Source organism: Mesorhizobium robiniae, from assembly GCF_040545535.1.
In the GTDB taxonomy this organism is placed as follows: Bacteria; Pseudomonadota; Alphaproteobacteria; order Rhizobiales; family Rhizobiaceae; genus Mesorhizobium; species Mesorhizobium robiniae.
The window spans coordinates 673587-731257 of record NZ_JBEPMC010000003.1 but is presented as its reverse complement, the minus strand read 5'-3'; the positions used below and the strand labels follow the sequence as shown (position 1 = coordinate 731257).

Annotated in this window: 50 protein-coding genes and 1 pseudogene (2 of these 51 cut by a window edge); 23 read left to right on the top strand and 28 right to left on the bottom strand. The window is 63.7% G+C overall.

Features of this window, described 5'->3' with window-relative positions:
• The 5 genes from ABID19_RS11715 to ABID19_RS11695 form a co-directional block, all read right to left on the bottom strand.
• On the bottom strand, positions 1 to 508 hold the 5' end (the start) of the coding sequence (locus tag ABID19_RS11715) for an efflux transporter outer membrane subunit (protein ID WP_354490603.1). Its footprint begins 956 nt before the window's first position; the window shows 508 of its 1464 coding nt (coding positions 1–508); the start codon lies at positions 506 to 508; its stop codon lies off the left edge, out of view.
• Positions 509 to 641: 133 nt separating this feature from the next.
• Positions 642 to 3773, bottom strand: coding sequence for an efflux RND transporter permease subunit (locus tag ABID19_RS11710; protein ID WP_354490602.1), 3132 nt, complete (start codon positions 3771 to 3773; stop codon positions 642 to 644).
• Complete coding sequence (locus tag ABID19_RS11705; protein ID WP_354490601.1) at positions 3770 to 4942, bottom strand: efflux RND transporter periplasmic adaptor subunit; 1173 nt, start codon at positions 4940 to 4942, stop codon at positions 3770 to 3772. Before ABID19_RS11705 ends, ABID19_RS11710 begins: the two co-directional genes overlap by 4 nt.
• Positions 4932 to 5117, bottom strand: a complete 186-nt coding sequence (locus ABID19_RS11700; RefSeq protein ID WP_354490599.1) for a hypothetical protein — start codon at positions 5115 to 5117, stop codon at positions 4932 to 4934. Before ABID19_RS11700 ends, ABID19_RS11705 begins: the two co-directional genes overlap by 11 nt.
• Before the next feature lie 90 nt (positions 5118 to 5207).
• Positions 5208 to 5882: a hypothetical protein gene (locus tag ABID19_RS11695; RefSeq protein ID WP_354490597.1), complete on the bottom strand. Its 675-nt coding sequence runs from the start codon at positions 5880 to 5882 to the stop codon at positions 5208 to 5210.
• 219 nt (positions 5883 to 6101) lie between these two features.
• On the opposite strand from ABID19_RS11695, the gene ABID19_RS11690 reads away from it, so the two are divergent.
• Positions 6102 to 6827, top strand: a complete 726-nt coding sequence (locus ABID19_RS11690) for a response regulator (RefSeq protein ID WP_354490595.1) — start codon at positions 6102 to 6104, stop codon at positions 6825 to 6827.
• Positions 6824 to 8077: an ATP-binding protein gene (locus ABID19_RS11685; protein WP_354490594.1), complete on the top strand. Its 1254-nt coding sequence runs from the start codon at positions 6824 to 6826 to the stop codon at positions 8075 to 8077. The genes ABID19_RS11690 and ABID19_RS11685 overlap by 4 nt, the downstream gene beginning before the upstream one ends.
• Positions 8078 to 8122: 45 nt before the next feature.
• Here the strand turns inward: ABID19_RS11685 and ABID19_RS11680 are convergent, their stop codons facing one another.
• Genes ABID19_RS11680 through ABID19_RS11665 form a run of 4 tightly spaced genes read right to left on the bottom strand, consistent with a single transcriptional unit; the run spans position 8123 to position 11332 of the window.
• Entirely contained in the window at positions 8123 to 9079 is a 957-nt protein-coding gene (locus ABID19_RS11680; RefSeq protein ID WP_354490593.1) for an energy transducer TonB family protein, read from the bottom strand.
• Positions 9079 to 9537, bottom strand: coding sequence for a TonB system transport protein ExbD (exbD, locus tag ABID19_RS11675; protein WP_354490591.1), 459 nt, complete (start codon positions 9535 to 9537; stop codon positions 9079 to 9081). The genes ABID19_RS11680 and exbD overlap by 1 nt, the downstream gene beginning before the upstream one ends.
• A 15-nt stretch (positions 9538 to 9552) precedes the next feature.
• Positions 9553 to 10512, bottom strand: coding sequence for a tonB-system energizer ExbB (gene exbB / locus ABID19_RS11670; protein WP_354490589.1), 960 nt, complete (start codon positions 10510 to 10512; stop codon positions 9553 to 9555).
• Between the two features lie 28 nt (positions 10513 to 10540).
• Positions 10541 to 11332 carry an ATP-binding cassette domain-containing protein gene (locus ABID19_RS11665; RefSeq protein WP_354490587.1) on the bottom strand — a complete coding sequence of 264 codons (792 nt, stop codon included), beginning with the start codon at positions 11330 to 11332 and terminating at the stop codon, positions 10541 to 10543.
• Between the two features lie 231 nt (positions 11333 to 11563).
• On the opposite strand from ABID19_RS11665, the gene ABID19_RS11660 reads away from it, so the two are divergent.
• The 3 genes from ABID19_RS11660 to fhuB are packed head-to-tail and all read left to right on the top strand — an operon-like array spanning position 11564 to position 16618.
• Positions 11564 to 13720: a TonB-dependent siderophore receptor gene (locus ABID19_RS11660; RefSeq protein ID WP_354490585.1), complete on the top strand. Its 2157-nt coding sequence runs from the start codon at positions 11564 to 11566 to the stop codon at positions 13718 to 13720.
• 7 nt (positions 13721 to 13727) lie between these two features.
• On the top strand, positions 13728 to 14609 hold the full coding sequence (locus tag ABID19_RS11655; protein ID WP_354490583.1) for an ABC transporter substrate-binding protein: 882 nt from the start codon (positions 13728 to 13730) through the stop codon (positions 14607 to 14609).
• Between the two features lie 53 nt (positions 14610 to 14662).
• Positions 14663 to 16618 carry a Fe(3+)-hydroxamate ABC transporter permease FhuB gene (gene fhuB, locus ABID19_RS11650; protein ID WP_354490581.1) on the top strand — a complete coding sequence of 652 codons (1956 nt, stop codon included), beginning with the start codon at positions 14663 to 14665 and terminating at the stop codon, positions 16616 to 16618.
• 31 nt (positions 16619 to 16649) lie between these two features.
• On the opposite strand, the gene ABID19_RS11645 is transcribed toward fhuB, so the two are convergent.
• Both ABID19_RS11645 and ABID19_RS11640 read right to left on the bottom strand, forming a co-directional pair.
• Positions 16650 to 17600 (bottom strand): LLM class flavin-dependent oxidoreductase, encoded by a 951-nt coding sequence (locus ABID19_RS11645; RefSeq protein WP_354490580.1) that lies wholly within the window; start codon positions 17598 to 17600, stop codon positions 16650 to 16652.
• Positions 17601 to 17762: 162 nt separating this feature from the next.
• Complete coding sequence (locus ABID19_RS11640; protein ID WP_354490578.1) at positions 17763 to 17918, bottom strand: hypothetical protein; 156 nt, start codon at positions 17916 to 17918, stop codon at positions 17763 to 17765.
• A gap of 303 nt (positions 17919 to 18221) precedes the next feature.
• On the opposite strand from ABID19_RS11640, the gene ABID19_RS11635 reads away from it, so the two are divergent.
• A complete protein-coding gene (locus ABID19_RS11635) occupies positions 18222 to 20300 on the top strand; it encodes a 3-hydroxyacyl-CoA dehydrogenase NAD-binding domain-containing protein (RefSeq protein WP_354490576.1) in 2079 nt (692 codons plus the stop codon).
• Positions 20301 to 20326: 26 nt separating this feature from the next.
• On the opposite strand, the gene ABID19_RS11630 is transcribed toward ABID19_RS11635, so the two are convergent.
• Positions 20327 to 21139, bottom strand: a complete 813-nt coding sequence (locus ABID19_RS11630; RefSeq protein ID WP_352928563.1) for a response regulator transcription factor — start codon at positions 21137 to 21139, stop codon at positions 20327 to 20329.
• A gap of 112 nt (positions 21140 to 21251) precedes the next feature.
• Between ABID19_RS11630 and ABID19_RS11625 the strand changes: the two genes are divergently transcribed.
• The 5 genes and pseudogenes from ABID19_RS11625 to ABID19_RS11605 all read left to right on the top strand — a co-directional run bounded on the left by ABID19_RS11625 (position 21252) and on the right by ABID19_RS11605 (position 26046).
• A complete protein-coding gene (locus ABID19_RS11625; RefSeq protein ID WP_354490575.1) occupies positions 21252 to 22388 on the top strand; it encodes an ABC transporter ATP-binding protein in 1137 nt (378 codons plus the stop codon).
• The gene (locus tag ABID19_RS11620; protein WP_354490573.1) at positions 22369 to 23532 is read left to right on the top strand and encodes an ABC transporter substrate-binding protein; all 1164 of its coding nucleotides are present in this window, start codon (positions 22369 to 22371) and stop codon (positions 23530 to 23532) included. Before ABID19_RS11625 ends, ABID19_RS11620 begins: the two co-directional genes overlap by 20 nt.
• A gap of 70 nt (positions 23533 to 23602) precedes the next feature.
• Entirely contained in the window at positions 23603 to 24466 is an 864-nt protein-coding gene (locus ABID19_RS11615; RefSeq protein ID WP_354490571.1) for an ABC transporter permease, read from the top strand.
• Positions 24466 to 25278, top strand: a complete 813-nt coding sequence (locus tag ABID19_RS11610; protein ID WP_354490569.1) for an ABC transporter permease — start codon at positions 24466 to 24468, stop codon at positions 25276 to 25278. The genes ABID19_RS11615 and ABID19_RS11610 overlap by 1 nt, the downstream gene beginning before the upstream one ends.
• 10 nt (positions 25279 to 25288) lie before the next feature.
• Positions 25289 to 26046 (top strand): annotated as a pseudogene (locus ABID19_RS11605) (SDR family NAD(P)-dependent oxidoreductase).
• Positions 26047 to 26062: 16 nt separating this feature from the next.
• Here ABID19_RS11605 and ABID19_RS11600 read toward each other — a convergent pair.
• The 8 genes from ABID19_RS11600 to ABID19_RS11565 form a co-directional block, all read right to left on the bottom strand.
• Positions 26063 to 27571, bottom strand: a complete 1509-nt coding sequence (locus ABID19_RS11600) for an aldehyde dehydrogenase family protein (RefSeq protein ID WP_354490567.1) — start codon at positions 27569 to 27571, stop codon at positions 26063 to 26065.
• Between the two features lie 20 nt (positions 27572 to 27591).
• Positions 27592 to 27936 carry a cupin domain-containing protein gene (locus ABID19_RS11595; RefSeq protein WP_354490566.1) on the bottom strand — a complete coding sequence of 115 codons (345 nt, stop codon included), beginning with the start codon at positions 27934 to 27936 and terminating at the stop codon, positions 27592 to 27594.
• A 23-nt stretch (positions 27937 to 27959) separates the two neighbouring features.
• Entirely contained in the window at positions 27960 to 28310 is a 351-nt protein-coding gene (locus tag ABID19_RS11590; protein WP_354490564.1) for a cupin domain-containing protein, read from the bottom strand.
• A gap of 232 nt (positions 28311 to 28542) precedes the next feature.
• Positions 28543 to 29817, bottom strand: coding sequence for a glycosyltransferase (locus ABID19_RS11585; protein ID WP_354490562.1), 1275 nt, complete (start codon positions 29815 to 29817; stop codon positions 28543 to 28545).
• A 17-nt stretch (positions 29818 to 29834) separates the two neighbouring features.
• A complete protein-coding gene (locus ABID19_RS11580) occupies positions 29835 to 30908 on the bottom strand; it encodes an ABC transporter ATP-binding protein (RefSeq protein ID WP_354490560.1) in 1074 nt (357 codons plus the stop codon).
• Positions 30905 to 31696: an ABC transporter permease gene (locus ABID19_RS11575; RefSeq protein WP_435528711.1), complete on the bottom strand. Its 792-nt coding sequence runs from the start codon at positions 31694 to 31696 to the stop codon at positions 30905 to 30907. The genes ABID19_RS11580 and ABID19_RS11575 overlap by 4 nt, the downstream gene beginning before the upstream one ends.
• Before the next feature lie 183 nt (positions 31697 to 31879).
• Positions 31880 to 32722, bottom strand: coding sequence for an ABC transporter permease (locus ABID19_RS11570; protein WP_354490676.1), 843 nt, complete (start codon positions 32720 to 32722; stop codon positions 31880 to 31882).
• A 335-nt stretch (positions 32723 to 33057) separates the two neighbouring features.
• Complete coding sequence (locus ABID19_RS11565) at positions 33058 to 34122, bottom strand: polyamine ABC transporter substrate-binding protein (RefSeq protein WP_354490557.1); 1065 nt, start codon at positions 34120 to 34122, stop codon at positions 33058 to 33060.
• 236 nt (positions 34123 to 34358) lie between these two features.
• Here ABID19_RS11565 and ABID19_RS11560 point away from each other — a divergent pair, with 236 nt between their 5' ends.
• From ABID19_RS11560 to ABID19_RS11520, 9 genes are all read left to right on the top strand, one after another.
• Positions 34359 to 35297 carry a GntR family transcriptional regulator gene (locus ABID19_RS11560; protein ID WP_292648132.1) on the top strand — a complete coding sequence of 313 codons (939 nt, stop codon included), beginning with the start codon at positions 34359 to 34361 and terminating at the stop codon, positions 35295 to 35297.
• Between the two features lie 11 nt (positions 35298 to 35308).
• On the top strand, positions 35309 to 36592 hold the full coding sequence (locus ABID19_RS11555) for a glycosyltransferase (protein ID WP_354490555.1): 1284 nt from the start codon (positions 35309 to 35311) through the stop codon (positions 36590 to 36592).
• A gap of 4 nt (positions 36593 to 36596) precedes the next feature.
• Positions 36597 to 37982 (top strand): glutamine synthetase family protein, encoded by a 1386-nt coding sequence (locus ABID19_RS11550; RefSeq protein WP_354490553.1) that lies wholly within the window; start codon positions 36597 to 36599, stop codon positions 37980 to 37982.
• Positions 37982 to 39301 (top strand): NAD(P)/FAD-dependent oxidoreductase, encoded by a 1320-nt coding sequence (locus ABID19_RS11545; protein WP_354490552.1) that lies wholly within the window; start codon positions 37982 to 37984, stop codon positions 39299 to 39301. Before ABID19_RS11550 ends, ABID19_RS11545 begins: the two co-directional genes overlap by 1 nt.
• 52 nt (positions 39302 to 39353) lie before the next feature.
• On the top strand, positions 39354 to 40559 hold the full coding sequence (pcaF, locus tag ABID19_RS11540) for a 3-oxoadipyl-CoA thiolase (protein WP_354490550.1): 1206 nt from the start codon (positions 39354 to 39356) through the stop codon (positions 40557 to 40559).
• Between the two features lie 162 nt (positions 40560 to 40721).
• Positions 40722 to 41753, top strand: a complete 1032-nt coding sequence (locus ABID19_RS11535) for a BMP family protein (protein ID WP_354490549.1) — start codon at positions 40722 to 40724, stop codon at positions 41751 to 41753.
• 188 nt (positions 41754 to 41941) lie between these two features.
• The gene (locus ABID19_RS11530; protein ID WP_354490547.1) at positions 41942 to 43453 is read left to right on the top strand and encodes an ABC transporter ATP-binding protein; all 1512 of its coding nucleotides are present in this window, start codon (positions 41942 to 41944) and stop codon (positions 43451 to 43453) included.
• Positions 43453 to 44508, top strand: coding sequence for an ABC transporter permease (locus tag ABID19_RS11525; protein ID WP_354490545.1), 1056 nt, complete (start codon positions 43453 to 43455; stop codon positions 44506 to 44508). Before ABID19_RS11530 ends, ABID19_RS11525 begins: the two co-directional genes overlap by 1 nt.
• Positions 44505 to 45449: an ABC transporter permease gene (locus tag ABID19_RS11520; RefSeq protein ID WP_354490543.1), complete on the top strand. Its 945-nt coding sequence runs from the start codon at positions 44505 to 44507 to the stop codon at positions 45447 to 45449. The genes ABID19_RS11525 and ABID19_RS11520 overlap by 4 nt, the downstream gene beginning before the upstream one ends.
• A gap of 23 nt (positions 45450 to 45472) precedes the next feature.
• Here ABID19_RS11520 and ABID19_RS11515 read toward each other — a convergent pair whose 3' ends face one another.
• From ABID19_RS11515 to ABID19_RS11505, 3 genes are all read right to left on the bottom strand, one after another.
• Positions 45473 to 46357, bottom strand: coding sequence for an NmrA family NAD(P)-binding protein (locus ABID19_RS11515; protein WP_354490542.1), 885 nt, complete (start codon positions 46355 to 46357; stop codon positions 45473 to 45475).
• A gap of 142 nt (positions 46358 to 46499) precedes the next feature.
• Entirely contained in the window at positions 46500 to 48719 is a 2220-nt protein-coding gene (locus ABID19_RS11510) for a xanthine dehydrogenase family protein molybdopterin-binding subunit (protein ID WP_354490540.1), read from the bottom strand.
• A 3-nt stretch (positions 48720 to 48722) separates the two neighbouring features.
• A complete protein-coding gene (locus tag ABID19_RS11505) occupies positions 48723 to 49175 on the bottom strand; it encodes a (2Fe-2S)-binding protein (protein WP_354490538.1) in 453 nt (150 codons plus the stop codon).
• Positions 49176 to 49415: 240 nt separating this feature from the next.
• On the opposite strand from ABID19_RS11505, the gene ABID19_RS11500 reads away from it, so the two are divergent.
• A complete protein-coding gene (locus tag ABID19_RS11500) occupies positions 49416 to 50393 on the top strand; it encodes an AraC family transcriptional regulator (RefSeq protein WP_354490536.1) in 978 nt (325 codons plus the stop codon).
• 24 nt (positions 50394 to 50417) lie between these two features.
• Here the strand turns inward: ABID19_RS11500 and ABID19_RS11495 are convergent, their stop codons facing one another.
• From ABID19_RS11495 to ABID19_RS11480, 4 genes are all read right to left on the bottom strand, one after another.
• The gene (locus ABID19_RS11495; RefSeq protein ID WP_354490534.1) at positions 50418 to 50738 is read right to left on the bottom strand and encodes a hypothetical protein; all 321 of its coding nucleotides are present in this window, start codon (positions 50736 to 50738) and stop codon (positions 50418 to 50420) included.
• 4 nt (positions 50739 to 50742) lie between these two features.
• Complete coding sequence (locus ABID19_RS11490; protein ID WP_354490533.1) at positions 50743 to 51051, bottom strand: YggT family protein; 309 nt, start codon at positions 51049 to 51051, stop codon at positions 50743 to 50745.
• 109 nt (positions 51052 to 51160) lie between these two features.
• On the bottom strand, positions 51161 to 53026 hold the full coding sequence (locus ABID19_RS11485; RefSeq protein ID WP_354490532.1) for a sodium:solute symporter family protein: 1866 nt from the start codon (positions 53024 to 53026) through the stop codon (positions 51161 to 51163).
• A gap of 14 nt (positions 53027 to 53040) precedes the next feature.
• Complete coding sequence (locus ABID19_RS11480; RefSeq protein WP_095484984.1) at positions 53041 to 53295, bottom strand: DUF4212 domain-containing protein; 255 nt, start codon at positions 53293 to 53295, stop codon at positions 53041 to 53043.
• Positions 53296 to 53577: 282 nt separating this feature from the next.
• On the opposite strand from ABID19_RS11480, the gene ABID19_RS11475 reads away from it, so the two are divergent.
• On the top strand, positions 53578 to 54210 hold the full coding sequence (locus ABID19_RS11475; protein ID WP_354490530.1) for a hypothetical protein: 633 nt from the start codon (positions 53578 to 53580) through the stop codon (positions 54208 to 54210).
• 58 nt (positions 54211 to 54268) lie between these two features.
• Here the strand turns inward: ABID19_RS11475 and ABID19_RS11470 are convergent, their stop codons facing one another.
• Positions 54269 to 56398 carry a DUF294 nucleotidyltransferase-like domain-containing protein gene (locus ABID19_RS11470; protein ID WP_354490529.1) on the bottom strand — a complete coding sequence of 710 codons (2130 nt, stop codon included), beginning with the start codon at positions 56396 to 56398 and terminating at the stop codon, positions 54269 to 54271.
• A gap of 343 nt (positions 56399 to 56741) precedes the next feature.
• Between ABID19_RS11470 and ABID19_RS11465 the strand changes: the two genes are divergently transcribed.
• Positions 56742 to 57671, top strand: the 5' portion of a protein-coding gene (locus tag ABID19_RS11465) for an Nramp family divalent metal transporter (RefSeq protein ID WP_354490527.1). 363 nt of this gene lie beyond the right edge of the window; the window shows 930 of its 1293 coding nt (coding positions 1–930); the start codon lies at positions 56742 to 56744; its stop codon lies off the right edge, out of view.

The window sequence follows — 57671 nt, the reverse complement described above, 5'->3', positions numbered from 1 at the left end:
CAACATCGCCGATCAGGGTGAGAAGCGTCGAACGAAGCTCTTCCTCGGACGCATCCAGCCCGTAGCGGGCGGCCTCAACGCTTCTGCGATTGGCGCCGAACAGGTCGAGCTCCCAACTGGCGTCGAAGCCGGCCTGGTAGAGGCTGTAGGGATCGGTGGCGGTCCCGCCCGAGGACGAGCTGTCCTTGTTGCGCGTGGCGGACCCGGAGCCGTCCACGGACGGGAACAATGTTCCGGCGCTCTGGCGATAGCTGGCGCGCGCCTCGCGAATCTTGGCTTTCGCGGTGGCAACGTCGAGATTGCCGGCAATCGCCTCGTCGACAAGAGCATTCAGTTGGGGATCACGCAGGCGCTGCCACCATTTCGACAATTGCGGCGGCTTGACGGGCTTTGACGATTTCTGGCCGCTCCACATGGCCGGCATCGCCAGAGTTGGTTTTTGATAGTCCGGGCCGACGACGCATCCCGCAAGGGATGTCGCGGTCAGCATCAGGACAGCAATTCGCATCCCTGCCGGCGCTCTCTCGGATGCTCCTGCCGTCGAGCCTACTTCGCCTTCATTTTTCATACGTCTGCCTTCAATTCCGATTGACTGTTGCTTGCCGCTCGGCATCCGCCCGCGCAGCCCACCAGCGTGTCGATCACCTGCTTCCAGTCCGGGCGCCTGGCAGATCAGCTGCTTCGTCCGCGCCGGACCCTTCCACCAGCAGCTTGCGCAGATGGCGGCTAAGCAAGCGCTGGATGTCGTCCATGAAGGTGTAGACCACCGGCACGTAGACCAGGCTGAGCAGGGTCGAGGAGATGAGCCCGCCGATCACGGCGATCGCCATCGGAGCGCGTGTCTCGGCGTCGGCGCCGATGCCGAGCGCGATCGGCAGCATGCCGGCGCCCATGGCGATCGACGTCATCACGATCGGCCGGGCCCGCTTGCGGGCGGCGTCGATCAAAGCCTCGAAGCGGCTCATGCCGCGTTCCCGTTCGGCGATCAGCGCATACTCGACCAGCAGGATCGAGTTCTTCGCCGCGATACCCATTAGCATCAACAGGCCGATCAGCGTCGAAAGCCCAAGCGCCTTGCCGGTGATCAGCATGAAGCCGAGCGCACCGCCGACCGACAAGGGCAGCGCGACCAGGATCGTCACCGGTTGCACGAAGCTGCCGAACAGAAGCACCAGCGTCAGGTACATCAGCAGGATGCCGGCGGCGATCGCCGTGGCAAAGCCTGAGAATAGCTCCCGCATTCGGGCGGCGTCGCCGCGTGCCAGCTCGCGCACGCCTTCGGGCAGGTTCTGCATTGCCGGCAGGGCGCGGATGGCCGTAGTCGCCTCGCCGAGCGTGATGCCGGAAAGATCCGCCTCGACGGTGGCGCTGCGGCTGCGATCCACCCGCGCGATGCTGTTCGGTCCGGCGCTGAAGCTGATGTCGGCGATCGCGGCAAGCGGCACTGTGCCCTTGGTGCCGGTCAGCGGCAGGATGGCGAGCTTCGAAGGCTCGTCGATAGCTCCATCGGGCAAGGTCACGACGATCGACACCTGGCGATCACCGAGATTGAATTTCGGCAGGCTGGTGTCGGTATCGCCGACAGTGGCGATCTTCACCGTCTGGGCGATCTCGGTCGGGGTGATGCCAAGCTCGGCCGCCTTGGCGCTGTCGGGACGCACGATCAGCTCGGGCTTCGTCGTTGCAGCCGTCGACGTCGGATTGCCGAGGCCGGGAACCGACTTCATCTGGTCGATCAGCGCATCGCTGGTCTTCTGCAGCGTATCGCCATTGTCGCCCACCAGCGTGATCGACACCTTGGCGCCCGAAAAGCCGTCGGCGCCGAACTGAATGCGGGCACCGGCAATGTCGTTGAGCTTCGGTGAGGCGTCGGCCTCGAATTCCTGCTGGCTGACAGTCCGCTCGTCGCGCGGCTTCAGATTGACGGTGACATTGGCGCTGCGCACTTCGGCAGATGTCGATCCGCGGTTCGGCCCGCCGCCCGACTCGGCCGCGGTGCCGATCGTGGCAAAGATGCTGTCGACCGCCGCTTCGCCCTCCAGGCGCCTGGTGATGTCTTGCACCACGGCTGTCGTCTGCTCGATCGTCGAGCCGGGCTGCAATTCGACCGAGATCACCGAACGGCCGCGATCCGTCGCCGCCATGAATTCGGTCGGCAGCTGCGTCGCCAGCGCTATCGAGCCGGCGAAGAACGCGATGCCGGCAAGAAGTGTGATCCAGCGATGGTCGAGCGCCTTGCGCAGCAGCCAGAGATAGGTCGGCACCCAGGCCGGCGTATCCTCTTCGCTGTGGCCGCCGGCGCGCACCAGATAGGCGCCCATCAGAGGGGTCAGCATGCGTGCCACCAGCAGCGAGAACAGCACCGACACGCACACCGCGACAGCGAAGCTGACGAAAAATTTTCCGGGGATGCCGGGCATGAAGGCCACTGGCAGGAAGACGGCGACGATTGTCGCGGTGGTCGCCACCACGGCGAGGCCGATCTCGTCGGCGGCCTCGATCGCCGCTTGATAGGCGCTGCTGCCGGTCTGGCGCATGTGGCGCACGATGTTCTCGATCTCGACGATGGCGTCGTCGACGAGGATGCCAACCACCAGCGACAGAGCGAGCAAGGTGATATTGCTGAGCGAGATGTCGAACGCCGCCATCACCGCGAAGGTCGGGATCAACGACAGCGGCATGGCGACCGCCGACACCAGCGTCGCCCTGATGTCGCGCAGGAACAGCCAGACGACGCCGATGGCGAGCAGCGCGCCAAGCCACAGCGCCTCGAACGCGGCATCGTAGCTTTCCTGAACAAAACCCGAAGACGAGGTGACCTCGGTAAATTTGGCTGCATCTGTCTTCGCGCCCATCTCGGCAATCGCGGCGCGCGCGGCCTTGACCACGTCGATCTCGCTCGAACCGACCGACCGGTAGATGTTGAAGGCAACGACTTGCCTGCCGTCGAGATAGGCGGTCTGGCGTGGCTTTTCCCAGCTGTCGACCACCTTGCCGAGATCGGACAGTTTGACGTCGCCGGCTCCGGAAAGCGCGATGCGTGTGTCGGCCAACGCCTCAACGGTCTGGGCACTGGCCAGCGTGCGGACCGACTGCTCCTGGCTGCCGATCGTCGTGCGGCCACCTGGCTGGTTGACGTTGATGGAAGCGAGCGTCTGGCTGACATCGCCGGCGCTGATGCCGAGCGCGGCAAGGCGGTCGGGATCGAGCTCGACACGGATCACCCGGTCGACGCCGCCCGAACGGGTGATCTTGGACACGCCGTCGACACCCAACATCGCCTTGGCGACGTCATTGTCGATGTACCAGCTCAGCGCGTCGGGCGACATGGCCGGCGCCTCGACCACATAAGTCAGCACCGAATTGCCTGATGCATTTACCTTCGTCACGACGGGCGCGACGGCAGCGGCAGGCAGGCTGGACTGGACGCTGGAGACCGCGTTGCGCACGTCGTTGGTGGCTGTCTCGGGGTCGGTGTCGAGCGTGAACTCGACTGACGTGACCGAAGAGCCTTCGCTGATCGAGGTTGAGACGTCGTCGACGCCGTCCAGGCTCGCCACGGCGTTCTCGATGACCTGCGCGACCTGCACTTCCATCTCACTCGGCGCGGCACCCGCCTGCGTCACCGTGACGGTGACGGTCGGCAGGTCGATATCGGGCATGTTGTTGGTTCTGAGCTGTATGAAGCCGTAGAGGCCGGCAATCGTCAGCGACAGGAACAGGACGATGGTCGGAACCGGATTGCGGATCGACCAGGATGAAATGGCGTTCACCGCACCGCCTCCGTGTTCGATGCGGCCTGGCCGGCATCTCCCGCCGCGACGCGAACGAGATTGCCGTCATTGAGCAAACCCGCGCCGGAGACGACGACGCTCTCGCCTTCGGCCAGCCCGGAGACGATGGCGACCCGGCCGCCCTTGCGGCTGCCGGTCTCCACCGCGCGGGCCGCGACCTTGCCGTGTTGGCCGACGACGAAGACGCCCGGTTTGCCATCGCGCCATGTCAGCGCGCTTTCCGCAACATTCAGGACCTGCGCCGCAGACGTGGCGATCGAGACGCGGGCAAACATGCCGGGCCTGAGCCCGGAATTGTCCTGCGGCGCGACATAGACGGTGCCCAGCCTTGTGGTGCCGTCGACCTTCTCGGCAATCGAGTCGACCTTGCCGGGATGCGCCTGGCTGGAAGCGTCGGTGATGGTCGCCGCCTGGCCGACCCTGATCGAGGCCAGATCTTTCTCGGGCATCTGCACGGCGACCTCGACCTTGCCGTCGCGCACGATCCTCATCAGTTCCGTGGTGGATTGAACGATGGAACCGGTGACCGCCGGCCTGGTGGAAACCGTGCCGTCGAAGGGAGCGTGGATTTCGGTCCGCGCGAGTTGCGCGGCGATGTTGTCGGCGGCCGCCTCGGCCTGGGCGAGTTGTGCCTGGCTGGTCTTGACCGTGGTTGCTCTTTCCTCGGCCGTCTCGGCGCTGATCGCATTGCTGGTGATGAGCTTTTTGGCGCGCGCCGAAGCCGTCTCGGCCGCCTCCAGCGTGGCACGCGCCTGCTCGACGGCTGCCTTCTGCTCGGCAAGTTGGGCCTTCAGCACCGCATCATCGAGGCGCGCGATCACATCGCCTTTGCTGACGTTGTCGCCCTCGGCAACGAGAACCTCGGTCAGTTGCAGGCCGCTCGTCTGCGAGCCGATCGTGGCTTCCTGCCAGGCTTGAACCGTGCCGGTGGCGGTGATCGCGGAAGTGATTTCATCCTTGCGCACCTTTTCGACCGAAACTGTCAGCGAGGCGCCCTGCACGATGGCAGGTGTCTTGTCCGCGGTCGCATCGGCGCCGCTCGCATCGATATTGCCGCGCCCATAGGCCTTGAGCATGGCGGCAATCGCTATGGCGAGAATGACGGCGAAAAGCAGCAGGTATTTCTTGCTCGACAATCTAGCGGCCATCGGTCTTCTCGGCGTTCGTTGAACTGGTTTTCTCGAAATGGGGAACACCGAGCGAAAGGCGCCAAGTGCCGAAGACGAGCCTGGTCGCGCCGGTGAAGGCCTGCAGCGACCGAAGCGTCGTGGCCGAACCGCGCCGATGCTGCTCGGGCACGGTCGCCATCAGCAGCCGCAGCATCAAGAACATCTCCCACATGGAAATTCTCTTTCATAAGGGGCCGGCCGGCCCGGCAACGGGGTAGGTCAGCGGGCCGGCCGGTGCAGCCGGTCAGAGTTGCTCGTCCGTCCGGGGTAGGGATGGCGGGAGCTGCTTGCCAGAATCGGGCAAACCTCCAGGGCCGGCTGCATCGTCCGGCGGATTGCCCCATGGGCCGCGGGGTGGTCCGTGCGGTCTATCCGCCGAAGCAAGGATTTCGAGCTGTTCGGGCGTCAGCTTGGCGCGAAGTGCTGCGATTGCGTACTTCAGCTTTGCCGCTGAGGCAGCGCGAGCGGTAAGATCGTCGGCCAGCTTTTCCTGGAAAGCGAAAGGATCGCGGGAACCCTGATTGCTATCATTGCCGGGGCCTCCCGTGTCGGGGCCGCGTTTGCCGGGACCATTCGGGCCATGATCGGGCCGTGCCAGCGTCGCCTGCAGCGCGCTGGTATAGTCGCGCCACGCGTCGAGCTGCTCGGTCCTGACACCGATGCGGGTCTCGAGCGCGGAAAGTCGGGCAGCGAGCCTGAATTCCGGCGGCCCCATATGTTGCCGGCCGAAGCCGTCCGGGCCGGGCCGCATCGGCCGGTGTGGGCCAGGCCACGGCATCGGGCCGTCACTCGGCCCGCTCTGCATTGCAGCGACCTGCGGTTCCCCGCCAGGTCCGGTGGCAGGGTCGGCGGGCTGCGCCAGCGCCGGATGAATGAACGCGATGGAGAAGAGGCCCAGAGCAAGAAGTCTGCTTTGCATGATGTGATCCTTTTCCACATGCTTCGGATGGGGAGAGGATAGGAGGCGTCTTTTTCCGGTTTGCTTCGCTCTGTTACCGAAGGTTTCCAGGAGAGGGAGATTTGTTTCCGAATGTTTCCGCTTCTGGGTTGGAAACATTCGGTTGCAAATTTTCCATGCCGCGGGCCATCGGCTCTCCCTATAATCTGTAACGAACAGGGCAAACGGCACAGGGCAAGCATGCAGTCACAACCCCAGATCCTTGTCGTCGACGACGATCGCGAGATCAGGACGCTGCTCGGGCGCTATCTCGACGGCCAGGGTTTCCGTGTTTCGGTGGCGGCGGACCGGCGCGAATGCGAGCACAGGCTGGCCACCGGGCAGTTCGACCTGATCGTGCTCGACGTCATGCTGCCTGACGGCTCGGGGCTCGATATCTGCCGCGCCTTGCGCGACAGCAAACCCCATATTCCCGTCATCCTGCTGACGGCGCTGAAGGAGGATGTCGACCGAATCATCGGATTGGAACTTGGCGCCGACGACTATCTTGGCAAGCCGTTCAACCCGCGTGAGCTGACCGCCCGGATACGGGCCGTGCTGCGACGCTCGGCGCAGGACCAGGCAGCACCCGCTTTGGCCCGCATCTATCGCTTTGCCGGCTATACGATGGAGCCGGAAATCCGTCGCGTCGCCAATGCCAGCGGCGAGGCGATCGACCTGACCGGCGCGGAGTTTGACCTGCTGCAGGTCTTTGTCGACAGACCAGGCCGCGTTTTGTCGCGCGACCAGCTTCTCGATCTCACGCAAGGGCGCGAGCGCGAGCCGCTCGATCGCTCCGTCGATGTGCTGATGAGCCGGCTGAGGCGCAAGCTCGGCGAGGATGCCGCGGCGCCCCTTTTTAAGACAGTGCGCAATGGCGGTTATCAGTTGACCGTCCGCGTCGAGGCCGTGGACGCGCCCGCATGACCTCGCTCAGGGCGCGGATTGCGCTGCTTCTGGTGGCGTCGATCGTCGGTGTGGTGGCTCTGGCGACGCTCGCAGTCGTCAGTGTGGTGCGGGGACCAGCGCCTGAAGCCACAATAGAGCCGGTTGCCCGGCAGATCCGGCTTCTGGCGCAGTCGCTTCCCGGTCATGTCGCCAGCGCAAACGATGTCCAGATCAAACTCGGCGATCAGCCGGCAAAGGGGCAGGAAGACGAACGCGCAACACGTTTTCTCAACCGGGCGCTGGAACACAGCGGGGTAGCCTTTCCCGCTACCGTCGTGCGAGTCGAAGGCAAACCGGGCATGGTCGCCTCAGTGCAACTCCGGGACGGCCGCTGGATGGCCGTCGATATTCCCGACTTCTCGCCGCCGGCCAACCGCTGGCTGGTCTTGTCCGGCTGGATCACGCTCATCGTGCTTGGCGCCACCGCCGTTTCGCTTTATTTCGCGACTGTGCTGACGAGGCCCCTGGTCATGCTGGAGGCCGCAGCAACACGCATCGGGCCGGATGGCATTCTTGCGCCTCTGCCGGAAGAGGGTTCCGGCGAGGTGCGCGCCACCGCGCGCGCGCTCAATCAGCTTTCGAGCCGGCTCAAGTCGGCGATGGAAAGCCGCATGCGCCTCGTCGCCGCGGCGGGCCATGATTTGAGAACACCGATGACGCGCATGCGGCTGCGCGCAGAGTTCCTGGCGGATGACGAAGACCGCGAGAAATGGCTGCACGATCTCGAGGAGCTCGACCGCATCGCCGATAGCGCCATCCGGCTGGTGCGCGAGGAGGTCGATCACGATGCCGTCGAACCGGTCGACCTCGAAAGACTGGTCCGTGACATCGAAGCCGAGATGATTTCGCTAGGTCACGCCGTGTCGATCGGCCATCTCGACAAGGTCTCGGTCAAGGCAGGCGCGCTCGGCCTTCGCCGCGCACTACGCAATCTGGTCGTCAACGCCGCCACGCATGGCAAGGGCTGTAGCGTCGCGCTTTCCGCCAAGGGCGGCCATGCCGCCCTCACCATTGCCGATCGCGGACCCGGCATTCCGCCGGATCTGCTCGGCAAGGCATTCGAGCCTTTCTTTCGAGTCGATCCCGGCCGCAGGCAATCCGTCCCGGGCGCCGGCCTCGGCCTCGCCATCGCCAAGGAAATCATCGAACGCTACGGCGGCACCATCACACTGGAGAACCGTGCCGGCGGCGGCCTTTCCCAAAAGGTCGTTTTCGACGCTGTTTCCTGATTGGACCGTTCGACGTAGACCGTTCCGTAGCTCTTTTCAGGCGACCTAATCCAGCTTGAATGTGAAAGGCGCCGCAACAGATGTGCCCGCTTTTTCCGGCGGCGGCGCTGGCACTTTGGCGCCCTGTAGTGCGTTGAGCGCCGCGCGATCGAGGTCCGGATAACCGGATGAACGAGCCAGCCGGGCCGATAGAACGCGCCCGGATCCATCGACCGTAAAGGTCACTCGTGGACTACCTTCCTCGCGCCGGGCTTTCGCCGCCCTCGGGTAGCGCGTGTGCCGCCTGATCCAGGCATGCAACTGCGAGTTCCATTTGGACGAGCTCACACCGGATCTCGAAGCCGGAGCTTTGGCCGGTTTCGATGCGGCCGCCCTGGCTGCGGATTTCGCAGCCGGTGCGGCTTTCTCCTTTTTCGGACGCTGTCTGGCCTCTCTGACCGGCTTCTTCGCCTTGACCTCAGCCGGCTCCTTCACCTTGGCCTTTGCCTGCTTCTTTGGCTTGGCCTCGACGGGTTTGTCGACCGGTTTTGGCTGCGGCAGCGGGATGACCACTTCCGGCGTGACGGCCTCGGCAACGTCAGGCACGACCTCCTCGAGCGGCGGCTGGTCGACCCGTTCCGCCACGGTCGGCGGAGTGGGCTCGACTGCGTCGGCCGGAGCGGCTTCCGACGGCTCTTCGACTGGCTCTGCCTGCTCGACGGGCGGTTCGGGTGGAGGCTCCGTTTCGGCTGTCTCGGGTTCCTCGGCCGGATCCGGCTGATCGGGCGTCAACTCCTCCGGTATCGGGGCCGGCACGGCCGGCGTGAACGCCATCGGCGACAGCTCGATCACCTGGGCCTGCGGCGGCCCGCCATCGGGCGCTGCCGGGCGCCAGCTCTGCATCGCATAGCCGATCGCGGCATGCGTCACCAGAACCAGCGCAGCCGCGCCCGCCCACCACGCCATCTCGCGTACGCCGAGACGGCGCTGATCGGCCATAGGCAGAGCGGCCGCCGGCGACATTATTGAGCCGTTCCGTTTTGCGGCGCCGCGGCATCGCCGGGCATCGTCTCGAGGCCGACCAGCGCGATCTTCAGATAGCCGGCGCCCCGCAAAAGGTTCATCACCTCCATTAGATCGCCATAGCCGACCGCCTTGTCGGCACGCAGGAAGATGCGCGTCTGCCTGTCGCCTTTTGTCCTGCCGACGAGCGTGGCGGCGAAGGCTTCGCGCGGCACTGCATCGTTGCCGACCGCCAGGCTGAGATCATTTTTCAAGGTCAGGAACAGCGGCGTCTCCGGCCGCGGAGCCGGCGTCGCGGTCGAGCCCGGCAGGTCGACATTGACATCCACCGTCGCCAGCGGTGCCGCGACCATGAAGATGATCAGCAGGACCAGGATCACGTCGATGAACGGCGTGACGTTGATCTCGTGGTTTTCCTCGAGATCGCCGTCGATGTTCTCTCGAATTCTAGCCGCCATGGCCTCACTCCGTGTTCATTCCGCGGCCATCGACTTTGCCGGCGCGACCATGCGGAAATCCAGATCCCGGCTGACCAGCCGTTCGACCCCTGCCGACGCGTCGGCGAGGATCTGCCTGTAGCCGGCTATCGATCGTGCAAAGACGTTGTAGATGACCACCGCCGGGATCGCCGCGACAAGGCCCATCGCGGTGGCCAGCAGGGCTTCCGCAATGCCCGGCGCGACAACGGCGAGATTGGTGGTCTGCGCCTGTGAGATGCCGATGAAGGCGTTCATGATGCCCCAGACCGTGCCGAAAAGGCCGACAAAGGGCGCGGTCGAGCCTATGGTCGCCAGCACGCCGGTGCCGCGCGACATGCGCCGCGCCGCCGCCGCCTCGATGCGCGACAGGCGCGAGGTGACCCGTTCCTTCAGCCCGTCGCCGGATACATGGTCGAGCGAGCCGGCCGAAAGCGCGGTCTCTTCTTCGGCTGCCCGCACCAGCAGGGCGCCAGGGCCGCCATCGTGGCCAAGCGCGCGGCCGGCCTGGTTCAGCGTGGCGGCATTGCCGATCGCTTGTGCCGCGCGGCGGGCGCGCAGCTTGCCGCCAAGGATCTCCAGCGATTTGGCCAGCCATATCGTCCAGGTGACGAAGGACGCGAATGCCAGCCCGATCATCACCGCTTTCACGACGATGTCGGCTGCCATGAACATCCCCCATGGCGACAGATCATGTGGCAGGGTCAGGGACGTCGCCGTGGAAGGGCCGGTCTCGATAGGCGTAGTCTCCGTAGGCGTCGCCACGCCGGGCTGCGTTGCCGGCGGCGCAACCGCGCCCGGCGCAGCCTCTCCAGGCGCGGGAGCGGGAGCCTCGATCGCCGGAGCCGCGCCCGGTTGCTCCTGGGCGGCAGTGCCCGGTTGCTCCTGGGCGGCAGTGCCGCCGGCCGACAGGATGACAGATGCGATCAACGCGGCGAACAAACCATGTCTGGACAAGGGTTTCTTCCTTATTCTCACAGTGGCCTCATTGCACATAGCCGATGGGCTGGCCGGTCACGGGGTGCGCAAACACGCCCATCTCCACACCGAAAATTCCTTTGAGCACGTCGCCCTGCATGATTTGGTCCGGCGTACCGCGCGTCAGCAGCTTTCCGTCCTTCAGCGCGATCAATTCGTCGCAGTAGCGCGCCGCCATGTTGGGATCGTGCAGCACCACGACGACGCATAGGTCGCGTTTGCGGCTGAGATCCTTGACCAGCCCCAGCACCTCGACCTGATGGGCGATATCGAGCGCCGAGATCGGCTCGTCGAGCAGCATGACGCCGGCATTCTGCGCCACCAGCATCGCCAGCCATGCGCGCTGGCGCTCGCCGCCGGACAATTCGTCCACCAGCCGGTCGGTGAAGTCAGCCATGTCCGTCAGGACAAGCGCCTCGTCGACATGGCGCCTGTCTTCGTGTCCGAATCGGCCGAGCGCGCCATGCCAGGGATAGCGACCGAGCGTCGCCAGTTCGCGCACGGTCAAGCCGGTCGCCGCCGGCGTCGTCTGCGGCAGATAGGCCAGCGCACGGGCGAGCTCGCGCGCACCCCACTGCACAAGCGGCCGCTGCGCGAAGGTGATGCCGCCCGAACTTGCCGGCTGCTGGCGCGCCAGGAGCTTGATCAGCGTCGACTTGCCCGAGCCGTTGTGCCCGATCAGCCCGTAGACGCGCGAGCGCTGCAGCTCGAGCGTGACAGGACCGAGCAGCGTCCGCTCGCCGACGGCGAACCGCACCGCTTCGACATTGAAGGCAGTCTGGGCATGAGTTCCAGCCACGATATCGGCCTCTCTTCGGCTTCGCGCGCGCATTTCCAAAATCGGCTTCGACAATCCGGTTTTCGGCGCCGATGTCCGGTTGACTATGAAACATGACTTTACTAGTCAACAATGAAGATGACCTTTTGAGTCAACAAAATGTCGTGACGCGCCGAATTTGCGTCGAAATTCAAAAAAGTGGGGCGTGCCGAGATGGTGAGTGGTTCTGGTCGCGGAAGAATCCGAGATGAAATGCCTGCGCGCCGAAACCTGCTGATCGCGGCGATGTCGCTGCCTGCGCTGCTTGGCAGCGGCCACGCCGTCGCGCAGGAAACCACCACTCTCGACCCGATCAACGTCCAGGAACGCGTCGAAAGCGCCTTTGGAACAGTCGACGGTTACGTCGCCACCCAGGGCTCCACCGCCACCAAGACCGACACGCCGCTGATCGAGACGCCGCAGTCGATATCGGTCATCACCAAAGACCAGATGGAAGCACAGGCGGTGGACAGCCTGAACGGCGCGCTACGCTACACGCCCGGCGCCAGCGGCAATCTCTACGGCACCGACAATCGTGGCCACGGCTTGCAGATGCGCGGCATTTCGAACTCCAGCGGCGTCTTCTACAAGGACGGGCTGCAGCTCAAGGAAAGCAATTTCACGCTGTTCACGGCGCTCGATTCCTACGGCGCCGAACGTTACGAAATCCTGCGCGGGCCGGCGTCGGTTCTCTACGGCCAGGCAAGCCCTGGCGGCATCATTAACTATGTCAGCAAGCGCCCGACCGAGGAGAACCTCCGCGAGGTCGAACTCGGCGCCGGAAGCTTCAACCGCTATGAAGGAAAGTTCGATTTCAGCGGGGCAGTGAACGCCGACAAGTCGCTGCTGTTCCGCCTCACCGGCGCCGCTCATATGGGCGACACCCAGACAGATTTCGTCAAGGACGATCGCATCTTCATCGCGCCGGCGCTGACCTGGCAGCCGGATGCCGATACCAGCCTGACCATCCTCGCCAATTATCAGCGCGATCGCTCCGGCTGGGCGATGCAGTACCTACCGGCATACGGCACGATCAGGCCGGGAAAGGACGGAAAATATCTGCCGAACAGCATGTTCGTCGGCGAGCCGGATTTCGACACCTACAACAACGACCAGGCGTCGATCGGTTACGAATTCGACCACCGCTTCAACGAGACATGGCAGGTCCGCCAGCATGCCCGCTACGTCTATCTGAAGCACTATGAGGAAGGCGTCTTTGGCGGCGGGCTTCTGAATGAAGATGGCGATTATTCCCGCTATGCCGATGCCGGCGGCACCAGGCTGAGCGGCGTGACCATCGACAACCAGGCGCAGGCCGATTTCGACACCGGGGCGCTCGCCCACACGCTGCTCGTCGGCCTCGACTACAAGCGCTACACCTATCGCGACTATGCCTCCAGCAACGATATGATCGGCGATGATTTCAACATATTCGACCCGGTCTATGGCTACCCGGTCGGCGAAATGACGCCCTATACAGACACCGACACAACCCAATCGCAGGTCGGCATTTACGCGCAGGACCAGATCAAGCTGGGCAACTGGCGGCTGACGCTGGGCGGCCGCCAGGACTGGGCGGACTCGAAAGTCTACGACAATCTGGCCGGCGCTTTCGATCCCCGCCAGAAGGACGACGCCTTCACCAGCCGCGCCGGTCTGCTTTATCTCGCCGACAACGGTCTTGCCCCCTATGTCAGCTATTCCGAATCGTTCCAGCCGGTGTCCGGCCCAGACAGCAACGGCAATCCCCTCGTCCCCGAAACCGGCAAGCAGTATGAAATCGGCCTGAAATATCAGCCGGTCGGCTGGAACTCCTTCATCACCGTTTCGGCCTTCGACCTGACCCGGCAGAATGTCGTGCGCTATGGCGGCGTTGGTCGGCCCGACGACATCTTCCAGACCGGGGAGATCCGCTCGCGCGGCATCGAGCTGGAAGGTGTTGCGAGCCTTGATTCCGGCTTCGACCTCAGGGCGGCCTACACCTATCTCGACACCGAGATCACCAGCCCGACCAGCATCAACGAGGATGGAACGAGCAACCAGGGCAACACGCCTTTCGGCGTGCCGACACACGCGGCCTCGCTGTGGGCGAACTACACCGTCGGCAGCGGCAGGCTGGAGGGCCTCGGGCTCGGCGCCGGCATCCGCTATGTCGGCTCGACCTACGGCGACGACGCCAATACGTTCAAGGTGCCGGCCGTCACGCTCGTCGATGCCGCGCTCCACTACAAATGGCAAAGCGCCGAGCTGAACCTCAATGTCAGCAATCTGTTCGACAAGCGCTATGTCGCCTCCTGCTTCGCAGAAAGCTTCGGCTGCTTTTATGGCGAGGGTCGCCGGATCAAGGGCTCGGTGAAGTACACATGGTGACCCTCGCGTGCAGGCCCGAACCCAATTGGCATCCCTGACGCGGCGCCGGTGCCTTGCCGGCCTGGCCGCGACGAGCCTCGGTCTGCGCGGCGATCTGGCACGTGCGGCGCGGCCGCCGCGGATCGCCTGCCTCGAATGGACTTCGGCAGAGATGGTCATCTCGCTCGGGATCGGGCCGGTCGCGGTCGCCGACATCAAAGGTTATCGCGACTGGGTTGTAGGTCCGGATCTTCCCGCCGGCTGCATCGATCTCGGATCGCGCGGCGAGCCCAATCTCGAACTGCTCCTGGAACTCGAGCCCGACCTGATCACCGGCGCCTATGGCTTCGGGCTCGACGAAGCACCATTCAAGCGGATCGCGCCGGTGCACACCGTACCCTTCTACGACGGTACCGAGACGCCTTATCGCCAGGCCGAAATTGAAACGCTGAAACTTGGCCTGCGACTCGGCCGCGAGGCGGAGGCGCAACGGCTTATCCGGGAGACGGCGGCGGCAATCGCCCGGATCAGGGCACAATTGGCAGGACGGGCAAAGCAACCGCTCGCGGTGGTCAGCATGTTCGACGACCGTCACGTCCGTGTTTACGGCAAGGGCGGTCTGTTCCAGGACGTGCTCGACAGGTTGAGTCTCACCAATGCCTGGACGGCGCCGACCGATGGCTGGGGGTTTTCAATGCTCGGCATCGAAGAGCTGGTTGCGATCGGCGAGGCTCGCGTGATTTCCCTCGACCCGATCCCCCCGCATGTGAAGATCAGGATTGACCAAAGCAGCCTCTGGGCGAATCTTCCCTGCGTCAAAGCCGGCAACGTCAGGACAATCCCGCCGGTATGGCCGTTTGGCGGACTTGCCGCCGCTGCCCGCTTTGCAAATTTGCTGGTCCGGGCATGACCGTCATGCAGTCCACGGCCGGCCATCGTGCTCGTTTCGTGGCAGGCGGTTGGATGCTCGTCGCCCTCGTCGGCGTGCCGGCGGTGCTCGCCGCATATCTTACCGCTGCCCAGCTTTTGCGCCTGTTGCCCGCCGACATGTGGTGGCAATCGCTCGGAGCGACGGACTTTGCCGATCCGCGGCAACTCCTTTATCGCCATGCCTTTCTGCCGCGTCTGGCGATCAGCCTGCTGGCCGGTGCGGCGCTCGGCCTGACCGGCACGCTGCTCCAGCAGGTGCTGCGCAATCCGCTCGCCGAGCCGACCACCATAGGCACCAATGCGGGCGCGACCGTCGCCCTGACGATCGCCACGCTCTACGCGCCGTGGATGCTGGAGCAAGGTCGCGAATGGGTGGCGCTCGCCGGCGGCGCCCTGTCGACGCTGGCGGTTCTGGCTCTGGCCCAAGGCCGGAGTTTCTCGCCGGTCGCGATCATCATCTCCGGCCTGGTGGTCAGCCTCACATGCAGTTCGGCAAGCGCCCTGCTGATGGCAGCCAATCGCGAATATTCCGAAGAGCTTTTCATCTGGCAGAGCGGTTCGCTGATCCAGAACGGCGACGCCGTGGTGCTCGGGTTCGCACCATGGCTCGCGGTGGCCGGCATTGCTGCCTTCCTTCTGCTCCGGCCGCTGCGGCTTCTCGACCTGAGCGACGAGGGCGCGGAAAGCCTCGGGACGAACCCCGTGGTGACACGGCTGGCGGGGATGACTGTCGCCGTCGCGCTGACCAGCATGGTGGTCGCAGCCGTCGGCGTCATCAGCTTCGTGGCGCTTGCGGCGCCGGCGCTGGTCAGGCTCGCCGGCGCACGGACCTTGCGCCAGCGCATGATCTGGGCACCGCTTACGGGTGCCGCGCTGTTATGGCTGACCGACCGGCTGGTACAAGTCGTGCCGTTTACCTCCGAGATCCCGGCAGGCGTGGCGACGGCATTCCTTGGTGCGCCGCTGCTGTTTCTCCTCCTGCCGAAATTGCGCACCAGCCCGGATCGCGACGGCGCCATGCTGTCTTCCATGCACAGGCGCAGCGGCTGGGCCCATCTGCTGGCCGGGCTCGTCGTGATGGCGCTTCTTCTCTGTGCCGCGCTTGTTGTCGGGCGAGGCACGGCCGGCTGGCACGTGGCCTCGGCCGCCGAACTTGCCGACCTCCTGCCGTTCAGGGCGCCTCGCATCGCCGTCGCAGTTTCCGCCGGTATGATGCTGGGCGTGGCCGGCACGCTGATGCAGAGGATGACCGGCAATCCGATGGCGGCTCCCGAGGTGCTGGGCGTATCTGGCGGCGCCTCGCTAGGCATCCTGCTGCTCTTCGTCGCGACTACTGATGTCAGCCGCCCGGCAATGATCGCCGCCGGTCTCGTCGGGGCTCTGGCCAGCCTGGCGATGATTTCGCAGACCGGCCGCCGGCAGCCCATCGCGAATGATCGGTTGCTGCTTTCCGGTATCGCCGTGGCGACGATGGCGTCGGCATTCTCGGCGGTGATGCTCGCCAGCGGCGATCCACGGCTCGATACGCTCATCGGCTGGCTATCCGGCTCGACCTACCGGGCCACCGCCGCCGATGCCACGGTCGCCGCTGTGACGGCAATTGCTCTGCTGGCCATCGTGCCCCTCACCATCCGTTGGCTGGACATCCTCCCGCTTGGAGAAGCCGCTTCGCGCGCGCTCGGGCTTAGCCTCTTTCGCGTGCGGATCATCCTGCTGGTGCTTATTGCCGTGCCGACGACAATCGCCACGCTTGTCATCGGGCCGCTGAGCTTCGTCGGATTGATGGCGCCGCACCTGGCCCGCATGCTCGGCTTCCAGCGCGCCTTGCCGCCGCTTTTCGCATCCGCGATCCTTGGCGGCGCGATGCTTGTTTCGGCCGACTGGGCCGGCCGAATGCTCATTTTCCCGTGGCAGATTCCGGCGGGTTTGCTGGCTGCTCTGGTCGGCGGGCCTTATTTCATGGTGCTGATGTGGAAAGGCCGGCAGTGAGCGGCGTCTCCGTCTCAAGGGTCTTTCGGCGTCATGCCTTGCCGGTATGTGCTCCCCGGATCACGCGAGACGCAAACGCCTCGGGCTGAGGGACATCGGCCTCGCGGCGCACCAGGGTGTTGCGCAGCAGCGCGATCGTTTCGCGGCCGGCCATTGCGATCTCGCGTGGCCTATCGACTCCGACGATCATGAACTCCTGGATTCCTAAAGACGCGTAGGGAAGCAGGGAAAGCGCGATCTGTGCCGGCGGTCCAGCGATTTCGACCGCCTTCCGGCAAGCGGCGTTGTCCTCCGAACGGATCCGGACGGGAAGCGCGAAACGCAGCTTGCCGGCCCGGCCGTGTTCGGCAGCGGCACTGCGCACCCGCTCCATCAGCTGCAGGACCTCGCCCGGCGAACCCGGCGCCAGCTCGAAGATATCGGCATGCCGCCCGGCGACCCTGAGGGCCGTTCCGGACTGCCCGCCCATGCGGATGGTCATGTCGGCGCCATGCGGGCCCTTGCGCGGCACATAGCCGCTTTTGACGCTGTAAAAGGCGCCTTCATGATCGAACGGCCTGTCGTTCGACCACAACCGTTTCAGCAGCACCAGATATTCGTCGATCCGCTGCCAGACGATCGTATGACCGACCGGACGCGTTTCGGCATCGTCGTCGTTCAGCGGCTCGCTAAGCATCCTGAGCGACAGCCGCCCGCCGCTTTTGGCGTCGAGCGACGCTAATTGCCGCGCCGCCACCGCCGGCTCGATCACACCCGCCCAATGCGTGAGAACGACCTCGAGTGTGGACGTGCGGTCCAGCGCGCGGGCAGCAATATCCATATTGGTCAACAGCCCGGCCGAATCGTCGACGACGATCTTCTGGAAACCGATGTCCTCGATCAGCGACAGCTTTGTCGCGGTTTCCAGGAAATCGTAGAAAAACGGCGCCGTTGAATCGGCGGGGTGAGTTTTACCGGGAACATGCGTGAACTCGATCGGCATTGCCATCTCCTCCATCACGTTGGGGTCAGTGGCGCGCGAAAGCGCACCGGCACGCGGTTCATTCAACTCCGATGTTGCAAAAACGGCAGGTCGCTATCCCAATCTGGTGTCGATGAATCGGGGTTCCCGTATTTCGGGGCTTCCTAATTCGGGGATCAACGATCAGGGAATAAGGCCTAGAACGACTGCCCCGGTGAACACGAACGCAAGGGTAAAGACGAGATAGGCAAAGGCGCCCGCATAGGCCGGCCGCCACGTCTGTTCGGAACCAAGCCTTTGACCTTTGCGGGCAGTCCGGGCGTTCTGGAAATAGGACATATCGACCTCCGTCTCGGCGGTTAATCTATAAAATCAGTAGACTTTGTCGAGTGCTATTTTCAGGGGATTATTGGAATAATTTTCTCAGATTGAACAAGAATTTAGTTCGTTTTCTGCTTAGCGTTGCGCTTCTGAGGTGGTCCGGCCGATAGGAAGAACGCCATGCCACACGCAGGAGGAGGGTATCAGTCCGTGTCAGCCGGCGCTGACGAGAGCCTGCCGGAAAACATCCGTTCCCATCCGGCCATTCACCCTGTAAATCCCGTTTGGCGTTGTCGGTCGTCATCACTGGGAGAGGTTTGCGTGTCCAATTTCGTAAGCGTTGCAAGGGATGGCGGCGTCGCGGTCGTGACCATCGACAATCCGCCTGTTAACGCGCTGAGCTTCCATGTTCGCGAGCCGCTGATGCACGCGCTTGTCTGGTTACGGGACGAGCCTGGTGTCGCGGCCATCGTCATCGCTTGCGCCGGGCGGACCTTCGTCGCCGGCGCCGATATCACCGAGTTCGGCAAGCCGGTGCAGCAGCCGGATCTGCGCGCCATCATTGCGGTGCTGGAAACCGTCGCCAAGCCAACGGTCGCCGCTATCCACGGCACAGCGCTCGGCGGTGGCCTGGAACTGGCGCTTGGTTGCCATTTCCGCGTTGCCGATGCCGCGGCCAAGCTCGGCCTGCCGGAGGTCAAGCTCGGCCTGCTGCCCGGCGGTGGCGGCACGGTTCGGCTGCCGCGTCTCGTCGGCGCGCTCAAGGCGCTTAGCATGATCGTTTCGGGCACGCCGATCGGCGCGGCCGAGGCGCTCGCCGCTGGGCTGGTGGACGCCGTCTTCGAGGGCGGCCTGACTGCGCAGGCGGTTGGTTTCGCCAGCGAAATGGTTGACAAGGGTGGGTCGTTCACGCCGGTGCGCGGCCGTGACGGCCGTCTCGACCAGGCGGAATTGCCTGAATTCGACACGCAAGTAGGGGAACTTGCCAAAAAGGCGCGCGGGCTCGAAGCGCCAATCGCCTGCGCTCAGTCGGTCCGCAACGCCATCACGCTGCCGTTCAAAGAAGCGCTTGCGGCGGAACGCGAACTGTTCGCCAAATTGGTTGCAGGTGATCAGTCGCGCGCGCAGCGCCATCTGTTCTTCGCCGAGCGCGAGGCGGCGAAGGTTGGGGCTAAAGATATCGTCAGGCGCAAGATCGCGCGGGTCGGCGTCATCGGCGCCGGCACCATGGGCGGCGGCATCGCCATGGCGTTCGCCAATGGCGGGTTTCCTGTGACCCTGCTGGAAACGACGCAGGAGGCGCTGCAACGCGGGCTGGCGACGATCGAGAAGAACTATGCCGTCTCCGTCGCGCGCGGTTCCCTCAGCGAAGACACCAAACGTCAGCGCCTCGACCTGTTCAAGGGTTCCACCGACTATGGCGACCTTGCCGATTGCGATCTGATCGTCGAGGCCGTGTTCGAGGAGATGGCGGTCAAGAAGGATGTCTTCGGCAGGCTCGACGCGGTGGCCAAACCCGGTGCGATTCTCGCTACCAACACCTCCTATCTCGACGTCAATGAAATCGCCGCCTCGACCTCGCGGCCGCAGGATGTGCTTGGCCTGCACTTCTTTTCGCCGGCAAACGTCATGAAGCTGCTGGAGATCGTGCGCGCCGAGAAGACTGCGCCGGACGCGCTGGCGACGGTCGTCGAACTGGCGCGGCGCATCGGCAAGGTGCCGGTCGTCGTCGGCGTCTGCCATGGCTTCGTCGGCAACCGCATGCTGGCCGCGCGCGGTTCGGAATCCGAGGCGCTGTTGCTGGAAGGTGCAACGCCACAGCAGATCGACCAGGTGTTTACCGATTTCGGCTGGCCGATGGGACCGTTCCAGATGGGCGATCTCGCCGGCCTCGACATAGGCTGGCGCAATCGCAAGGCGCGCGGCCAGACGGCAATAATCGCCGACACGCTGTGCGAGCAGGGACATTTCGGCCAAAAGACCGGCAGCGGTTTCTACCGCTACGAGAACGGCTCACGCACACCCGCTCCCAACCCGCAAGTCGAAGCGCTAATCCGCGACAAGGCTGCCGAGAACGGCATCGCGCCGCGGGCGATCGGCGCCGAGGAGATCATCGAGCGGACGCTTTACCCGATGATCAATGAAGGGGCGAAGATTCTCGAGGAGAAGATTGCTGCCCGCGCCTCCGACATCGACATCGTTTGGGTCAATGGTTACGGTTTTCCCGTGGGCAAGGGCGGGCCGATGTTCTGGGCCGGCCTCGAAGGGGTCGACAAGATCATCGGGCGGCTCGACCACTGGCACGAGCGGACCGGCAAGGACGTTTTCAAGCCGGCGCCCCTGCTCAGACAGGTGGCTGAAACCGGCGCCTGGGAAGGCGCTACCAGCCAAACTGCCTGAGCGAAGCCGTCTTCGAAAATCATGGACTACCGAATCCGAGCGTCCATGATCTCGACGAAACGCGCGAACAGACCAGCCTGCGACTTGATCTTGAGCTTGCGATAGATGTTGCGGCGGTGGACCTTTACGGTTCCCGGTACGATACGCATCGCTCGGGCTATGGATTCCGTCGAATGGCCCTGAAGCACTAGGTCGACGACATGTTTTTCGCGCGGCGTGAGCGAAAGGCTCTTCCAGATGTGAGCACGTTCGAACTCGTTGACCGGCGCAATCGCCTCGTCCTGTTTCGTCTCTGCCGGTTCGTCGGCCGGAAGGGCCGGCCAGCGCAACCTGATGAAGCCGATCACTGCCGGCGCCATGTCGCGCAGCAGCCTGGCATCGGCGGTTCCGAAGGGTCCCGAAGCATGCAATCGCATCAGCGAGACCACCAGCGCGTCCTTTCCCGGCAGCGGCACGAAGAAACCGACCTCCTCGGCCAGCTTGGTCTGGCTATAGTAGGAGCGGTAATATTCGCTGGCATAGAAGCGGTCCGGCGCCAGTTCGCGCATGCGCCAAAAACCTTCCTTGCGCTCGACCGCCGCGTGGTGGAACGGGTCGAGCAGATAAGGCCCTTCCTGATAGAGTGCGACGAAGACGTGGCTTTCGGCCGGCGAGAACGTCTCGAACAGCAGCGGCGGCCGTGAGGCGCCGCGATAGCCGAAGATCACACAGTGATCGAAGCTGACATGCTGCCGCAGCCAGGCGACCAACGCCTTGCCGAAAAGTTCGCCGCTCGTCTCCCGCGTCGCAGCGATGAGCGTAGCGAGCTGATTGTATTCGTCGCTGCGCAATACGCTCAATTATACCCCCTTAAACGAGAAAATAGACCAAATATACCACCTGCGAGGTATATACTAGCTGCCATTGGCTCTGATAGCGTTTCGAGATTGTCTTGTTGCTGGAGCCGCAGCTTTGACCGCAGTACCCGATATCGAGTTTCGCGGGGTCGCCAAACGCTACGGCAGCGTGACCGCGGTCAGCGGCATCGATCTTGCCGTCCCGCCATCCGCCTTTGTCGCCTTGCTCGGGCCGTCCGGCTGCGGCAAGACGACTTGCCTGCGCATGATCGGCGGCTTCGAACAGCCAAGCGAAGGCGCGGTTTTCATCCGCGGCCGCGACATGGCCGGCACGCCGCCCTACCGGCGGCCGGTCAATATGGTGTTCCAGCAATATGCGCTGTTTCCGCATCTCGATGTCGAGGACAACATCGCCTACGGGCTGCGCCAGGCAAGGCCGCGGCTGTCGTCGCGGGAGATCAGCCTGAGGGCAGGCGAGGCGCTCGCCATGGTGCGGCTTGCCGGCTACGGCCGCCGCAAGATCCACGAGCTTTCCGGCGGCCAGCAGCAGCGTGTCGCACTGGCGCGCGCGCTGGTCAACAAGCCGGCGGTGCTGCTCCTCGACGAGCCGCTGGCGGCGCTCGACAAGAAGCTGCGCACCGACATGCAGATAGAGTTGCAGAACCTGCAGCGCGAGATCGGCATCACCTTCGTCCTTGTCACGCACGACCAGGAAGAAGCCCTGTCGATGAGCGATTTCGTCTGCGTCATGAATGGCGGGCGCATCGTCCAGCTCGGACAGCCAAGCGACATCTATGACGAGCCCGCCGACCTCTTCGTCGCCGACTTCGTCGGCAAGACCAATCTGTTGAGCGGCAAGGTGGCCGGGCACTCGGGCAACCTCGTCGAGGTGGCGCTTGCCGACGGCACTGTCATTGCCGCGCGCAAACGGACTTCGCTGCGGCAGGATGAAGCCGTTTCGGTCAGCCTGCGTCCCGAATCTTTAAGCCTCGGCGCGCCGGGAAGCGGCCGGCTGAACGGCATTGTCCGCAACCGGATCTTTCTGGGCTCGACCGCGGAATATGCGATCGAGGTCGGGGGTATCGGAACGCTGCTCGCCAAGGCCGATCACCTGATCGGCAGTGGAAACCTCTTCAAGCCGGGTGAACCCGTCGCCATCGGCTTTACGTCAGGAACGCCGCTCGCGTTCCCTGATACCAAGAACAACGGGACCAACCAGAGGGAAAATAAACATGTCGAAATCATATCGTGACGGACTGCCGATAAACCCCGAAAAATTCGTCGACCAATTGATGCGGCTCAAGCGCGGTTCCATCGGCCGCCGCGAGTTCCTTGGCCTCACCGGTCTTGGCATCGCAACGGCGGTGATGGCCCGTGAGTTCGGCATCATGCCGTCGCCCGCCTTCGCCCAGGAGGGTCTTGGCGACCGCATGTCGATCGCCACCTGGCCCAATTATCACGACCCGGCGACGTTCGAGAATTTCAAGGCGGAGACCGGCGTTGCTGTCGAGGTCAATGTGTTCGGGTCAAACGAGGAGATGCTGGCCAAACTGCAGGCTGGCGCCTCGGGCTGGAGCCTTTTCGTGCCGACCAACTACACGATCTCTACCTACAAGAAGCTCGACATCATCGAAGCGCTCGACATGGCCAAGCTTGCCAATTTCGACGGCTCGCAACAGGACCCGCGCTTCACTGGGGAAGGCACGATCGACGGCGCGACCTACGCTGTGCCGAAGAACTGGGGTACCACCGGATTTGCAGTCAACACCAAGAAGCTCACCAAGCCGATCACGAGTTGGAAGGAATTCTGGGACACGGCCATGGCGGACGGCGACGGCCGGACCATGGTCCATGACTACCAGCTCACCACGATCGGCAATGCGCTGAAATATTTCGGCTTCTCGTTCAACTCGCTGAAGCCGGACGAGCTCGCCAAGGCGGAAGAATTGCTGCTGAAGGTCAAGCCGCATCTGTTCGCGGTTTCCAGCGATTATCAGCCGTCGATGCGTGCCGGCGACGCCTGGATGACGATGTGCTGGACCAATGACGGGGCGCAGCTCCACCGCGACATTCCCGAGATCGCTTATGTGCTTGGCAAGGAGGGCGGCGAGATCTGGACCGACTTCTACGCCATTCCGAAAGATGCGCCCAACAAGCCCGCCGGCTATGCCCTGCTCAACTACCTGATGGACCCGAAAGTCGCGGTCAAGGAGCACCTGGCCAACGGCGCGCCTTCCACCGACGCGCGGGTCAATGCGATGCTGCCCAAGGAGGTGCTGGACAATCCGATCCTCTACCCGGCGGCCGAACTATTATCTCCGCTGGAATTCGGTGCGGCTGCGACGCTGACCGATCCGGCCCGGGCCGAACTGATGGCCCGCTTCAAGTCGGCTTGAACCGGCCATAGGTCCGATACAGGCACTCACCCGGCGGGCAGATGTCCGCCGGCACCCGGGGCGGTTTTCAATGCGCAGCAATGTCATTCGTCATAATCTGCTGACCGCGCTGCTGCTCGGTCCAGCAACCGCGTGGCTGGTGGTGTTTCTGGTCTTGCCGTTTGTCGCGATCGCCGTCTTCAGCGTCGGCGAGCGGGCGCCTGAAGGCGGCTATCAGGCCGCTTTCACCTTTGCGCAATATGCCAATCTTCCGGCACGGGCGACTGCCTTCTGGAACACGATGGTGCTGGCGCCGGCAGGCGCCTTGGCCTGTCTCCTCGTCGCCTATCCGGTCGCCTATTACCTCGCCTTGCGCGCGCCGGAGCGGTGGCGGCTGATCCTGCTTGCGCTCGTCGTCATTCCGTTCTGGACCAGCCTGCTGATGCGAACCTACGCCTGGATGTATGTTCTGGGCGGGCGCGGCATTCCGGCATTGCTGGCCTATGTCGGGTTTGAGGATGTGCGGCTGATCAACACGCCGGGCGCGGTCCTGCTCGGTATCGTCTACGGCTATCTGCCGCTGATGATCCTGCCGATCTATGTCAGCCTCGAGCGGCTCGATCGCCGGCTGCTGGAAGCCTCCGCCGATCTCGGTGCAACGCCGATCTCGACATTCCTTGGCGTGACGCTGCGGCTGTCGCTGCCGGGGGTGATGACCGGCTTCTCGCTGGTCATGATCCTGCTGCTCGGCGAATATCTGATCCCGACGCTGCTCGGTGGCGGCAAGGTCTTCTTCATCGGCAACGCGCTGGTCGATCTGTTCCTGCAATCGCGTAACTGGCCATTCGGATCGGCAATCGCCATCACGCTGGTTCTGGTCTCGGTCGTGGTGCTGCTTGTCGCCAATCGCATTTCGACCCGGCTTTCGGGCGCTCGCCGGGTGGACCTGATCTGATGCGCGCCTTCGTCATAGCGGTCTTTGCGTTTCTCTACCTGCCGATCGCGCTGGTGGTGCTGTTCTCCTTCAATGCCGGTCGCCACGCCAGCGAGTTCACCGGTTTCTCGGTGCAATGGTACGGCAAGGCGCTGTCGAACCCGTTCCTGGTCGAGGCGCTGAAAAACAGCCTGTTCATCGCCACCACCAGCGCCTTGCTCGCAGCACTCTGCGGCACGGCGGCAGCGCTTGGCCTGGCGCGCGTCGGCGCGCGGACACGAGCTATCTTCGACGCACTTCTCGGCGCAGCGATCGTCGTTCCGGGCGTCGTCATCGGCATCTCGACGCTTGTCGCGCTCGTCCAGCTGTTTGGGGTCGTCAATCCGTTTCTCGCTTCGCTGTGGCCGAACGACCAGCCGCCACGCCTGGCGCTCGGCTACGGCTCGATCATCGCCGCGCATGGCCTGTTTTCGATGGCGCTGGTGGCGATGATCGTCGGCACACGGCTCGGCAGCCTCGACCGCAATCTGGTCGAAGCCTCGAGCGATCTGTACGCCACCCCACTGACGACATTCCGCTCGATCGTGTTGCCGCAGATCATGCCAGCGGTGATCGCCGGCTTCCTGCTCGCCTTCACCTTCTCCTTCGACGATTTCATCGTCGCCTTCTTCGTCGCTGGCGCACAGACCACGTTACCGATCTATGTCTTTGCCTCGATCCGGCGCGGCGTGACGCCCGAAATCAACGCCATCGCGACGATCGTCCTCGTCGCCTCGGTGCTGCTTGTGGTGCTTGCCCAATGGCAATTGCGCCAACGCAAACCGTCAAACTGAAAGTCGCATCATGATTTTGAGAGATCGCATCGCCGTAGTGACCGGCGCCGGGTCGGGTATCGGGCGTGCCGGTGCCATGATCATGGCCAGGGAAGGCGCGGTGTTGGTGATCGCCGACAGGGATCCGGCTGCCGGTGAAACAACGGCTTCCGACATCCGTATGGCAGGCGGCCGGGCCGAGGCGGTCGCCACCGATGTCGGCGACGACGCGGCGGTCGAGCAGCTCATCGCTGGAACGCTGGGTAAACATGGTCGGATCGACATCCTGCACAATCACGCCGGAGTCCAGGTCGGCGGCACACTGACCGAAGTCGGCGTCGACGGCATGGATGCCTCGTGGCGGATCAACGTGCGCGCGCAGTTCCTCGCCGCCAGGCTCGTCATGCGATGATCGAACAGGGCGGCGGTGTGATCGTGAACACTGCCTCGAATTCGGGTGTGTTTTACGACCGCGAGATGATCGCCTACGCAACCTCAAAACATGCCGTGGTGGCGATGACCCGGCAGATATCGCTCGACTATGCCAAGCACAATGTGCGCGTCAACGCGCTCTGCCCCGGCTGGGTCGATACGCCCTTCAACGAGCCCTTCATCGCTCAGATGGGTGGACGGGAGGCGATCGAACGCTACGTTCGCACCAAGATTCCCATGCAGCGCTGGGCCGCGGCGGAAGAGATAGCCGAAGCCATCCTGTTCCTCGTCTCCGACCGTTCGTCCTTCATGACCGGCCAGGCTTTGGTGATCGACGGCGGCGAGAGCATCGGCTGACGCAGCCGTTCATTTCTCATACGTGCTTGCGTCCGCCGGCCTCGCGGAACCAGCTGTCGGGATAAGGATACCACCAGTCCTGGATCGCTGGCTTGTGGTCGATGATGACCATCTTCGAGCGGCGGAAGGCATCCAGCCCCTGGCGGCCGAGTTCGCGGCCGAGGCCCGATGCCTTCCAGCCGCCGAACGGCAGCGCGTCATTGTCGATCAGCGGATTGTTGACCCAGACCATGCCGGCCTCGAGCCGCTCCGCAGCCTCATGCGCTTCGGCAAGATCGGTGGTGAAGACCGAGGCGCCGAGCCCGAACGGGCTGTCGTTGGCAAGCGATATCGCCTCGTCGAAATCCTTGACCCGGCAGATCGCGGCGACCGGCCCGAAACACTCCTCGCGCACGATCGCCATATCTGATGTGACGCCGGTCAGGATCGTCGGCTCGTAGAACCAGCCGACATTGTGTGCCGGCGGAATGCGCCCGCCGGTGACCGCCTTGGCGCCGTTACGGATCGCATCGTGGACCAGCCGCATGACTTTCGCCCGCGCCGCTTCGCTGACCAGCGGCCCGATCTCGGTCTTGTCCAAGCCGTTGCCGATGCGCAGCGCACGTGTCTTCTGCGCAAACAGCTCGACAAAACGGTCGTGAACGGCATCGACGACGAAAAACCGTTCGGCCGAGGTGCAGACCTGGCCGGTAAGATGAAACGCGGCAGTGACGCTGCCGGCCGCCGCTATGTCAAGCGGAGCATGTTGGCTGATGATCAGCGGATCGCTGCCGCCGGCCTCGATAACGCACGGCTTCATGCGTTCGGCGCAGGCGACGGCGACAGCCCTGCCGGCGGCGACCGAACCGGTGAAGGCGACCGCGTGGGTACGGTCCGAAGCGATCAGCGCCTGCGCGGTGGCCGCCCCGCCGGGCAGGCAGGACACCAGGCCCTGCGGCAAGGAGCGGAACACGGTCATGTAATCCAGCGTCGACAATGTCGTCGCTTCGGCCGGCTTGATCACGCAGGCATTGCCGGCGGCAAGCGAAGCGGCGACGGTCCAGCACATCAGCAGGATGGGGAAATTGTAGGGCATGATATGCACCGACGTGCCGTAAGGCTCGTAGCGCGCATATTGGAACGAACCGGCCTGCGTCGTGCCGGCGATCTTGCCGGCATCGTCACGCGCCATCTCGGCGTAATAGCGGAAGATCGGTGCGCAATTGGCGATCTCGCCGATTGCTTCCGGATAGGGCTTGCCCATCTCACGTACCATCAGCTCGGCGCAGCGCGTAAAGTCGGCGGCCTCGATGGCGTTGGCCACTGCATGCAGATGCTTGGCACGGCTCTTGGCGTCGAGCTTTTTCCAGGCCACCTGCGCCTTCGTCGCCGCGGTCAGCACGGCGTCAATCTCGCCATCGGTTGCAGCCGTGATCGCGCCGACGGTTTCCAGCGTCGCCGGGTCGATCACCGGCTTTCTTGTGCCGGCCATCGGTCGGTAATCCGGATTGACGAAGAAAGCCGGCCGGTCAGCGAAGAATTCCATGGTCTTCCTTTCAAACCCGCTCAGCGGATCATGTAGACCTTCTTGATCGTCTCATGGACGGTGCAGACGCCTTTCCAGTCCTGCGGAAAGAACGCCGCCGTGTCCGGCTCGATCTGGATCACCTCGCCGGATTCATGCACATAGGTGCAGCGGCCCTCGAGGAAGTGGCAGAACTCGTCGCGGGTGACGTGGCAGTGCCATTTGCCTGGGGTGCAGACCCACAGCCCGCATTCGGAGCGGCCCTCCGGTCCCTTGTGCAGCAGCTTGCCCGAGGTGCGGGATTCGCCCTCGATCATTGTCGGGATGACGCCCCAGTCGACGAGGTCGGTAATGGCGAGCGGCGATTGCATGATCGGTGTCGGCATGTTGTGAGCTCCAATGGCCGGCTTCAGGCCAGCATGTAGATATTGCGAATGGTCTCGTGGACGGTGCACTCACCGATCCAGCCGGCCGGGAACATGACCACAGTGGCGGCGGAGACCTCGATGACCTCGCCGTCATCCGACCTGTAGGTCGCGCGGCCGGCAACGAAATGGCACAATTCGTCGCGCGGAATCGCTAGCCGCCAGCGGCCTGATGTGCAGACCCAGATGCCGGATTCCGGCTGGTTGTTCGGCCCCTTGTGGACCAGCCTGCCGGTGGAGTGCGAAGCGCCTTCCAGCGCATCCGGCTGGGCGCCCCAATCGACGAGGTCGGTTCGGGTCGAGGCCTGGTGGAGATGTGGTGCTGAGGAGGTCATGCGGGTGCTCCGCCATGCTTGTGCTTAACGTGCCCGTGCTCTACGGCGCCCCCCTCTGGCCTACCGGCCATCTCCCCCACTTGGAGGGAGATTGGCAGCTCCGGCGACGGCACTCTTCTTGCGACCTTTGTGATTGGCGAAATCAGTGATGACGGCCAATCTCCCCCCAAGTGGGGGAGATGGCCGGTAGGCCAGAGGGGGGCGCGAAGGAACGCCATACCCATCCGCCCGGTCACAGCAATTTCTCCAGCAGCCCCGCCGCCTTCTCCGGGCCGTTCTGCGACTGCATCTGCGCCGACGTTTTCGCCAGCTTGGCCCTGATTGCCGTGTCGGTCAGGCAGGCTTCGATCTTCGCGACCAGCGCGGCGTCGCTCCAGTCGTAGCGCGGCATGCCGAAGCCGTGGCCGGTTTCCTCGACCCGCGTTGCGTTGTCGTGGCCGTCCCAGACATAGGGCATGATGATCGCCGGCTTGCCGAAATACAGGCACTCGGTGAACGAGTTGTTGCCGCCATGGTGGATCACCGCATCGACCTGCGGGATGACCGAGGGCTGCGGAAACCAGCTCTCGACAATGACATTGTCGGGCACTTGCGCGTACTGGTCCTTGTAGCCGCCGACATTGACCAGCGCCCGGTAGCGCGTCTTGCCCAAGGTTTCGATAATGCGCTTCAGCAGATCGACATCGCCGGCGCCAAGGCTGCCGAAGGAAACATAGAGCAGCGGCCCGTCATTATTCTTCGTAAAACTTGGCACGGAGTAGGGCTTCTCCTGCCGCACGCAGCCTTCCAGATACTGGAATTTTGCCGGGTCGAGCGGATGGCGGCGCTTGAACTTTGCCGCCTCGGGATAGAGCAGCAAATTGAGGTAGGGCGAGGCCTCGAAAAACTGGCCGATCGGATAAGGCGCTTCGTTGTTGGCAATCAAGAACGCGTTGAAGTCGTCGTGGATCGGCTTGATGACCGTATTGAAATGGTCGCGATAGCGCTGATGGCAGGCGTGGTCGTTCTCGCCGCAGCCGGATAGATGCGGCGGGATGTCCTCGTCCTCGATCTCGTTTTCCGAGCAGGAGATGACGCGCACCCACGGCTTGCCATACTGCTTGATCGCCGGGAACAGGATGACGTTGTCGACGCAGATGACGTCGGGCTTGATCGCCGCAAGCACGCCCGGCAAATCCTTCTCGGCCCATTTGGCGCTGTCGACGATCGCCGTCCAGCAATCCTTCACGTAATTGTCGACCTGGTCATAAGGCGATTTTCGGAAATTCGGGATGTGGCCGTTGATGAAGTCTTCCCAGAACTTGGCCATCTGTTCGGGCGGCATCGGCTCGGACAGGTTCACTGGATGAGCCTCGAAGCCGTAGCCCTTGTAGACGTCGACGAAGCCGGGGTCCGACAGGAACACCGCCCTGTGGCCGCGCGCCTCGACCGCCTGGGCGATGCCGACGGAATTGAGCGCCGGGCCGTAGGCCGCTTCCGGAAAAAACGCGATCGTCTTCTGCGCCATGAAAGCTTCTCCTTCAATCAATCTGCGAAAATTCTGACGTCGGCGGCATCCCAGCCGAGCTCGACCGCATCGCCCGACGAGACCGGGCGACGGTCGGCGGCGTCCGCGGTGACGCGCACCAGGAACGGCTTTGGCGAGAGGGCGGTGCGGACATGCAGCTGCAGGTCGAGGCCCTGATAGGCGAGCGCCTCGACGGTGCCAGCAACACGGTTGGCCGTTTCTGGCGACGGGAACAGCCGGATGCGTTCGGGCCGCACCGAAGCGACCGCGGCAGCGCCGGGCGAAAGTGTTGCGGGAACTGTGCCGACGATCCGTGTGCCGTCCGCTGCCAGCACGCCGTCGCTGGCAACCTTGCCCGGCACGAAATTCATCACGCCGATGAAGTCGGCGACGAAACGATCCGCCGGATACTCGTATACCGCGTGCGGCGTGTCGCACTGCAGCAGCTTGCCGTCCCTGAACACCGCCATGCGGTCGGCCATGACAAGCGATTCTTCCTGGTCATGGGTGACGATGACGAAGGTGATGCCGACCTCGTGCTGCAGGCGCTTCAGCTCCAGCTGCATGGCGCCGCGCAATTTCTTGTCGAGCGCGCCGAGCGGCTCGTCGAGCAGAAGCAGCCGCGGCCGCTTGACCAGCGCCCGGGCAAGCGCGACGCGCTGCTTCTGCCCGCCCGACAATTGCTCCGGCTTGCGGTCGGCGAAGGCAACGAGCTCGGTCGTCGCCAGGATGGCGTCGACGCGGAAGCGGATTTCCTTTGCCGGCAAGCGTTCCATTTCGAGGCCATAGGAAACGTTGGCCCTGACGCTCATATGCGGAAACAGCGCATAGGATTGGAACATCAAATTGACCGGCCGCTTGTTGGGCGGGGTCCTGGCGATGTCGCGGCCGTCGAGCAGGATGCGCCCGTGATTGGGCGTCTCGAAGCCGGCCAGCATGCGCAGCAGCGTGGTCTTGCCGCAGCCCGAAGGCCCGAGCAGCGCGAAGAACTCGTTCTCGCGGATGTCGAGCGATATGCCGTCGACGGCGGTCACCCGGCCGAAATTCTTCGACACCTTGTCGATCGCCAGCAGCGTGCGGGGCTCGTTCATTGGCCGATGACCCCGCGGTTGAGCCGCTGCGACAAGGTCAGCGCGGTGATTGAGACCGCCATGACGATGGTCGCCAATGCATTGATCTCCGGCGTGATGCCGAAGCGGATCATCGAATAGATCTGCATCGGCAGCGTGGTCGAGGCGCGACCTGCACCTGATGTGAAGAAGGCGATGATGAATTCGTCGACCGAGAGCGTGAAGGCGAGCAGCGCACCAGCGACGACCGCAGGCAGGATGACCGGCAATGTCACCCGCCGGAAGGTGGTGAGCGCGGAAGCGCCGAGATCGGCGGAAGCCTCGACGATCGACCAGTCGAAGCTTTTCAGCCGCGCGCGCACCACCGAGCAGACGAAGGCGAGGTTGAAGACGACATGGGCAAGGATGATGGTGTGCAGGCCCAGGGTGAAATCGAGCATGGAGAAGAAGCTGAGCAGCGCGATCGCCAGCACGATGTCGGGAATGATCATCGGCGCAAAGATCAGCGCCTCGAGGCCTCTCCCGTACTGCCGGCGCATTTCGACGCCGATCGCCAGCAGCGTGCCGAGCAAGGTGGCGATTGCGGTCGAGACAACCGCCACGATCAGCGTGTTGAGGGCGGCGGACAGGATCGCGGAATTGCCGGCGAGCGAGGCGTACCATTTCAGCGAAAAGCCCGACCAGACGGTTGGCAGCCCGCCTGCGTTGAAGGACAGCGCCACCAGCACGCCGATCGGGATGTAGAGAAAGGCGAAGACGAGGACGAGGATCGTCTGCATGCCTAATACTCGGGCTGGAGATGAAGTCATGGCTGACGTCCGATGGTCTGGAGGTGAGCGAGCGGCGAGCGTCCTTCTCCCCGTTCACGGGGAGAAGATGCCGGCAGGCAGATGAGGGGCAGCGCCCAACAGGGCAGAAGGTCGCGCTGCCCCTCATCCGCCCCTTCGGGGCACCTTCTCCCCGTGAACGGGGAGAAGGAAAGGAGGGAACGCTCAGCCATCCGCGTCACCTCTGGCTTCGGCGATACGGCCAGCGGCGCGATCTGCGGCCAAAGCCTGCGCGGTCAGGACCAGCAGCATGATGGCGATCAGCGCCATCGCCAGCGCCGCGCCGAAGGGCCAGTCATTGGCGGTCAGGAACTGGTCGTAGACGAGATTGCCGATCATCTGGAAGCGGCCGCCGCCCAGAAGTGCCGGCGTGACGAAATTGCCGATCGACAGCACGAACACGAACACGGCGCCGGCGGCGATGCCGGGGACCGTCAGCGGCAGGATCACCCTGCGAAACGTCGTCATGGCCGAGGCGCCGAGATCGCGCGATGCCTCTGCGAGCTCCGGATTGAGGCGCGACAGCGGCGCATAGCAGGCGAGGATGACGAAGGGCAGGTAATTGTAGACCAGGCCGGCGATGACGGCGCCTTCGGTGTAAAGCATCGACGGCGGCTCGCCGGTGTAGCCAAGCCAGCGCAAGAGCTGGGTGATCAGGCCCTCGCGGTTGAGCAACACGATCCAGGCATAGGTGCGGATCAGGTAGTTCGACCAGAACGGCAGCACGGCGAAGAACAGGAACACCGGCTGCCACCGGCGCGGTGCTGCCGCGATCGCATAGGCCGCGGCATAGCCAATCACCACCGCGATCAGTGTGGCCGTGCCGGCGATGCGTGCCGAATTGAGAAAGATGCCGGCATAGAGCGGGTCGAACACCAGCCCGAAATTCTCCAGCGTGAACGTGTATTCGATGCCGCCATAGATGCCGCGCCGGAAGAAGGCCAGCGCCAGCACCAGCGCGCATGGCACCACCATCAAGGCAGTGAGCCAGGCCAGCGCCGGCGCCATCAGCAAGGAGGAGCGGGAGGGTTGCGTCACGCCGTGCCCTCTGGTCCACGGGGTTTCTCAACGGCAGACCCCCTCACCCGGATTGCCAACCGAATTGCAAAGGGCAATTCGGGGCAATTCGACCTCTCCCCGAGGGGAGAGGAGGTCGCCAGCGTTGACGCCAGTCTCTTCTCCCCCACGGGGAGAAGGTGGCCGCGAAGCGGCCGGATGAGGGGGCGCTGCGCGGGCGATTGGCGAAAAGCCGCAAGCCGACAAATCTCCCCCCTTGAGGGGGAGATGGCCGGCAGGCCAGAGGGGGGCGTGAAGGAACGCAAGCTGACTTCCAGCAATCGATTTTACTGCGCGGCCTTGATCTCGGAGACGATCTTCGAATAATCGCGCTGGGCGTCGCCGACGTCACGCAACTGCTCGAATTTGACCAGCTCGGCCACCGGCATGCCCATATTGGGGAACTTGGCGAGGAAATCGGCTGGCAGGCTTTCCATAGCCGGCTTGTTCGGCACCTTGTAGTCGATGTTCTGAGCCGCCCAGGCATGGTTCTTGGCGTCCAGCATGAAGTTGATGAATTGGAACGCAGCGTCCTTGTTGGGCGACGCCTTCATCACCACCATCGTGTCGACCCACAGATCCGATCCCTCTTTGGGGATGACGTATTTGATCTCAGGCTTCTCGGCGATGCCGTAGTTGCACCAGCCATCCCATGCCTGCACCATCAGCGCCTCGCCCGAGACCAGCTTTGAGTAGAAGGTGGTGTCGTCATAGGCGAGCAAGGTCTTCTTGGCCGAGATCAGCAGGTCCTTGACCTCGGCGAGCTTGGCCGGGTCGGTCTCGTTGACCGAATAGCCCTTGGCGAGCTGGCCGGCGGCAAGCAGCCAGCGGTCTGTCGCCAGCATGGTGGTCTTACCCTTGAGCGCGTCGGATGGGGCGAGAAGATCGTTCCAGCTGGTCGGCTCGGTCTTGACCAGATCCGAGCGGTAGCAAAGGCCGGTGGTGCCCCAGGTGTAAGGCACGGAGAAATTGTTGCCGGCGTCGTGCGGCAGCTTCGCCGCCTCGGGATAAAGATTGGCGAGGTTGGGGATCTTGGCGTGATCGATCGTCTCGATCAGCCCTAGCTTGTTCAGCACTTCGGCGAAGGGCGAGGAGACGAAGACCACGTCATAGCCCTTGCCGCCCGAAGCGACGAGCTTGCCCATGATCTCCTCATTGGTGGCGTGAACCACCACCTCGCCGGAAACGCCGGTCGCGGCCTTGAAGGCGGCCATGGCATCCGGCGCCATGTAGCCGTCCCAGTTGGAAATGACGAGGTCGGCGGCTGCCACCGGTGCCGACAGCGCCAGGGCGAGGCCAAGCGCGACCGAAGATATCTTTAACGGGTGGCGCAGGCGGGTTGAGGCGGTCATGACAGACTCCCATTCTGGTTGATCGTCGAATTCAATCATCGTTGGACCAGCGCTTGCGATCATGTCGCCGCTTCGATCCTGTTCCCCGGTCTTTTTGTTGCCGATTGACCTCACAGTACTATTGCAGAAAAAAGTACGTCAATCCATAATTTGGAAAATCGCTGCGAAACCTGGCCGATGTGTCTGCAAGGGGATCGGCCAAACCGCAGCAGTTAAGCCCGCTCACGAGAACCACCATGCAAGCCGCCGCCAGACGACCGCGCACCAACCATCTCGATCTCGCTCAGCGCATTCTGGATGTGGCCCGGCAGCGCGGCTTCGAAGCCGGCGCCCACCTCCCGGAACAGCAGATCGCCTCCCTCTGCAACGTTTCGCGGACTCCGGTGCGGGCCGCATTGCGCCTGCTCACCGAAAAAGGCGTCGTGCGCTGGGAGGCTGAATCGGGCTACCGCCTTGCGGTGGACCTCACCAGCCAGGCGACTCTTGCCACCGATCTGCCTGTTACCGAGGAGGACGAGCTCGCGGAGATGATCCTGCGTGATCGGTCGGCGCGCCGGCTGGATCAGACGGTGACCATCGGCGCGCTGATGCGGCGGTATGATGCCGAGCGGAAGACGGTACTAAAAGCATTAAAGAAACTGACAGACGAAAATCTTCTGGACCGCGCGCCGGGTCAGTCCTGGCTGTTCAGGCGGGCGCCCGATGATCCGGAGGCACAAGGGGAAAGCTACGAGTTCCGCCTGCTGCTCGAACCTGCCGCCATTCTGGCGCCTGGCTTCCGGCTGGACGGGGCCCGCGCGGCGGCATTGCGCCAGGGCATGGAGGCGCTGCTGGCGCTGCCCGACGCCGCATTCGATATCAGAGAGTTCCAGCGCCTGGACATCGACTTTCACGGCCTAATCGCCGATGGCGCCGCCAACCGGTTCGTCACCGACGCGCTGTCCGACCATCTCAGACTGCGCCGGCTGCCAGGGACCTATGCCGGCGTCAACGTCTTCCGGCTGAAGCAGTCGCTGCGCGAGCACCTGACCATACTCGACCAATTGGAAAGCCGGCAGTATGAGGTTGCGGCCGACCTGCTTCGCGTCCACTTGCGGCTTTCCCGCAGCCAGCGGCCGCAGGCAGCCAGTCGCGGGGCCCCCGCATTGTTCGGCATGATCAGCCGGCCGGCTTGACGAGGACCATAGTGACGCGCAAAGCCAGCCCGACCATCGCGCTGTTTCCCGAAGCGAGCTTCGGCGCCGCACTCAATTGCGTCGGTATCGCGCAGGCCTTGCGCGCTCGTGGCGCCCGGCCGGTGTTCATCTGCCATGCCGGCTTCTCCGGCGTGTTTGCCGACTATGGTTTTCAGGAGTACCAGTTGCCGACCGACGAGCCGCTGACCGACAGCGAACGCCAGAGCTATTGGCAGGCTTTCGTGCGCCGGCATCTGCCGCATTTCAGGCTGAGCCCGATCGACCAGCTCGAGACCTACGTCGCCCCGACCTGGGAAGCGATTGTCGACACCGCCGTCAATGCCGAGGCGCCGCTGCGCCAATTGCTGGCGCGGCTGAAGCCGGACGCGGTCGTGCTCGACAATGTCATCATGTTTCCGGCGCTGGCTTCCGCCGGCTGCCCATGGGTGCGCGTCGTCTCCTGCGCCGAGACCGAGTTGCCCGACCCCGATGTGCCGCCCTATCTGTCCGGTCTCGCCGCCGACGATCCGAGCCGCGCGGCCTTCGAGGCCCGCTATCTGGCAGCGGTCGCTCCGGCCCATGACCGGTTCAACCGGCTTCGGGCGGATGCCGGTCTTGCGCCGTTGCCGAAGGGCCTGTTTCTGGAAGCGTCGCCTGACCTCAATTTGCTGCTGACGCCGACGATCGTGCGCAGGGAGCGGGCCAAGCCGCTCGACCCAGCCCGCTTCGTCTATCTCGAAGGCTGCGTCCGTTCGGAAGGGCCGTTCGACGTGCCGGTGTTTCCGCGCAATGACGGGCCGCTGGTCTATCTCAGCTTCGGCAGCCTGGGCGCCATGGATGTCGGCCTGATCGAGCGCATGCTCGCCGTGTTCGACCGGCTTCCGGCTCGCTTCATCGTCAATGTCGGCGGTCTGCGTGACACCTATCGCGCGGTTCCGGACAATGTCTATCTCAATGCCTGGTTTCCGCAGCCATCGGTCGTTGCGAAATCCGACCTTTTCATCCATCACGGCGGCAACAACAGCTTTTGCGAAGCGCTGCGTTTCGGCGTGCCGTCGCTGATCATGCCCTATTGCTGGGACGGGCACGACAATGCGCAACGTGCCGAGGAAACCGGCGTCGGCCGCCACCTCAGCCGCGATGGCTGGAGCGACGATGAACTGGAAAATGCCATCCTTGGCCTAATGGCCGACGGCGAAATGCGCTTCCGTCTCAAGGAGAATGCGGCCACCATGGCACGGGCGCCGGGAACGGACGCCGCCGCCGAAGCCATTCTCGCCCTTGTAAGGACGTGACCTGATGCTCAAGACCACAACAACGGATGCACCGCAAATGACCCCAATGGAGGATCCGAAGGGATGGCTGGAGCAGCAGGGGATCAGGGAAGTCGAGTGCCTGGTGCCGGACGTGAATGGCGTGTTGCGCGGCAAGACCTTGCCGACGGCCAAGTTGCTGAAGTCACTCGAGGATCGCGCGCTCTATCTGCCGAGCAGCGCCTTCCTGGTCTGCATCGACGGCCGCTATTCCGGTTCCAACGACGAGGGCTTCGGCTACCAGGACCCCGACATGCGGATGGTGCCGGACGTTGCGACGCTCTGCCTTGCGCCGGGTGGCGGAGCGGGCAAAGCCTATGTCTTTGCCGATGCGTTTCACATGGACGACCGGCCGTGGATGGCCTCGCCGCGTCATATCTTGAGGGCCGTGATCGATCTCTATAGCCAGCGCGGATGGCGCGCGGTTGTGGCGCCGGAGCTCGAATTCTACCTGACCGCGCCCAATCCAGATCCCGATCGGCCGGTGACCGCGCCGGTCGGGCGCAATGGCCGCTCCGAAACCGTGCAGCATCCCTATGACATGGCGGCACTGGAGGAATTCGAGCCGGTGATCCAGCGACTCTACGACTACGCCGCAAAGGCCGGGCTGCCGCTCGACACGCTGATCCATGAATCGGGCACGGCGCAGCTCGAGATCAATTTCCTGCATGGCGACGCGCTGCCACTGGCCGACAAGGTGCTGCTGTTCAAGCGGATGACGCGCCAGGCCGCGCAGGAATTCGGCATGCATGCGACCTTCATGGCCAAGCCGATCGCAGCACAAGCCGGCAGCTCCATGCATCTCCACATGTCGGTCATCGACGATGCCGGGAACACGCTTTTTGCCGGGCGCGATGATGCTGACACCGAGATGTTCGGGCATTTCATCGGCGGCCTGCAGAAGTACATTCCCGAGGTGATGCCGCTGTTTGCGCCGAACGTGAATTCGTTCCGCCGCATCCGCCCCAACCACAGCGCGCCGGCCAATATCGAATGGTCGCATGACAACCGCTCCTGCGGCCTGCGCGTGCCGGCCGGCGGGCGCGCTGCGCGACGGGTGGAAAACCGGCTGCCCGGCGCCGATTCCAATCCCTATCTGGCGATGGCCGGCTCGCTGCTCTGCGGCTATCTCGGTGTCGAGGAAAAACTGTCGCGTTCGCCGGAGGCCTCGGGCAATGCCTATCGCAGCAAGAGCACGCTGCCGAAAACCATGGAGGAAGCGCTCGACCGTTTCGCTGCGTGCAGCCCGGTTCGGGAGTTGCTCGGTGAAGATTTCGTCCAGACCTACCTGCGCATCAAAAGCGTCGAGCTCGACCTGTTCCAGAGCGTCGTCACGAGCTGGGAACGCGACCATCTGCTGCTCAAGGTATGATGATGGGCTTCAATTCTCGAGGCTTTGATTCTGGGGGCTTCAACTCCGGCCTGGATATCAGCAAGTCCTACTATGTCGCGACCGCCAATCCGGCTCCGGATCATCCGGCGCTGCAGGCCGATATCGACGCCGATCTGGTGGTGGTCGGCGGCGGCTGCACCGGCCTGTCCGCAGCCCTTCATGCCGCCGAGCGCGGGCTGAAGGTGGTGCTCTTGGAAGGCGGCAAGATCGGCTGGGGAGCGTCCGGGCGCAATGGCGGCCAGATCATCCCCGGCCTGCGCAAGGGCGCCAAGGGTCTGGTCAAGCTCTATGGGCCCGAACGGGCGCGGGCGCTGTTCGATCTCGCCTTCGAGGCGCGCGGCCTGGTGCTCGACCTGATCGAGCGGCACGCCATCGATTGCGACCTCAGGCTCACTGGCCATTTGGCGGGTGCGGTCAATAGCTCCGACCTGCGCGATCTCGAAGAAGAGGCCGAGTGCCTTGCCACCGTGATGAATTTTCATGATGTCGAGATGCTGTCGGCAGCGCAGGCGCGCGGACTGGTGAACACGCCCTATCACGGCGCAATGTACGAGAAGCTCGGCGGCCATATGCATCCGCTGAACTACACGCTAGGTCTTGCCCGCGCCGCCGCTGCTGCGGGCGTCGCCATCCACGAAAATTCGGTGGCGCTGCGGCTGGAGCGGGAACCTGCCATCAGGGTTTCGACGGCCAACGGCTCGGTCCGCGCCAAGCACGTTGTGCTGGCCGGCGATGCGCTGCTCCAGGGGCTCGAGCCGCGCGTCAACAGCCGCATCATGCCCGTCGGCAACTACATCATCGCCACCGAGCCGCTGGACGACCCGAGCGACGTCATCCCAAGCAATGTGGCCGTTTCCGACACACGCTTCGTCGTCAACTACTATCGGCTGTCGGCGGACGGGCGCCTGCTGTTCGGCGGCGGCGAGCGCTACACGCCGTCACCGCCCGCGGACATTGTCGGCTTCGTGCGGCCGCATATGGAAAACACCTTTCCGCAATTGCGCGGCCGCCGCATCGACCATGCCTGGGGCGGGTTGGTCTCGGTGACGACATCGCGCCTGCCGGATGTCGGCCACTATGGCGAGGTCTATTTTGCGCATGGTTATTCCGGCAAGGGCGTGATCCTGTCGACGCTATCGGGAAAGCTGCTCGCCGAGGCGATCACCGGCGATACTTCCCGATTGGATTTGTTTTCGACGCTCAGGCCAATGCCGTTTCCCGGCGGCACGGCGCTGCGCGGTCCGCTTTATGTGCTCGGCATGCTCTGGTACGCCATGCGCGACCGCATCAAGCATTAAGCGAAGGCAAGCGGGCCCGCACCAGGGGAACGCAAGAGAGAAAGCTGCATAGATGGCCGAGGCCTATATTTGCGACTACATCCGCACGCCGATCGGCCGCTTTGGTGGGCAGTTGGCGTCGGTCCGCGCCGACGATCTTGGTGCGATACCCCTGAGGGCATTGGTCGAGCGCAACCCTGGCATCGACTGGGCTGGTATCGACGACGTCGTCTATGGCTGCGCCAACCAGGCCGGCGAAGACAATCGGAATGTGGCGCGGATGGCGCTGCTGCTCGCCGGCCTGCCCAAGGAGGTTTCCGGCTCGACCGTCAATCGCCTTTGTGGTTCTGGAATGGACGCCGTGATCATTGCCGCGCGCGCCATCAAATCAGGCGAGGCGGAGCTGATGATAGCAGGCGGCGTCGAATCGATGAGCCGCGCCCCTTTCGTTATGCCCAAGGCTGAAACCGCCTTTTCGCGCAATGCCGAGATTCATGACACCACCATCGGCTGGCGGTTCGTCAATCCGCTGATGAAGAAGCAGTACGGCGTGGATTCGATGCCGGAGACCGGCGAGAACGTCGCCGAAGAGTTCGCCGTCTCCCGCGCGGACCAGGATGCCTTTGCCGTGCGCAGCCAGGACAAGGCGGTCGCCGCGCAAGCCAGCGGCCGGCTGGCGAAGGAAATCACCCCGGTGACGATCCCGCAGCGCAAGGGCGACGCGGTCGTTGTGGAAAAAGATGAACATCCCCGCGCGGGCACGACCATCGAAGCACTGGCGAAATTGCCGACGCCGTTCCGGCAAGGCGGCACGGTCACGGCCGGCAACGCGTCAGGCGTCAATGACGGTGCCGCGGCGCTGATCGTCGCCTCGGAAGCCGCTGTGAAGAAATACGGCCTGACGCCGATCGCCCGCATCCTTGGCGGTGCGGCCGCCGGCGTGGCCCCGCGCATCATGGGCATCGGCCCGGTGCCGGCGACGCAGAGGCTGTGTGCCCGGCTGGGTTTGAAGCCGACAGACTTCAGCGTCATCGAGTTGAACGAAGCCTTTGCCTCTCAGGGCATCGCCGTGCTTCGCCAGCTCGGCATTGCCGAGGACGCGGAGCACGTCAATCCCAATGGCGGCGCCATTGCACTTGGCCACCCGCTCGGCATGTCGGGTGCGCGCATATCAGGCACCGCGGCGCTGGAACTTCGCGAACGTGGCGGCCGCTATGCGCTCGCCACCATGTGCATCGGCGTCGGCCAAGGCATCGCCGTGGCGCTGGAAAGGCTGTAAAACAAGATCAAGCGCCGGCCGCGGTTTGCCACGACGAGCGGCCAACTGCAGCTTCCCGACAAATTTGACCATGTGGACAAAGGTCGGACGCCGTTCCATAGTTCCCTCGCTGATAATTCAAAGAAACAGCCGGCTCGACGGCGTCAATCAGAGGGGCATGCAATGGAAAATGGGAAGAGCAAAATCCAATCGAAACGCGAAGGACTTTCGCGACGCAATTTGCTGGAACTGGGCGCGTTAGGCCTGGCGGCAGCCATGCTGCCGAGCAATGCCTTGGCGCAGGACAAGAAGCTGAAGGTGGCGGCGATCTTCGCCACGCCGATCGAGGAGCCATGGGACCACCAGATCCATGTCGCCTTGCAGAGGGCCGAGAAGGAACTCGGCATCGAGTACAAATGGTCGGAGAAGGTGCAGTCGGCCGATTTCAGCCGTGTCATGCGCGAATATGCGCAAGGCGGCTATGAGCTGGTTCTCGGCGATGCTTTCGCCGCCGAGCGCGAATCCCGCCGAACCGCCAAGCAGTTTCCGAAGGTCGCCTTCCTGTTCGGCTCCGGCGCCGGGCCGGCTGAGCCGAATTTCGCAGTCTTCGATAACTGGATCCACGAGCCTGCCTATCTCTCCGGCCTGATCGCCGGGAAGATGTCGAAATCAGGCACGATCGGCGCCGTCGCGGCGATGGGCATTCCCGAGGTCAACCGGCTGGTCAACGCCTTCTTTGCCGGCGCGAGGGAGGTCAATCCCGATATCAAGAGGAAGGTCGCTTTCATCGGCTCTTTCTTCGACCCGCCGAAGGCAAAGGAAGCGGCTATCGCTCAGATCGATGCCGGCGTCGACGTGATCTATGCCGAACGCTTCGGCGTCATCGAAGCGGCGGTCGAGAAGAAGATCCTCGCCATCTCCAACATGTCCGACCAGTCGAGCCTCGGCCCCGACACGGTGATCACCGGCCCTGTCTGGGACATGTATCCGACGGTCGAGCACGCCATCAAGCTGGTCAAGGCGGGCGTCTTCACCGCACAGGATTACGGCGATTTCTCGCGCATGGCTAAGGGCGGCTCCTTTCTGGCGCCGTACCACAAGTTCGACGAGACGCTGCCCGCCGACGTCAAGGAGTTGGTCGAGAAGAAGAAGGCCGAGATTCTAGACGGCAATTTCCGCGTCGATGTCGATGAGAACACGCCGGTTTCGGATTAGAGCGAGCTACCCCTCCCCCTTGAGGGGAGGGTGGCCCGCAGGGCCGGGTGGGGTCCGCTGCGACGCGCTCCATCTTTCTCAGTTCAAGCGTCGAGGCGGTTGAGGCGACCCCTCCCGCCTCGCTTCGCTCGGCACCCTCCCCTCAAGGGGGAGGGGTATCAGCGCCATCTCTCATCGGGAGCCCCTTCTTGCCCGCCCCACTCATCGAAATGCGCGGCATCTCCAAGAGCTTCGGCGCCGTCAAGGCAAACGAAGCCGTCGATCTGAGCGTGGCACCCGGTGAAATTCTCGGGCTGCTCGGTGAAAATGGCGCCGGCAAGACAACGCTGATGAACATTCTGTTCGGCGCCTATGCGCCGGACGCCGGCGACATCCTGGTTCAGGGCCGTCCGGTGACGATCAACAGTTCGGCCGATGCGCTTGCGGCCGGCATCGGCATGGTGCACCAGCATTTCCATCTCGCGCCGCGGCTGTCGGTGCTGGAAAACCTGCTGATCGGCATTCCCGGAAAGTCGGGCCGGATCGATCAGGCCGGCGGGCTGGCGCGGCTCGCCGAGATCGGCCGGCAGCACGGGCTCACGCTCGATCCGGACCTTCCCGTCTCGGCGCTGTCGGTTGGCGAGCAGCAGCGGCTTGAAATCGTCAAGGCGCTGTTTCGTGGCGCAAGGCTGCTGATCCTCGACGAGCCGACGGCGGTGCTGGCGCCAACCGAGGTCGACGGACTGTTTTCGGCACTGCGGTCGATGGCGGCCCAGGGCCTCGGCATCATCTTCATCTCGCACAAGCTCAACGAGGTGCGGGCGCTTACCCATCGCTGCGTGGTGCTGCGGCACGGCCGCGTTGCCGGCCGCGTCGACGCACCTGCCAGCACGACATCCTCGGAAATGGCGCGGCTGATGTGCGGTCACGAGATCGTTCCGCCGGCCAGGGGACCATCGACGCCGGGTGCTGCGGTGCTGACCCTGGACGGCATCTCGACGTCGCGCCATTCCGGCATGGCGCTGCGCGATGTGTCGCTCTCTGTGCGTGCCGGTGAGATCCTCGGCATTGCCGGTGTCTCGGGCAATGGTCAGCGGGCGCTGGCGGAGGTGATCTCCGGCATTCGTGCGCCCGACGCCGGGCAAATGACGATAGCCGGCAAAATGGTCTCGCGGTTCTCGCCGCGCGAGGTGCAGGCGCTCGGTCTCGGGCGCATCCCGGAAGACCGGATGACGACCGGGCTGGTCACCAATCTGCCGCTCGCCGACTCGATGGTTCTGCCGCGCATCGGCACGGATGCGTTCAGCCGCAACGGCCTGCTCAAGCCCGACGCGATCCGCGCCTTCGCCGAGGCGCAGATCAAGGCCTACGACATACGCTGCCCCGGGCCGATGACGCGCGCCGGCGCGCTGTCCGGTGGCAATCTGCAAAAGGCGCTGCTGGCGCGCGAGCTCGCCTTCGACCCTAAGGTGCTGATCGTCTCGCAGCCGACGCGTGGTCTCGACATCGGCGCGGCGCGCTTTATCCACGAAAAGTTCCTCGACATGCGTGCCAAGGGCTGCGGCATCATCGTCATCGGCGAGGATCTCGAAGAACTGCTCATGCTCTGCGACCGCATCGCGGTGATGTATGAGGGACGCATCGTCGGCACGCTCGCCAGCGCCGACGCCACCATCGCGCGGCTCGGTCTGATGATGACTGGGGCGGAGGGTCACGGCTGATGGTCCGCTTGGAAGCCCGCACCAGCACGCCCGCCTGGTTCAATCTCGCTCTGCCGCTGCTGGCGATCGGGGCAGCCCTGGTGCTGTGCAGCGGTCTGATCGCACTGGCCGGCGCCGGCGTGATCGAGGCCTATGGCGTGATGTTTTCGGCGTCGCTCGGCGACAGCTACGCAATCACCGAAACGCTGGTGCGTGCAACACCGATGATCTTCACCGGGCTTGCCGTCGCCGTCGCCTTCCGCGCCAGATTCTGGAACATCGGCGCCGAGGGGCAGTTGCTTGCCGGCGCGGTGGCGAGCTGCGCCGTCGGCGCCATTCCGATGCCGGGGCCGCTCGCTATGCTTCTCATGGCAGTGGCGGGTGCTGCGGCCGGCGCTGCCGTCGCCCTGATCCCCGCGACGCTGCGCGTAAAATTCAGGGTCGATGACGTGGTCAGCTCGCTGCTGCTCAACTCGGTCATCTTCTATGCCCTGATGGCGCTGATCGAAGGCCCGTGGAAAGACAGTTTCAGCGGCTATCCGATCTCGCCGCCGATCGAGGATTCAGCGAGTTTCCCGGTACTGCTCGAAGGCACGCGGCTGCATCTCGGCGTCGTGGCGGCGTTCCTTGCTGCGCCGGTCATCTGGTTTCTGATCGCGCGCACGACGCTCGGCTTCAGGATCAGGATCATCGGCGAGAATCCCGAAGCGGCGCGCTATGGCGGCATCCATGTCGAGCGTGTGCTGATCTCGACGGCGCTGCTCTCCGGTGCGCTCGCCGGCCTTGCCGGCGTCGGCGAGGTCGGCGGCGTGCATTTCCAGGTGATGAGCGACATCTCGCCGGGCTACGGCTATTCCGGCATCGTCGTCGCCATGCTGGCGAGGCTCAATCCGCTTGGCGTGGTACCGGCGGCGCTCTTCCTCGCCGCCGTCATGACCGGTGCCGAGGCGATGTCGCGGGCCACCGGCGTTCCGGCCTTCCTCAGCGACGTCATCCAGGGAACCGCGCTGCTTGCCATGCTGGTGGCGTTGCTGTTCACCGCCTACCGCATCCGCCGCGTGGGGACAGCCAAATGAGCGTGGTGCTCGAACAGATTTTTCAGGTCGGCTTCCTCGCCGCCATCATCCGCATCGCCACGCCTTTGGCTTTTGCGACGTTGGGCGAGATGTTCTCCGAGCGGGCCGGCGTGCTCAATCTCGGCATCGAAGGCATCATGCTGTTGTCGGCGATGACCGGCTTCACCGCGACCAGCCTCAGCGGCAGCCTTTGGCTCGGCGTGCTTGCGGCAGTTGTCACCGGTGCGCTGATGGGTGCTGTGCATGCGCTGTTTACGGTGGCTCTCGGCCTCAGCCAGCATGTCTGCGGCATTGGCGTGACGCTGTTCTCGTCGGGGCTCGCCTATTTCCTCTACCGGCTGATCTTCGGCCAGCAATCGGTGCCGCCCAGCATCAAGAGTTTCGAAACGCGGCCGATTCCTGTTCTCTCCGACATCCCGGTGCTCGGACCAGCGGTGTTCAACCAGTTTTCGCTGGTCTACATGGCGATCCTTGCCGTTCCGCTGGCAGCCTTCGTGCTCTACCGCACGCCGTGGGGCCTGTCGGTGCGCATGGTCGGCGAAAACCCGCGCGCCGCCGACTCGGCCGGCGTCAGCGTCATTGCGACGCGCTTCCAGGCGGTGATTCTCGGCGGCGCCTTGATGGGGCTGGCTGGCGCCTTCCTGTCGATGGTGCAGTTCAACGCTTTCACCTTCGGCCTCGTTTCAGGGCGTGGCTGGGTGGCGATCGCGCTCGTCGTCTTCGGCCGCTGGGACCCCTGGCGTTCGGCGGGAGCCGCCCTGCTGTTTGCTTTTGTCGATGCGCTGCAACTGCGCATGCAGGCGAGCGGGCTCGGCCATATCCCCTATGAGGCGTTCCTGATGCTGCCCTTCATCTTCACCATCGTCGCCATGGCGGTGATGTCTCGCAACGCCGTCGCTCCTTCGGCGTTGCTCAAGCCGTTTCGCCGGGAAGAACGCTGACGGCCAGGCGAACTGCCGGGTTCTTAGCTGGCGACTGCAGGCTTCAGTACTTCCTCGCACCATTGGCGGAAGCTGGTGGGTGTGGTGGACTCAGGCGTACGCCGCTCGGCGGTATCGAGGTCTTTGTTCTTGGCCTCCAGCATGTCGACCATGGCCTGCGCGAAAGCTTCGGAGGCGCCGCGTTCGATGAAACCTGCTCTGAATGCCTCGAAGGAGATCTGCTCAAAGCGCACTGGTTTTCCCAACACCTGCGACATGATCTGCGCCATGTCGTTGAAGGACAGGTCCTCTGGGCCGAGGATTGGGACACAGTCTTGTCCGCTCCAGGTGGGGTCAAGCAGCAGCTTGGCGGCGGCGGCGGCGATGTCGCGGGTGGCGCAGGTAGGGAGCTTGCGGTTCCCGGGGATTGGCCAGAAGAACATGCCCTGGTTCCTGATCGGCACCACCTGGCGCAGGATGTTGTCCATGAACGAAGGCATCGTCAGCGCCCGGTAGCTCACGCCCGTGCTCGCAATCAGATCGTCCATTGCCAGCGACGCCGACACATGTCCGGCCTTCCCGGCTACCGCCGTCCCGCGACCAAGGGCCGACACCGCGACCACCCGTTTCACTCCCTGGCTCTTGATTGCGTCGCATGCCGGTCGGCTGAAATCCACATAGGCTGCCTCGACGTTCGTGGCGTGGACGTTCGGGGGCACCAGCCAGAACACGGCCTCGGCGCCGGCGAACGCCCCGTTGACGACGCCGATGTCGCCATGCGACCCCTGCACGACCTCGACGCGCGGCCGGATGTGCGAGGACAGACGGGAGGGATCGCGCGCGATCACGCGGATAGGCTCGCCGCTGCCGAGGAGGTTCTCGAGGACCTGGTGGCCGATGCTGCCTGTGGGTGTGGTGACGACGATCATATGAATCTCTAACTTCGTGTCGTGGCCGTATTTCGCGATCGACGGGGACAGATGGCTCTCGCGTTCACCGGCCGATGGCGGTCGCCTGAGTCATCCAGACGACCGCCATGAGCGCAACGAGGCGAGCGGGAGCACCTCCAATTCAGGCGTTGAGCGCCGCCAGCACCCGCTCCGGCAGGAACGGATAGTGCCGGAGCCGCACGCCGTCGGTGAGCCGCGCCACCGCGTTGGCGATTGCCGGACCGATCGGCGGCAGCCCGACCTGGCCGACGCCTCCGATCGGATTCTCGGGCGTTGGAATCACGATGACCTTGATGTCGGGCGCCTCGGACATGCGTATCACCCGATAGGTGTCGAAGTTCGTTTCCTGCACCTCGCCATCGACTATGTTGATCTGCTCGAACAGCGCGTGGCTGGCGCCGCCCGTAATCCCGGTAATCATCAGCGCTTCGATGTTGCGCGGCTGTACCGCTATTCCCGGATCGACAGCGCACCACACGGTGTGCACGCGGATCTCGCCGGTCTCGCGGTCAAGCGAGACCTCGGCGATCTGAGCGCAGTGGGAGCCAAAGGCATCGGAATAGGCGACGCCCAGCGCCCGCCCGTCGCGTTGGCGGTCCCATTCGGCCATCTGGGCGACGGTCTCGATGACCTTGCGCGCCCGCGGCTGGTCTTTCAGGAGCTCCAGCCGAAGCGCCACAGGATCGACCCCCTTGGCGGTGGCGATTTCGTCGATGACACATTCGATGCCGAACCTGGTGTAGCCAACGCCGACACCGAACCAGAAGCCGATATCAAGGCCGTTATCCCTGCGGATGTACTCGATCTGATGCGCAGGGACGGCATAGTTGAAATGCGCGCCCTCGGTCACCACACTGTCGTGACCGCCTTCGCTCTCGAACAGCTGCGGCATCGTGCGGGCAAAAATGGAATCCGCCACGATGCGGTGCCGCCAGCCGACGATGTTGCCGTCGGCGTCGAGCCCGACCTGCACATGCTGCGCCTCGAGCGGCCGGTACTTGCCATGCTGGACATCGTCTTCGCGGCTCCAGATGACCTTGACCGGGCGGCCTTGCACCGCTTTGGCGAGCGACACGGCATCGATGATGAAGTCGGCCTCGGCTTTGCGGCCAAAGCCGCCACCGAGCAGGGTGGTGTTCACCTTGACCTTGTCAGGGGTGGTGCCTGCCACCTCCGCGGCAAAGCCCTGGGTGCCGGTTGGGCCTTGCGTCGGCGCCCAGATTTCAACCGTACCGCCGGTCACCAGCGCCGTAGCGTTCATCGGCTCCATGGTCGCGTGGTGAACATGGTCGCTCATGTAATCGACATCGATGAGAGTTGCGGCCTTCGAGATCGCGGCCTGTGCGTCGCCCTCCGCGGCAGCGCTGACGCCGGCTTGGGCGAGGTCGCGACCAATGCGGCGATACTCTTCCAACAGCCGATCGCTGGTGTAGCTGCGGATCCGCGACGACGTGGTCCACACGATTTTGAGCAGATCCTTGGCCCGCTTCGTCGCCTCGACCGTTTCGCCGATGATGCCGACGCCGTAAGGCAACGGTACGATGTGCGTGATGCCCGGCACGGCCCTGGCTTCGGCATCGTCGATGGTTTCCGGCTGTTCGCCTTGAACTGGCGCCCGCAGCACCGCTCCGTACAGCATGTCAGGAAGCTGCACGTCGATGCCGAAGATTGCGGTGCCATCGACCTTCGAGGGCACGTCGACACGCGGTACCGTCAGCTTTCCGATATAGCGCCACTGATCGCTCGGCTTCAGATCGGCATCGGTCGCCTGCGGCAGCGGATCCGGAAGCGCCCCGGCCGCGGCGACTTCGCCGTAGTCGAGCGAGCGGCCCGATCGCGCGTGCACGACCCGGTTGGGCTCCGTCGTGAGTTCGCTCACCGGAACGTTCAGCATGTCAGCGGCACTTGCCAGGATGATCTTGCGGGTCTGGGCGCCGACCAGGCGCAGCATTTTGTAATAGCCCCGCGTGGATTCACTGCCACCGGTGAGCTGTACGCCGTAAAAGCCAGGGTTGCCGTACTTCTCCGCGTCGGATGGAGCCTGGACGATGCGAACCTTGTGCCAATCGGCATCCATGTCCTCGGCGATGAGCAGCGGCAGCGTCGTCATGATACCCTGCCCCATCTCGGATGCGGGTGACATGATGGTCACAGTGCCGTCGGCAGCGATGGTCAGCCAGGCGTTCGGCCGGTAATTGCCCTCGACCGTCGGCGCCACGCTGGCGCCCGAGGCGTCCTGGAGCAGGCCTCCGAAGGCAACCGCAATGCCGGTGGCACCGGCTGTGATGAGGAAGCTGCGCCGCGACAGCGCTCTGATGTGCAGCTGCAATCTCTCGGTCATGGCTCAGGCCTCCCGTGCGGCGCGCTGAATGGCGCTGATGATGCGCACATAGGTTCCGCAGCGGCAGATGTTGCCGTCCATGTGTTCAACGATCTGATCGCGGGTGGGGTTGGGATTGCTCTTGAGGAGCGCCGCCGCCTGCATGATCTGCCCGGACTGGCAATAGCCGCATTGCGGCACCTGCTCAGTGATCCAGGCCAGCTGCAGCGGATGGCTGGCGTCCGGCGACAGACCTTCGATCGTCGTCACCTCCATTCCGGCCACGTCCTGGACCATCGTCACGCAGGAGCGCGTCGGCTCGCCGTCGACGTGAACGGTGCAGGCGCCACATTGCGCGATGCCGCAGCCGAACTTGGTGCCGGTAAGCTTCAGATGCTCCCGTATCACCCATAGAAGCGGCGTATCTGGCGCAGCGGCGAGATCCACCGCCTGTCCATTGATCGTGAACGCTGTCATGGCTATTTTCCCTTAACTGGCGCGATCATCCGATTTCTCCAGTGATGGTCGCAACTTTATCCGTCTTGTTCGTAGATTTTCTGCGCTATCCATGGCTATGACATCATAAATATTACGATGATCTTGATTATTAGTTCAGATGTTGTCGCATGCCGGAGACGTTGTTATTAAATAGCCTGTTGAGGAAATGCGATCTATGCTGTAAAGTCCGTATTATCTTCGCAATCGTCCGGGACGCCCATGGATCCGCTTTCAGATGTGCTGTCGCTGCTAAAGCCGCGCAGTTATGTGTCCGCCGGCTTCGACGCGGGTGGAAACTGGTCGATCCAGTTCTCCGACCAGCACGAACTTATCAAATGCTACGCTGTGGTTTCCGGCGGGTGCTGGCTATCAGTGGAAGGCGTTGCCGATGCGGTGCGGCTGGAGAAGGGGGACTGCTTCGTGCTGCCGAGCGGGCGGCCTTTCCGCCTCGCAAGCGACATGACTTTGACGCCTGTCGGAGCCGGCACGATTTTTCCTCCCGCCCGGGCTGGCGGCGTCGTGACGTATAATGGTGGTGGTGATTTCTTTCTTGTCGGCAGCCGCTTCGCCGTGACCGGCAGTCATGCCGGCATGCTGTTAGGCATGCTGCCGCCCATCGTCCATATCCGGAAAGAAACCGATCAGGCGGCGCTGCGCTGGTCGGTGGAGCGGATGATGCAGGAACTGCACGAGCCGCAGCCGGGCGGCTTTCTGGTCGCGCAACACCTCGCCCACATGATGTTGGTCCAGGCCCTGCGCCTGCATCTGGCGGAAGGGCTGGGAGGCGTTGGATGGTTTTTCGCCCTGGCAGATAAACAGATGGCTGCAGCGATCAACGCCATCCATGACGATCCGGCGCACCGCTGGACGTTGCAGGAGCTGGCGTCACGTGCCGGCATGTCGCGATCGACCTTTGCCCTGAAGTTCAAGGCGATGGTCGGTACGTCACCGATGGAGTACCTGACCAATTGGCGAATGCTGCTGGCGGGAGACAGGCTGGCGAATTCCAGCGACCCAATTTCCGTCATCGCCCTGTCGCTCGGCTACGAATCCGAAAGCGCCTTCAGTACGGCTTTCAAGAGGGTCATGGACTGCACACCACGGCAATATGGCCGTGGCCGGAACCCCGCTTCCGCTTCAGCGTTCAGCACGCGGCCAGAGGACACGGCCGCGGCCCGCTGGCTGAAAGCCGGTTGATCCAGGCCGAGCCGAAGGGAATTCTCAGCCGCCGCCGAGCGCTCGCATCACATTCGGCAGCGCCGGCAACGTCAACAAAACCGTGCCGGCAAGCCAGATGGACGAGACGATAATGCTCCTGGGCTGTGCCGACCAGCGCTCATAGAGCGCGGCCGGCACGCCGGCGAGCATGATGGTTATCGTCGACAGGATCAGCGCACTTGCCATGTAGACGATCTGGCTTAAGGGAGGCGCCCAGGCCGGATACCAGACCGGATAGAACAGGAACACCATCAGCACCCACGGCGAAAAGATACCGTTGACGATGGCGACCGCCATGACCGGGACAAGAGCGTTTCTGTCCATTGCCTCAACCCCCTTGAGAAGCCATCGGCGCGATGCCGAAATTGACCAGCAAGACGAGATAGCCGATGCGCAAGGCCATAAGCCAGAGCACGCTGAAGACGATCACCACCGGCTGGGTCAGGATCGACGGTGTGACGGTCCGCACGATCCGCAGGAACGGATCCGTGACGGACTTAAAGAAGCGCCAGATGTAATTGTCCCAGCTTTCGGGCACGAAGAGGCCGAGCAGGAGACGCCCCATCAGCGTGTACATCACCGCGGCGAGAATGAAATTCGGTATGTGAAAATACCAGTAGGACCAGAAATCGTTCATGTGGGATTTTCCAAGGAACGGCGCCGCCGCGTTATGCCAGCGACGCCCCCGAAATGGAAAGCGGGGTCCGTCGCCGGACCCCGCTTCGAGCGCCGATCGCTATGCGCGATCAGGCAATCTTTTCTTCCATCATCTGCTTGCCGCGCGGCACACGGATTTCCTCGATGAAATCCTGCATATCCCGGGACGGCGCCTTGGTGAGAAGGCTGACGATGATCATCACGGCGAAGCCCACCGGCAGACCAAAGGCCGCCGACGAAATGTTCTTCACCCCCCACCACAGTTCCATATTGGGCGTCGCCTTGTCGAAGTCGGCGCCGTACTGCGTCATGACGAGGTAGAAGATGGTGATGCCGAAGCCCGCGATCATGCCGGCGACCGCGCCAGCCGAATTGGCCCGCTTCCACCAGACGCCGAGCACCAGGGCCGGGAAGAGCCCGCCGGCGGCAAGCGAGAACGCCCACGACACCATCGACAGGATGTCCGACGGCTTGGTCGACGCCACGTAAGCGGCCAGCACCGCGACCATAACCAGCAAGATGCGCGACACGATCAGGCGCCGCGACGTCGGCGCGTTCTGGTCGATCATCTTGTAGTAGATGTCGTGGCTGAGCGCGTTGGCGATGGCCAGCAGCAGGCCGTCCGCCGTCGACAGCGCGGCGGCAAGACCGCCGGCGGCGACGAGGCCCGAGATGACGTAAGGCATGCCGGCCATTTCCGGCGTGGCCAGCACGATCATGTCGGCGTTGAGGTTGATGTCGGCAAACGAAAGTGCCGTCACGCCCTTTTCGGCGCAGGCCGCGACGATCGCCGCGGTGTCTGTCGCCGCTTTGCCGCAGATCTGCACGAGCGTATTGTCGGCAGCGGCCCAGCGCATCATCCATCCCGCTTTCTCCGAGATGTTTTCAGGCGTCAGGCCGGACGCCACCAGATCGAGCATCGTCCACTTGGCGAACGCCGCATAGGCGGGCGCCGTGAAGTAGAGGATGAAGATGAACAGCAGCGACCAGGCGACCGAGACGCGCGCCTCACGCACCGACGGGGTGGTGAAGTATCGCATCAGGACGTGTGGCAGCGACGCCGTTCCGACCATCAGGCAGAGGATCAGCAGGAAGAAGTTCTTTGCATCATAGCCGCCATGCGCGAATGGCGTGATGTGATGAAGCGTGATGCCCTGCGCCGTCTCAAGCGCGGTGATGTTCGCCAGCGCCTGGCCCTGCATCAACTGCGGGATCGGCACGCCGGTTTTCACCGTCGACATCCAGATGACAGGGATGAGATAGGCGATGATCAGCACGATGTACTGGGCGACCTGCGTCCAGGTGACGGCGCGCATGCCGCCGAGCATCGAGCAGACCAGGATACCGGCGAGGCCGACATAGACTGCGACGTTGAAGTCGATGCCCAGGAAGCGGGCCGAGATCAGCCCGGTGCCGAAAATCTGCGCGACCACATAGGTGAACGAGCAGGAGAACAGAACGATCACGCCGATCAGACGGGCAAGATTGCCGCCATAGCGGGCCGACAGGAAGTCGGGAACCGTGTAGGCGCCGAACTTGCGCAGATAGGGCGCAACGAGGATGGCCACCAGCACGTAACCGCCGGTCCAGCCGAGCACGAAGCCGAGGCCGTCATAGCCGAGCAGGTAGAGCGAACCGGCCATGCCTATAAAGGAAGCCGCCGACATCCAATCGGCGCCGGTCGCCATGCCGTTGTAGAGCGCCGGCACGCGCCGTCCGGCGACGTAATATTCGCCGACATGCATGGTGCGGCTCAGGACACCGATCACCGCATAGATGACGATGGTGAAGCCCATGAACAGGTAGCCGATTACAACGTTTTCGACACCCATGGCGCTCAAGATAGCCATCAGGATGATGAAGGCTATGAAGCCGCCGGTGTAGATGCCGTAGATACGGCCGAGATTGGAGGTGAAATCGCCTCCGCCTGCGGTAGTCGCTGTCGTGTTAGCCATTGAAGTCCCCCCGATCATTCTTCATTGACATGATGCTCTTCATCGATCGCGTTCTGGCGCCGTGCGAACCAGAACAGCATGACGACGAAGGCGATGAGCGAGCCCTGAGCGGCCATGTAGAAGCCGAGCGGAAAGCCAAAAATGACGATGGTGTTGAGTTGCTCCACGAACATGTGGATGACGTAACCGAAGAACACCCACAGGCCCAGCATGACGAACATGAGGCTCTTGGTCTTGTTCCAATAACTTACGCGGTCTGGCGTCGCCATAGCGTTGAACCCTCCCTTGGTGGCAGCTTGCGAACCGTCTCGAGCGCAAGGCGCCGTTTAAAGCTTGCCTCTTCCGCTGACGCGGAAGCCCTCCGGCAGATGTTGCGGCCAGGTATAGAATCAGCCGACCGTAACTTTGTAGGAGTATCACTTTTTGTCGCTGCTGTTCATACGACTTTAGAATCGGTGACAGGACTTGAACCGGTAAGAGGACTGGCGGTGCGGCATCGCGGAGGCTAAACGGTTAACATCGGTTGGAAACAAAACCGAAGGGAGAGCGCCATGGGCCTGCTGAACGATTTGTTGCCCGAGTTCCTGCGCAAGCCGCAGCCGATCGGCAGCGTCGGCGAACTGGCTGACTTCATGGATTCGCGTGCCGCTTTCCTGGCACAGAAAAGCATCGTCGAGTTCTGCCGCGTCAGGGCGGGGGTCTACTGGCAGAAGCTGTTCAGCGAGAAGGAATTCCAGGCGGCGCTGAACCATTCACGCTGGCGCGCCTACCCCGCGTGCTACGCCATGGTGACGGAAATGGTGGAGGGTGCGTTGCGCGAACCTGCCGGCCTGCGCCAGCGAGGCCTGCCGGCGGCGCTGGAAAAGGCGGCCCTGGCAAGCTTCTCCAAATATGCCGTTCCGGAGGGCTCCCCCGCCACTTTCTGGGAGGATGCCGCCGAGCTGACGCGTCAGCGCCTCGCCGCCACGCAGATCGGCCCGCCGCGGCCGGTGCGCGAAATCCCCGAGCCGCTGGCGCGAACGGTTTTCGCGATGGTCCCGATCCACCCCAATCTCCTGACCAACGACTACGATTACATTTTCAACTTCCTGAGAATGAACCTGCTGCGCGCGAATGAGGATTTCCTCGCGCAGGCTGATCGCAGCGCCCTCGTCGACGAACTGCTTGGCGCCGCGCGCATCTAAGCTCTGCTGCTGCGCGTCGATACCTCCCTCGCGTTTGCACCAGTCCGAGCGTCGCCGGTTATGCGAACATCAGGTCCCGCACCAGATCGGGTGCCGACTGAAGGTGCTTTATGAGGCTCTTGAGCTCTGCCCGCTGTTCGCGCGTCAGAGCATTGATCTCGATTCGGCTGGATACAGGTATACCGGCGTAGATATCATGCGTCTGCTGAGCGAGCAGCAAGCCGATCAGCATGGCGTGGCCGGCCAGCATCGCCTTCATGTCGCGCTCGCCGCCAATATCGAGCGCGATCAATTTCTCGAGCCGGGCACGCGTGCTCCGCTCGCGAATGCCGTGGCGAATTGCAAGCGTGCGTGCGGTCGCAACAATCGGGAAAAGGCCATGCGTCTTGATGTCGAGCCGGCCATTTTCAAGCTGAAAGCCGCCAAAAACAGTGAAGGGATTGCCTGATATCATCTGCTCGCCGAGAAGCTTCGCGAACACCGGCTCCGCATGACCACGCTCATACGCATATTCGATGAACTGCGTGGCCAGCGTCGTGTCGCCGTGAACCGGCCGCAGATCGTAGACGATATCGACGTTGAGCAGATCCTCCGGCCGTAGGCGGCGAACCCAATCTTCGACGCGCCCCTTCCAGGTGTCGAGACTTCCGCGGAACCCGGCGTTCGCGGCCATTACTCCGCCTTTGCAATAGGGCACGCCTGACATGTCGAGCATGTCGGCGAGCTTGGCGCCGAGAATTTTGAACCAGTTGTCTTCGTGCCCATCCGGCTCGCCGTCTGCGAAGACAATTGCGTTGTCCTGGTCCGGGGCCATCAGGCTTTCGCCACGGCCGCCCGAGCCGAGCACGAGCATGGCATAGGCGCAGGGCGGCGGGCCATGGCCTTCGATTTGCATCTGTTGTTCCGTAAGCACTGCGGCGCGGCGGGTAAGGGAGCAAAGTTCGTCGCTGATGATTTCCGCCACCACGCGCGGGTCGATCGCTTCGCCGATCAGCGAACGCACGACGCCCGGCAGCATCGACCAGGTGGCCGCCAGTTCGGCGGCATCCTTGGCATGCTCGATCGTGTCGTCGAGATCGATGGCCGCGGCGGCGCGAAGCCTTAGCAGGTCACGCGCCGAAAGCACGCCGACCAGCATGCCCTCGTCGTCGCGAACGGCGAGGTGGCGGACTTTCAGCCGATCCATGCGGCCGATCGCCCGGTAGGCGAAGGCGGCGGCGCGGATGCTTATCAGCGGTCGCGTTGCGATGCTTGCGACCGGCATATCAAAAGCGCGCTCGGCGTCGGACGATATGCGGCGCAACAGGTCACGCTCGGTAACGATGCCATACTCCTCGATCGGTCGATCCGGCGTTCCATGGTCGGATACCAGGACCGAGCTGATCTTGCGCTTCACCATGAGGTCGATGACCTGCCTTGTCGGCTTGGTCGACTTCACCACGACTGGCGGGCCGCTCATGAGGCTGCCGACGCGATGGCGATAGGCATAGGGATCAACCGGCTGAACCGCGGGAGCCTGGGGTCGCGACACCGGCTCGGCCCAGCCGGCGCGATGGCCGGCTTCGAGGGCGTCCGAAAGGGCAAGGCAGGCGACCTCTGCCTCTCCGAGTGTTCGGATGTTGCGCTTGCGCAACTCAGGAATCAGCGCGGCAAAGATGTCTCCCGCCGCGATTGCATCGCCCAGGGCTGAATGCCGGCCAGCGATCTCCAGGCGAAGCCAGCCGGCGATCATCTCCAGCGAATGATCTGCCAGATTGGGATTTGCAATGGTCGCAAGAAGTCGGACGCAGAGCGCCCGAGGCTTTTTCCAGGGCAAAAGGGCGCGCCGGCATTCGCGCTCCAATACCGCCAGGTCGAAGCCGATCGAGTGGCCGACGAGGATGCGGTCCCCGACGAACTCCTGGAATTGCGCCCACGCATCCACGAAGCTCCCAACTCCGTCAACATCGGCATCCGTGATGCCGTGGATGAGGGAGGTCTCGGACGGGATTGTTTCACCGGGATCGATGAGGCGATTGAACTGAGGCTCCCGGACGACTCTGCCATGCGCAATGCCGATCGCGCCAATCTGGACCACACGCGCCTTTGTGGCGTCGGGCCCGGTTGTTTCGGTGTCGACGGCGGCAGCCGCAATCGCTATCAGCGGTGTCGCGCCGGTCGCCGGCTTCAATTCCGTCCCCTTCGGCATAGCCGATAGCCTTCCTCTGCCGGGCGTCCCGGCTTGCCCAGACCGTGCTCTCTGCTGGTGCCTGAAAAGTTCGACCTTGCTTACCCTGCAGGCCTCGGCGAGCACGCTCAATAGCGGAGTGGCCTTCATCCCTCCAGATTACCCGCCGCTGATCTCGATAAGCCGCCGAAAGCGGATGGGTTCCATCTCCTCAGCGCGGGAACAAGCAGCCGATTGCGGAGTTGAGGCGGCGGAGGTTTGCCGGAATGAGTTCCACTCCCGTGCTGCGGTACATCTATTGGGCAATTGTCCTCGACGTTTCGGTCGTGCTTGCGCATTACGTTCGTGGCGCGGCGTGGCCGCAATGACGCAGCGCGATCGTAACGCCACTTCACCACAGGAAGACAAGAAAGACGGTATAGGACGAGCACTTGGACTCGGCCTTATCACCGGCGCTGCTGACGACGACTGCTCGGCGATCGGTACCTATGCGAGTGCCGGCGCGCGTTTTGGCCCGGACCTGCTTTGGACTGCTCCTGTAACGCTGCCGATGATGTACACTGTCGTGTATCTCTCGTCGAAGCTCGGACAGGTCTCGGGCCGCGGCCTTTTTCATGCGATCAAGGACTTCTATCCACGGTGGCTGCTCTGGGCCGTACTCGTGGGCGTGCTGATCGGCAACACGATCGAAGCAGCCGCCGATCTCGGCGGCATGGCTGCATCCATCAACATCTTCCTTCCTGTTCCGATCCCCCTCATTGTGATCGTAGTCGCGGCCGTGATCTTTGCTCTCCAGCTTTGGGGCTCTTACACGCTCATACGAAACATTTTCCGCTGGCTCGCACTGGCTCTGCTTGCCTATGTCGGCTCAGCCATCATGGCGAAGCCGGATGCGGCAGCCGTGCTGTGGGGCACCCTTGTTCCGAAGATCGAGTTCAGCCGCGAGTTCCTGTCCATTCTGGTGGCCATCATCGGCACCACCCTTTCAGCGTACCTCTACACCTGGCAGTCGAATGAGGAGGTGGAGGAAGAGATTGCCGAGGGGAGAACGACGCTGAAGGAGCGCAAGGGTGCCACGGACGGTGAACTGCGCCGCTCCCGCCGCGATATCCTGATCGGCATGATTTTTTCCAACCTCATCATGTACTTCATCATCCTGTCGACAGGGTCTACGCTCTATGAAGCCGGCGAGCACGACGTAGAGACCGCCGCTCAAGCAGCCGAAGCTCTCAAGCCGCTCGCTGGTGCAGCCGCTGGCGTGCTGTTCGCTGCCGGCGTAATCGGGGTCGGGTTT

Bases quoted from the DNA above. Each gene is read 5' to 3' on its own strand.
- ABID19_RS11705 (WP_354490601.1), bottom strand. From the start codon at position 4,942: ATGGCCGCTAGATTGTCGAGCAAGAAATACCTGCTGCTTTTCGCCGTC.
- ABID19_RS11700 (WP_354490599.1), bottom strand. From the start codon at position 5,117: ATGCTGCGGCTGCTGATGGCGACCGTGCCCGAGCAGCATCGGCGCGGT.
- ABID19_RS11695 (WP_354490597.1), bottom strand. From the start codon at position 5,882: ATGCAAAGCAGACTTCTTGCTCTGGGCCTCTTCTCCATCGCGTTCATT.
- ABID19_RS11690 (WP_354490595.1), top strand. From the start codon at position 6,102: ATGCAGTCACAACCCCAGATCCTTGTCGTCGACGACGATCGCGAGATC.
- ABID19_RS11685 (WP_354490594.1), top strand. From the start codon at position 6,824: ATGACCTCGCTCAGGGCGCGGATTGCGCTGCTTCTGGTGGCGTCGATC.
- ABID19_RS11680 (WP_354490593.1), bottom strand. From the start codon at position 9,079: ATGTCGCCGGCGGCCGCTCTGCCTATGGCCGATCAGCGCCGTCTCGGC.
- exbD (WP_354490591.1), bottom strand. From the start codon at position 9,537: ATGGCGGCTAGAATTCGAGAGAACATCGACGGCGATCTCGAGGAAAAC.
- ABID19_RS11660 (WP_354490585.1), top strand. From the start codon at position 11,564: ATGCCTGCGCGCCGAAACCTGCTGATCGCGGCGATGTCGCTGCCTGCG.
- fhuB (WP_354490581.1), top strand. From the start codon at position 14,663: ATGCTCGTCGCCCTCGTCGGCGTGCCGGCGGTGCTCGCCGCATATCTT.
- ABID19_RS11645 (WP_354490580.1), bottom strand. From the start codon at position 17,600: ATGCCGATCGAGTTCACGCATGTTCCCGGTAAAACTCACCCCGCCGAT.
- ABID19_RS11640 (WP_354490578.1), bottom strand. From the start codon at position 17,918: ATGTCCTATTTCCAGAACGCCCGGACTGCCCGCAAAGGTCAAAGGCTT.
- ABID19_RS11620 (WP_354490573.1), top strand. From the start codon at position 22,369: ATGTCGAAATCATATCGTGACGGACTGCCGATAAACCCCGAAAAATTC.
- ABID19_RS11615 (WP_354490571.1), top strand. From the start codon at position 23,603: ATGCGCAGCAATGTCATTCGTCATAATCTGCTGACCGCGCTGCTGCTC.
- ABID19_RS11610 (WP_354490569.1), top strand. From the start codon at position 24,466: ATGCGCGCCTTCGTCATAGCGGTCTTTGCGTTTCTCTACCTGCCGATC.
- ABID19_RS11600 (WP_354490567.1), bottom strand. From the start codon at position 27,571: ATGGAATTCTTCGCTGACCGGCCGGCTTTCTTCGTCAATCCGGATTAC.
- ABID19_RS11595 (WP_354490566.1), bottom strand. From the start codon at position 27,936: ATGCCGACACCGATCATGCAATCGCCGCTCGCCATTACCGACCTCGTC.
- ABID19_RS11590 (WP_354490564.1), bottom strand. From the start codon at position 28,310: ATGACCTCCTCAGCACCACATCTCCACCAGGCCTCGACCCGAACCGAC.
- ABID19_RS11585 (WP_354490562.1), bottom strand. From the start codon at position 29,817: ATGGCGCAGAAGACGATCGCGTTTTTTCCGGAAGCGGCCTACGGCCCG.
- ABID19_RS11580 (WP_354490560.1), bottom strand. From the start codon at position 30,908: ATGAACGAGCCCCGCACGCTGCTGGCGATCGACAAGGTGTCGAAGAAT.
- ABID19_RS11575 (WP_435528711.1), bottom strand. From the start codon at position 31,696: ATGACTTCATCTCCAGCCCGAGTATTAGGCATGCAGACGATCCTCGTC.
- ABID19_RS11570 (WP_354490676.1), bottom strand. From the start codon at position 32,722: ATGGCGCCGGCGCTGGCCTGGCTCACTGCCTTGATGGTGGTGCCATGC.
- ABID19_RS11565 (WP_354490557.1), bottom strand. From the start codon at position 34,122: ATGACCGCCTCAACCCGCCTGCGCCACCCGTTAAAGATATCTTCGGTC.
- ABID19_RS11560 (WP_292648132.1), top strand. From the start codon at position 34,359: ATGCAAGCCGCCGCCAGACGACCGCGCACCAACCATCTCGATCTCGCT.
- ABID19_RS11550 (WP_354490553.1), top strand. From the start codon at position 36,597: ATGCTCAAGACCACAACAACGGATGCACCGCAAATGACCCCAATGGAG.
- ABID19_RS11545 (WP_354490552.1), top strand. From the start codon at position 37,982: ATGATGGGCTTCAATTCTCGAGGCTTTGATTCTGGGGGCTTCAACTCC.
- pcaF (WP_354490550.1), top strand. From the start codon at position 39,354: ATGGCCGAGGCCTATATTTGCGACTACATCCGCACGCCGATCGGCCGC.
- ABID19_RS11535 (WP_354490549.1), top strand. From the start codon at position 40,722: ATGGAAAATGGGAAGAGCAAAATCCAATCGAAACGCGAAGGACTTTCG.
- ABID19_RS11525 (WP_354490545.1), top strand. From the start codon at position 43,453: ATGGTCCGCTTGGAAGCCCGCACCAGCACGCCCGCCTGGTTCAATCTC.
- ABID19_RS11520 (WP_354490543.1), top strand. From the start codon at position 44,505: ATGAGCGTGGTGCTCGAACAGATTTTTCAGGTCGGCTTCCTCGCCGCC.
- ABID19_RS11515 (WP_354490542.1), bottom strand. From the start codon at position 46,357: ATGATCGTCGTCACCACACCCACAGGCAGCATCGGCCACCAGGTCCTC.
- ABID19_RS11510 (WP_354490540.1), bottom strand. From the start codon at position 48,719: ATGACCGAGAGATTGCAGCTGCACATCAGAGCGCTGTCGCGGCGCAGC.
- ABID19_RS11505 (WP_354490538.1), bottom strand. From the start codon at position 49,175: ATGACAGCGTTCACGATCAATGGACAGGCGGTGGATCTCGCCGCTGCG.
- ABID19_RS11500 (WP_354490536.1), top strand. From the start codon at position 49,416: ATGGATCCGCTTTCAGATGTGCTGTCGCTGCTAAAGCCGCGCAGTTAT.
- ABID19_RS11495 (WP_354490534.1), bottom strand. From the start codon at position 50,738: ATGGACAGAAACGCTCTTGTCCCGGTCATGGCGGTCGCCATCGTCAAC.
- ABID19_RS11490 (WP_354490533.1), bottom strand. From the start codon at position 51,051: ATGAACGATTTCTGGTCCTACTGGTATTTTCACATACCGAATTTCATT.
- ABID19_RS11485 (WP_354490532.1), bottom strand. From the start codon at position 53,026: ATGGCTAACACGACAGCGACTACCGCAGGCGGAGGCGATTTCACCTCC.
- ABID19_RS11480 (WP_095484984.1), bottom strand. From the start codon at position 53,295: ATGGCGACGCCAGACCGCGTAAGTTATTGGAACAAGACCAAGAGCCTC.
- ABID19_RS11475 (WP_354490530.1), top strand. From the start codon at position 53,578: ATGGGCCTGCTGAACGATTTGTTGCCCGAGTTCCTGCGCAAGCCGCAG.
- ABID19_RS11470 (WP_354490529.1), bottom strand. From the start codon at position 56,398: ATGCCGAAGGGGACGGAATTGAAGCCGGCGACCGGCGCGACACCGCTG.